The sequence below is a fragment of the Providencia sp. UF-183 genome, assembly GCF_058246155.1.
This window is the reverse complement of sequence record NZ_JBSICD010000013.1, coordinates 57,672-115,342: the sequence shown is the minus strand read 5'-3', so window position 1 is coordinate 115,342 and position 57,671 is coordinate 57,672. Positions and strand designations below refer to the sequence as shown.

Here is a 57,671-nt window from a genome sequence, read left to right as displayed (position 1 = left end):
TTAGTCGATACGTTAAATGATTCAATTCCAGGGGAACATTTCACTCTCCAACCTTTAAATCTCGATGAAATGCGAGAAGCCATTTCCGACCAAAAGATTGATTTTTTGCTGACTAACCCCGCGCAATTTATTCAACTCGATAGCCGTTATCACCTGCGTTGGCTACTTTCCTTGCGTTCCGATGTCGAACCCAATAGCACCACACGCAACGTGATTGGCAGCCTGATCTTGGTGCGCAATAACAGTGATATTACGGAACCTCAAAATTTGATTGGCAAAAAAGTGGGAGCGATTTCCCCTGATGCTTTTGGTGGGTATCTCTTAGGCTATAAAGTGCTGCGGGATTTAGGCTATGACGCCGAAAAAGATTTTCAGATGCAATTTTTGGGCTTCCCCGCAGATGCCTTATTATATGCACTGCGCGATAACTCGTTATCAGCAGTCATTGTTCCGGTTTGTTTGCTGGAGAATATGCACAGTGAGGGGCTTATTGATAAAACTCAATTTCGGCCGCTCATTCAACATCCCAGTTCGCTATCTTGCCTGACCAGCACCGAACTTTATCCTAATTGGTCATTTGCGGCCCTAAGCGAAGTGCCGGATAACCTTGTCGATAAAGTCACTAAGACCTTACTCTCAACAGATAAAAGCGCAATGCGCTGGGGAGCCCCCGCCTCTGTGACCCAAGTGGAAACGCTTTTGCGGGATGTGAACCAACACCCCCAGCAACGGCAAATTTGGCAAGATATCGTCAGTTGGACAATCCAAAATCAAATTACCCTTGGCTTTGTTGCCCTATTTTTTGTATTGCTTGGGGTGAACCACGTGTGGATTGCCTTTTTAGTCCGCCGCCGCAGCCGTCAGTTAGAAGAAGCGCATAACCGGTTACGTCAGCAAGAGGCAAATCTGCAAAAAGCCCAGCGACTCAACATATTAGGGGAAATGGCATCAGGGTTTGCTCATGAACTCAACCAACCGTTATCCGCTATTCGCCACTATGCCGAAGGGTGCATTTTGCTACTAAATAAAGGCGCAGAAAAAACCTCGTTAATTAATGCGTTAACAAAAATTGATAACCAAGCCCAACGTGGTGCGGATATTATCCGTAATTTACGCCTCTGGGCAGGTAAGCCGGGGCAAGACCCAACACTGAACCTAAGCCAACAATCTGTTAAGCAAGCCATTAACCATATTTGGCAGTTGTTACGCGTTGATCAGTACTACCCTAATGCTAAACTACTCTTACCAGACACCCATGATGTGTCGTTAATGCTGCCTGAGACTTTATTAGAGCAATTATTATCCAACTTGGTTAGCAACAGCCTGCAAGCAGGTGCCACCACACTAAGTTTTGGTTTCCATTTTGCTCAAAACCGTTTTTTATTAGTCTTACAGGATGACGCTGGTGGCATGCCATCTGAACAGTTAGAGCAAGGGATAACCCCATTTGCTACTACCAAAAAAGAGGGCTTGGGGCTCGGTTTAGTGATTTGCCAACGCCTGATCCAAAGCCAAGGTGGGGACATTCGCATTGAAAACAATCTCAGTGACGATGGGTTAAATGGCCTTAGAGTGACACTCATTTTTCATTATCCCGACAATTTGAATAACTAAGCACGGTTTGCCACGCAATTGATAACATTCAGATTAATTATATGTGACAATGGCTTTATTACGCTGACTTAAGCCTATCGAATAGAGTCACCTTCTACACAACGAGGTATGTATTTATGCCAGTGATCCATCTAGTGGATGATGACACCGATGTGACCGATGCTTGCCAGTTTTTACTTGAAACGCTGGGCTACACCGTCACCGTCTGGAATGACAGTGAACAATTTATTCAACATGCTGCCCTGCATCAAGAGGGGGTGGTTTTACTTGATATGCGCATGCCAAAATTGGATGGTCGAGAAGTTCATCAGTTTCTGCGCGATCAACACAGCACATTAGCCGTGATTTTTTTATCTGGGCATGGGGATATCCCGATGGCCGTTGAGCAAGTGAAACTTGGTGCAGTCGACTTTCTACAAAAACCGATTGATAGCCAGCAGCTGGCAAAAACACTTGAACAAGCTCAGCAACAAACCACGCAATCCACCGAAAATTATTTGATTAAACAACGTTATGAAATGCTAACGCCTCGGGAAAAAGAAATCTGTCGCTATGTGCTTCAAGGTTTAATTAACCGTGAAATTGCTGAAGCCACCTGTGTTTCCGTGCGCACAGTTGAGGTGCATCGCTCCCGCGTGATGGAAAAAATGGCAGTAAGAAACATTGCTGAATTGATGAGTACCATGCAGTCAGTGAACTCATTAAAAGAATAATTTGATATAATTAGATTCAATTAAACCTAATTAATAAAGTTAACCATTACAAACTAAAATAATCGGATATTAATGATACCAGCTCCTGCTTTTCAAAAACGCCTACTTCATCCACGTTACTGGTTAACATGGTTGGGAATTGCCGTACTTTATCTTCTTGTTCTATTACCTTATCCCGTTATTTATTGGATGGGAACTCGCATCGGGTTATTCTCCAAGCGTTTCTTAAAAAAACGCGTACAAATCGCCGATCGCAATCTGCAATTGTGTTTCCCTGAGATGAGTTTGCAAGAAAGACAACGCTATATTGATAAAAATTTCGAATCTGTCGGTATGGGGTTATTTGAAACAGGTATGGCATGGTTTTGGCCTGATTGGCGTGTTAAGCGTTGGCTTAAAGTCGAAGGCCGTGAAAATATGTTAGCGGCCCAAGAGACTGGCCGTGGAATTATCGTGCTTGGCGTACATTTTCTCACCTTAGAAATTGGTGGTCGAGCCTTTGGCATGCTAAACCCGGGCATTGGTGTTTACCGTGCCAATGACAATCTTCTCATTGATTGGCTGCAAACCCGTGGACGCTTACGTTCAAATAAGTACATGCTCGATCGCAAAGATGTCAAAGGCATGGTGCGTGTTCTGAAAGATGGGGAAATTCTCTGGTATGCCCCTGATCACGATTATGGCCCGCGCAATAGCACCTTCGCGCCATTGTTTGCTGTTGAAAAAGCTGCAACCACGAATGGTTCACAAATATTGCTTCGCTTAGCGAATCCACTTGTTGTTCCGTTTGTTCCTCGCCGTTTGCCCAATGGCAAAGGGTATGAACTGCTCATTCAACCTGCTGTGGATAATTTCCCAGTCGAAGACAATGTGGCAACCGCAACCATGATGAACCAAGTTATCGAAAAAGAAATTTTGCGCGCGCCCGAGCAATATATGTGGCTACATCGCCGTTTTAAAACGCGCCCACAAGGCGAAGCGTCGCTGTATGGGGATCTCGATAAAATTCATCATTAATTTATGACAAGACAGCTGTAGGCCTACCTAACAAAAAGTTTTCCCTAAACAGATGGAGAGTTTTTCTTAAATGAGTGGAAAGCTTTCCTTAAATAAGTGGAAAGTTTTCCCTAGATAGTCAGCCCTACAGCGAGGCGCCCAAATGAAGATATCCCAAGGAGCGTACACAAGTACGTGACTTGTGTAGCTGAATGATGGCAACAAAGCTGTAGGGTTGAATATGAAGGGAAATATGACGGGAAAAGGCACCTACTGGAAAAGAAACTTATACGTCGTCTGGTTCGGCTGCTTTTTAACGGGCGCCGCCTTTAGCTTGATCATGCCTTTTCTCCCCCTCTATATTGAAGAACTCGGCGTCAAAGACCACGCCTCGTTAAATTTATGGACGGGTGCCGTTTTCAGTATTACCTTCTTGTTTTCCGCCATTGCAGCGCCATTTTGGGGGCGCTTATCGGATCGCAAAGGCCGTAAATTAATGCTACTTCGCTCTGCGCTTGGTATGGCGATTGTGATGGTATTAATTGGCTTTGCGCAAAATATTTGGCAGTTATTGGTGTTAAGAGCCATCTTGGGCTTACTTGGCGGCTTTGTGCCCAATGCCAATGCGCTAATCGCCACACAAATCCCGGTGAAAAAAAGCGGCTGGGCAATGGGCGTTTTAGCCACAGGGGCGGTAAGTGGCGCGCTGATTGGCCCGTTAATTGGCGGGTTCCTTGCTGACCAATATGGCTTGCGCCCAGTCTTTTTTATTACGGCCACTGTGCTATTTATCTGTTTTTTCGTCACCCTTTTTTATGTTCGCGAGCGCTTTACCCCTGTTTCTCGCAAAGATGCCTTAACCAGTAAGCAAGTTTTTGCCTCCTTAAGAAATAAAAACTTGGTGATCAGCCTGTTTTTCACCACGATGATTATTCAAGCCGCAATGGGCTCTATTAACCCAGTAATCACCCTGTATGTTCGGGAGCTATCAAACTCTCTTGATAACTTAGCCTTTGTCAGTGGGGTCATTGCATCTATTCCCGGTGTTGCAGCGTTAATTAGCGCACCGATGCTGGGTAAATTGAGCGACCGTATTGGCCCTGAAAAAGTGTTATTGGCCGTTTTAGGCACTTCAATTTTCGTGTTATTCCCGATGGGGCTCGTGAGTAGCTATTGGGAGTTAGGCTTCCTACGCTTTTTATTAGGGGCACTCAACGCCGCCCTGCTGCCAGCAGTTCAGACACTGATTATTTATAATATTTCCCACCAAGTGACAGGTCGAATTTTCAGCTACAACCAAGCCCTGCGTGATGTGGGTAATGTAACGGGGCCGCTGATGGGGTCGTTTGTAGCGGCAACTTATGGGTTTAGAGCCGTCTTTTTCTTCACTGCGGCCTTAGTGCTTTTTAACCTTATCTATTCTTGGCTTATTATTCGTCGCCAATCCGATGGCCTGCGCGCCTCACCAACTGAACAATAATCCACCAGACAGTTTTTAACCAAAAACCTGATGCTTTATAAGCTTTATTGTTTTTTTAACGAAAAAATAATAATTTAAATGATTAACTAACTGTTTAATAACAACTTAATCGATTCAAAATTCTTTCTTTTATTGTCAATAAAAATCCTGTATCTTCCCCTACCTTATCGTGAGAAATGAGAGTTATATCGACTTTTCACCTTAAAACTACGCCTTTTACAATAAATTCATTCTGTTTATAGGCGATTCTATAATAATGTATGTTAAAAATATGTTTCCGAACTGAAAGTTAACATATCAAATAATAATCGACACTCAGGCGCTCGGCTTGGTGTTTTATATCATGCACAACCTCTCAAGAGATGATTTATGGGAGTTCACAGATGAATAATTCTGCGACTAAAACAAAAACTTTTTTCGGGCATCCATACCCGCTGAGTTCACTTTTCCTCACCGAAATGTGGGAAAGGTTCTCTTTCTACGGTGTTCGCCCGCTGCTTATTCTGTTTATGAGTGCGGCACTCTTACAAGGCGGCATGGAGCTGCCAATTGAACAAGCCTCTGCCATCGTCGGTATCTTTGCTGGTGGTGTTTATATCACCTCGTTACCAGGCGGCTGGTTAGCCGATAACTGGTTAGGCCAACGCAGAGCAGTTTGGTACGGCTCTCTGATCATTGCATTTGGTCACTTATCCATCGCAATGTCTGCATTTTTAACGAATACCTTCTTCTTTGTCGGTCTGTTGCTGATCGTACTTGGAACAGGGTTATTTAAAACCTGTATCACCGTGATGGTCGGTACTCTGTATAAGAAAGAAGATACGCGCCGTGATGGTGGCTTCTCTCTGTTCTACATGGGTATCAATATGGGGTCATTTATTGCCCCATTAATCATTGGCCCTCTGCATGAAAAATACGGTTGGCATTTAGGTTTTGGCCTTGGTGGCTTAGGAATGTTAGTGGCGTTATTAATTTTCCGCTTCTATGCTATCCCGCAAATGCGCCGTTATGACAAAGAAGTTGGCTTAGATTCCACTTGGAACCACCCAACAGTTCAACGCAAAAATGTCGGCAAATGGGTCACTTTTGCAATGATATTGCTCGCAGTATTGGTTATTTTAATCGATAACGGCACAATCCCATTCAACGCATCAATCATTGCGAGAAACTCTGCCTATGTAATTTCAACCTGTGTGGGCATCTACTTTCTGTTTATGTTCTTCTTTGCAGGTTTAAACAGCAGTGAACGCGCACGCTTATTGGCCTGTTTAATTTTACTGGTTGCAGCGGCGTTCTTCTGGTCAGCCTTCGAGCAAAAACCGACTTCATTTAACATTTTCGCTCGTGACTATACCGATCGCCAAATGGGAAGCTTTGAAATCCCAACCATTTGGTTCCAATCCATTAATGCTCTGTTCATTATTCTGTTAGCACCGGTATTCAGCTGGTTCTGGCCATCCCTTGCTAAACGCAATATGAACCCAAGCAGCATGACGAAATTTGTTATCGGTATTTTATTTGCCGCGGGCGGTTTCGCTATCATGATGGTTGCAGCAAACCAAGTATTAGCAACACAAAGCGGCGTTTCACCGTTCTGGTTAGTGGGCAGTATTTTATTACTGACCTTAGGTGAACTGTGCTTAAGCCCAATTGGTTTAGCAACAATGACCTTGTTAGCACCGCAAAAAATGCGTGGTCAGGTTATGGGTCTGTGGTTCTGTGCGAGTGCATTAGGTAACTTAGCGGCAGGTATTATGGGTGGAAACATCCGTAAAGACCAACTGGATTCAATGCCTGAATTGTTCTCCCATGTGTCTATCGCATTGGTTATCTGTGCCGTCGTATTGGCTGCACTGATTATTCCAGTCAGAAAGATGCTTAAAAATGCGGATAAAAACGAAGCTAAAGCGTAATTATCTTCATTAATTTGAACTGCTCAATAGCACCATGTTATTGGGCAGTTTTCTCCTCTCCTTTCTATTACTTTGCTTATTATTTTTTTTGAATCGGATTATACTTTCTGCCTTATTTTTCATAAGCGGAATGTTAAGTATGCCTCTTTCTCTGCCTGTCTATTATGTTGATGCCTTTACCGATACCCTATTTCACGGTAACCCTGCTGCTGTTGTGTTATTGGATGATTGGTTGCCAGATGACACGCTCATTGCTATAGCCGCGGAAATTAATTTATCGGAAACCGCATTTTTAGTGGGCCAACATATCCGCTGGTTTACCCCAAAGATGGAAGTTGCCTTATGTGGCCATGCCACTTTAGCGACTGCTTATGTGCTTAATAATGTCTTGCAGCAATCCACTCAACCCATTGTCTTCAAATCACTTTCGGGCGAATTAATCGTGACCTGTAGTGAACATGGGTTAACTCTTGATTTCCCAATCCTTGATTCTGTACTTAGTTCACCAAACCAATACCCTGAGCTAGCTGATATTTTAGGCATTGAAATCACCGAACTTTGGCTCGCCAAAGACCGTTATCTGTGTTTTTTTAAAAATAGACAGCAAATCGAAAACTGCCAGCCTGACATGCAACGACTTTCACAGCTTCCTCTGCCAGGACTGACAATCACAGCACAATCTACTGAAGACGATTGTGACTTCGTATCACGCTACTTTGCACCCGCTAAAGGGGTAAATGAGGATCCTGTCACAGGGACTTCCCATTGTGCCATTGCGCCAATTTGGGCAAAACGATTACAAAAAACAGCATTAGTCGGAAAACAACTGTCGAAACGAGGCGGTATGATCCACTGCAAAGTGAATAATGGCAGAGTTAAGCTAACAGGAAATGCCACACTATTTTTAACTGGTAAAATTCAAATTAATCAATAAATTGTAAAAATTTAGCTCAAGAGCTCATATTTAAACCAATACCCGTACTATCAATAATGACATTAAATGATAGTCAACATGCGATAGGTATGACTCTTCCCTCGCTTTTGTGTTCCTTATCTCAGATTAAACAATATTTTTTTTAACATTTAATTAAAAATTTTAAATCAACGTTAAATTAGTTTACAATCATAATTATAATTAAAAATATAATTACAATTATAAGTATTGCTTATTGACGCTTTGATTAACTGTTAAAAACTCATTCTATATAAGGAACTCTATAAATGGCTATTACTAGAAGAAAATTTCTTATCGGTGGCGCGGTTGTCACTGTAGCCGCTGGTGCTGGAATTTTAACGCCAATGCTAACGCGTGAAGGTCGCTTTGTTCCGGGTAAGCCACGACATGGCTTCGTAGCTGGAACTGAAGGCGCACTACCACAACAAGCTGACGTCGTTGTTATTGGTGCTGGAATTCTTGGGATTATGACTGCGATTGAGTTAGTTGGTCGTGGCTTAGATGTTGTCATCGTTGAAAAAGGCAATATCGCTGGTGAACAATCTTCCCGTTTCTACGGTCAAGTTATCACTTATAAAATGCCAGAAGAAACCTTCTTGCTTCACCATCTCGGCAAACACCGCTGGAGAGAGATGAATGCCAAAGTCGGTGCAGACACCAGCTACCGTACGCAAGGCCGTGTTGAAGTTCCTCTTGATGAAGAAGACTTAGTCAACGTAAGAGAGTGGATTGATACCACCAGCAAAAATGTCGGTTCTGATATTCCATTCAAAACCCGTATTATTGAAGGTGCAGAGTTAGATCAGCGCCTAAAAGGTGCGCAATCTAAATGGAGCATCGCTGGATTTGAAGAAGATTCAGGTAGTTTAGATGCTGAAATTGCAACCTTTGTGATGGCAGAGCACGCTAAAAAACTGGGTATCAAAATTTACACCAATTGCGCAGCAAGAGGGTTAGAAACTCAGGGCGGCGCAATTTCAGATGTTGTCACTGAAAAAGGGGCAATCAAAACGTCTCGCGTTGTCGTTGCGGGTGGTGTTTGGTCTCGTCTGTTTATGCAGAATTTAGGGGTAGATGTCCCTACTCTACCGGCTTACCAATCACAACAGTTAATTTCTGGTTCCCCAACTGCACCGGGTGGTAACGTCGCATTACCAGGTAATATCTTCTTCCGTGAACAAGCTGATGGCACCTATGCAACGTCTCCACGTGTTATCGTCGCGCCAGTCGTGAAAGACTCCTTCGTTTACGGCTATAAATATATCCCATTATTATCAATGCCTGATTTCCCAGTGCATATTTCGTTAAATGAGCAGCTGATTAACTCATTCACAGAGCCAACTAGCTGGAAACTGAATGAAGTTTCCCCATTTGAAAAACACAGAAATATGACAGCGTTACCAGACCTACCAGAACTGAACGCATCATTTGAGAAACTTAAAACCGAATTCCCTGCGTTTAAAGACTCAAAACTGATTGATCAGTGGAGTGGTGCAATGGCCATCGCACCTGATGAGCACCCAATTATTTCTCAAGTCAATGAGTACCCAGGTCTGGTTATCAATACCGCAACAGGTTGGGGTATGACAGAAAGCCCAGTTTCATCTGAATTAACAGCCGATTTATTATTAGGCAAAGAACCTGCACTGAATGTGAAACCATTTAGTCTGTACAGATTCAGCTAATTTATTTGCTCCATCGCGATCACAAAAACCCTCCAAATTGGAGGGTTTTTTATTGCCTATTATTCATCAATCCCTTAACATTCACGACTTAAATCAAATGGAGTGATTATGAACAAATTATTATTAGGAATGATGATTTCGTTAGTCAGTTTCGGCGTAATGGCAGAAAAAAACTACACCATAGAGCAAGTAGAAAATATGATTGCTTCTGGGAAAAAACCCCAAACTTCTATGCCTGTCTTGGATGGCACAATAGCAAAAGAGGATTTTGCCACCTGCAAATCAGGTTTGAAAGAGTGGCTAGATGGCGTTGAAAACTACCCGATTACTATCGAAAAAGACATTGATGGTGAAGATTTTTCTGCCACTATTTGGGCGGAATCCAAAGCCTTTTTGGTCTCTTGCGTAAAAAGCGGCGAGAGTGCGAAAGCCATCCGTATGAGCGCTGAATATTTAGACAACTAAACGCCCCATTTTATGTATTTTGATCCGCATCTTACCGTTGTGGGTCAATCTCCCCCTCTATCGCGATAGCAAAATGTGCTCTATGACAAAAACCGTCCAGACTGGATCGATTCACTTCTCATTTATTACTGTAATTATTTATGAGGAGTATTACACTTAGCTTTAACATTATTAATACACCAAGTAACAACTGAAGGCCCAACCATGAGTTCCATCGCTGATGATGTCATCGCACAAAAAATCGAACAATCCATTTCCCGTGTTTCCAAAGTCGTTTTTCCTACCACAACTAATCACCATAGCACCTTATTTGGCGGCACTGCTTTAGCGTGGATGGATGAAGTCTCTTTTATCACCGCAACCCGTTTTAGCCGTAAGCGTTTAGTGACAGTTTCCACGGAAAAGATCAATTTTACCCACCCAATCCCATCAGGCACAATTGTTGAACTCGTCGGAAAAGTCATCCGCGTTGGTAGAACCAGCTTAACGGTGAATGTCTCCATCTTCTTAGAAGATATGTATTTTGAAGGTCGTGAAGAAGTGATCCATGGCCAGTTTAACTTTGTGGCTATCGATGACAATGGCAAACCTACACCATTATTTGGTGAATAGTATTTAGAACCTCCATCCATTATCACCTTTTTGGTGTAAATAAAGTGTGGATCTATTTTTTATCTACACTTTATTTGTCGCTCTACCCTTTAATTATTTAGTTTTTTATTTCTTAATTCGTTAATCCAAAATCGTTAAATAAATCTATTTTTGGTTTAAATTATGAGATTTTTTGGCATAATTCACCAAAAAAGATTTTAACAAAAAATTAATTTTTATACCTGATTTATAAAATGCCTATTAATATATAATCATCATAATTAGAAATACTTAGTTTAAAAAACAAAGAATCATTAATATCTTGTTACAACAACCACATAGGGTCATCCTTTAACACCGAAAGTATACGCCTATAAGATGTAATTGCGAATAAACATTGTAATTTACCAAGTATAGACGTAAAGTATTTCAATACATTATTACCCCAAAAGGGTGTAACGCCTTACAAGAATATTCGTTATTTAAAGCGATATCTGCGCTATAGCCTTATGTATATGTTTGAAGCAGTTAGGCAAGCTCAATAATTAATGTGCAAAAATTCACTTTATTGCCTATAAATAATAGTAATAAACATCGATGATATAAGAAATAAAACCATGCTTAGAATTCTTTCACTTATTTTTATCTTTATTTTACCCATCAGCCTCAGTGTTGCTGCGGTGCCTAAAGAAACCATCAAACGTATTGAGCAAGAAGCCCAAAAAGGCGATGTTAAAGCGCAAGTAATGCTTGGCATTGGTTACTATCTGGGTAATGAATTAAAGCAAGACTATGGTAAAGCCAAAAAATGGCTAACAATGGCCTCCAATAAAGGTAACTCTGATGCCCAGTTATTTTTAGGCGATATGTATCTAAATGGCAATGGTGTAGAACAGAACCTTGAAACCGCGATGGAGTTATTTGAAAAATCAGCGAATAAAGGAAATGTTGAGGCACAAAACTACATGGGGCAATTTTATTACCAAGGTATTGGTGTAAAACAAAACTATATTACTGCGTTTGAATGGTTCCAAAAATCTGCTGATAAGAAATTCCCCCCCGCTCAATACCAGCTTGGGAAGATGCTTGAAAGTGGTGAAGGCACCGAAATAGATGATAAATCTGCTGCAGAGTATTTAGCACAAGCCTGTAAAGCAGGTATTAAAGAAGCCTGCCCACAAAAATAACTCCCTTTCTCCCCTACGATTTCATCGGGTATTTTCAGCGTCGAAAGTACCCGCATGCTGCATATTTCTCTACTAAAAATCTGATTGCGACAACTTGCTCACAACCTATGATAAGCCTATCGGTTATTATTCTAATATTAACAATCAATATCAAAATGAATGATAATGATCTAAACTTATAATATACAAGAAGAAAGGAGAAATTATGTACAATACAATTTTAGTTCCGATCGATGTAACCGAAGACGCGCTGACCAATATGTTAGTTCCACATGTCAATTCTCTGCAAAAATTGAATAATGCAAATGTTCACTTTTTGGCCGTCACTGCGCCAATTTCTAATTATCTACGCTACGGTGGAACCATTTTACCGGGTGATTTTCCTGATGATGAAAAACAAGCTGAGATTATTCTTGCTGAGTTAAAAGAGAAAATTAAATTATTCTCCATTCCTGCGGATAAAGTGCATGCAAAAGCAAGCGTGGGTTCCGTTAAAGACGAAATCTTAGCTGCTGCCGAAGATATTCATGCCGATATTATCTTACTAGGCTCACGCCGCCCAAGTATGACAACATATTTATTAGGTTCAAACGCGGCTTCCGTCGTACGTTACGCGAAAACCAGTGTATTAGTTGTCAGATAAGCTAATCTATCTCAAATTATTAATGGTTTTAGCTTTATTTACTAACAATAAGTTTACACTTAATGATTGTTACAAAAATCAATAAAACCATACACATTATGGTGCTATTTTTATGACTAATTGAGGTAGATTATAGCCTCATAAACATTTTCGTGATTTTCACGCCCTGCTTTTATAGCGGGGTTTTTTTCGTCTTTTATTTGATTACACTAACTAAGACACTATTTAATTCATAAAAATCGAGCCATAAAAAAGCCCATATCACTTTGCAGCAAATGGGCTTTGAACATGATTATCAGACGTTTATTGTTCTAACGCTTTTGCCATCACTTTTTGGAAATCTTCCCATGAGCAATAGCCATTTTTATCAATTGGGCAATCTTTAAGCTCTAAAGTGACATGCTTTGGTGGTGTTTCAAGGGATAAGTAGGCATTGTCCCTTAGCTGATCAGCCGTTTGATAAACATATTCGACTTTCATAAAATCTTTTTTCGTTTGCTTATCTGTCCAGCGTTGGAAAACCAATTTACCGCCAATTGGCGTGTGCTCATACTGCTGAGCTAACTGGTACGGTTTGAAATCCATCGCTGACATCAATGACGCAATATTGGAATCGTGCCCTACCAAGAAAATAAATTTAGCGGTTTCCCCTTTATCTACAGATACAAAGCCTTTATCAATATAATTGAGGATTGGGTGAGCCACATTTTTTGCGATAATTTTCGGTGTAAATAACGTTTCTTGATACGCATTTTTTAGCGTGTTGAGTTTTTTCCATTTTTCAGGGGTATCTACCAGCCCCCATGCCACTTGATTTGCTGGGAAACCTTCATAATATTGCAAGTCGATAGCATCTACTGCGGAATTAGCTATTTTCAATGGGCCACTAACACCCGGCTCCTTATCTGCTTCGATAATAAAGCTATTTTTTTGGCTATCGAGGTTGCACAGTTTGTCCGTTTTGCATTTTTGAGAATCTTTAATATTCAACACAGTATCGAGTTCTTCATAACCCGCTTTTAGTGATAAACCTTTTAAGTAATCATCCATTGCCGCAAGGGCTTTTTGTTTAAACTCAGGAGATCCATTGGTAATAATTGGGTTAAAGACGGGGTCCATCTTACCAATTTCTGGCTGATGGTGGATATTCACTTTACAACCCGGGAATGCACCTGCTGCAAAGAACTGTGCTGTCGCTATCGTTCTTTGTAAGCTATTGGTATACATATAAACATCTTCGTTACTGGTTGGACATAATTCATCCGCTAGAAGTTTATTTTGATCAATCCACTCCCTAAAATAATGCCCCATATACACTTCAAGCGCCCCACCTTGCGTGGTGAGATAACCGCTTTTTGCATCCCAGTCCGGCCATTTTTTATCAGTCACTTCGGTGAGGATACCGGTATTAACAATCGGAGTTCGTAAATTGTGGCGGCTAAGGACTAATACTTGGTCTAAAACCATATCTGATTGAGTGTCAGTGCTTGCCATGGTTGGTGCAATCGGTGCAAATAAAGCTGCAGATAAACATAGTGTTAACACTTTATATTTCATTAAGATACCCCTACCCAATATGGAAAAGTGAAAAGACGTTAAACAGTCCCAATAATCTAAACTTATCTAATAATGACAAAGCTGACTTTTTTTTCTGAGATTAATATCTCAAAACTAGCCTTAACTAAAATTAAAATCAGCCATTGACAATACAGGTCTGCGATTTAAGATTGCAGCATTATTTTAGGGAGACAATATAATGATAGTTCAAGCTGCCACTCGTGCACATGATGATGAAATAATTCGCGTTTGGGAGGCTTCGGTCAGAGCCACCCACGATTTTTTACCTGAAGAAAAAATCAACGAACTCAAAGTGGCAATCAAGCAACTTTATTTGCCAAATTTAGCGGTATTTGTCGCCTTTGATGACGCAGGGAAAATGGTAGGTTTTCTCGGTTGTGCTGAAAACCGCCTTGAAATGCTGTTTATCTCTCCAGAAAACCGTGGGCAAGGAACGGGGAAAAAACTCCTGCAATACGCCATTGAAGAATTAGGTGTCACCGAGCTTGATGTCAATGAGCAAAACCCTCAAGCCGTTGGTTTTTATCAGCATATGGGTTTTGTGCAATATGGCCGTTCTGAGCTAGACGGTGAAGGAAACCCTTTTCCTCTGCTGCATATGCGTTTAAAAACCGCGTAATAGCATGAACATTATCGAGTTAGAGACCCCAAGGTTACGCCTTCGAAAATGGCAAGAGGAAGATAGCGCCGCTTTTTATGCACTCAATAGCGACCCCGATGTAATGCGCTACTTTCCGGCCCTATTGGATGAGCAACAAAGCCAACAGTTTTTAGAAACCATCATCACCAAATTCACCCAACAAGGTGGCTGGGGGTTATGGGCTGTCGAATTGAAAGAAACCAACGCATTTATTGGTTTTTTGGGTTTAAATATTCCCGCTGCTAACTTGCCTTTTTCTCCCTGCGTTGAAATCGGTTGGCGCTTACTCCCTGCTTATTGGCACCAAGGTTTAGCTTCTGAAGGGGCGAAAGCGGTTATTCAACTGGCGTTTACCCAGTTAAATCTCCGTGAAATAGTGGCATTTACTGCTGTTCCTAATACCCCATCAGAATCAGTGATGAAGCGTCTTGGCATGACAAAACAGCCAGATAATTTTTATCACCCTGCGCTCCCTGATGGTCATTGGTTACAAGAACATGTGTTGTATCGCCTCAAAGCGAGCGATTACCGTCATTAAAGTGCCACCAAAACAATTCCCACAAAAAAGCCATCACACTGTGATGGCTTGATTTTGCGAGCTTATTCGTCAATTACTTTTTACTTTCAGCTTCTGCTTTCGCTTCTTTCGCTTCAACATCACGATACCAACGTGGGTGGTGTTTCTTCGCCCAGCGACGGCTTACTTTGCCTTCGATCATACCTTTAATCGAGCCTTTAACCCAGAATGCCATGTACATATGGATTAAGATTGCATGGATTAAAATAATCGCGGCAGCAGCATGAATAAGCAGGCTCCAGCGGATCATCCACATCGGGAACATATCCGCAAAGTAAGGGCGCCAAATGATAATCCCAGTCACTAAGAGTACGAAAATCATACTCATAATACTCCAGAACATCATTTTTTGGCCTGCGTTATATTTACCGACATCCGCAACTTCGTGCTCGTTACCCTTGAGAACTTCAACAATATTCTTGATCCAAGGTAAATCCTTTCTATCTGGAATATTGTGTTTCACAAAGCGCACAAACATGAACATCAGTACGACGAAAATCAACACACCAAAGAATGGGTGAAGAATACGCCCCATTTGTGGTGTACCGAAGGTTTCCGTCAGCCATTTTAGTGTTGGGAAAAACAGTGCGATACCTGACAACGCAACCAAGAAGAAGCTGATGACCACTGTCCAGTGGCACGCACGGTCAATAAACTTAGTCCGTACAATCATTTTGCTTTTTTTACTCATGGTTATCGTCCTCCTCTTCATCACTCACTTCTTTGTTCGGGCCAATTCCCACATAGTGGAAGATTAATCCCGCAAAGGTTGCAATAAAGCCAATTGCAGAAAGTGGTTTCAGAACGCCTTTCCACAGATTAATTGGGGTATCAATTTGTGGATCTTCAGGCAGCCCGTGATAAAGCTGAGGTTTGTCAGCATGATGCAACACATAAACAACGTGTGTTCCACCGACGCCTTCAGGGTCATAAATACCTGCTTGCGCATAACCACGATTTTTCAGTTTCGTGACGCGCTCTGCACCGTATTCCAGCATTTCGGCTTTCGTACCAAAACGAATAGCACCTGTCGGACAAGTTTTCACACAAGCAGGCTCTTGACCAACACTGACCCTATCAACACACAAAGTACATTTGTAGACACGATTATCTTTCGGGTTTAATCGTGGGATGTTGAATGGGCAACCTGCAATGCAGTAACCACAACCAATACAGTGCTCTGATTGGAAATCCACAATACCGTTAGCATACTGAATGATTGCACCCGCAGATGGACACGCTTTCAAACAGCCAGGGTCCGTACAGTGCATACAGCCATCTTTACGGATCAGCCACTCTAGCTTGCCCATTTCTGTGGTTTCGCTAAAGCGCATCACTGTCCAAGATTTAGCACTTAAATCCGTTGGGTTATCATAAACCCCAACGCAATGACCCACTTCGTCACGGATATCATTCCACTCAGAACATGCCACCTGACAGGCTTTACAACCAATACAGGATGACACATCAATAAGCTTACACACTTCCAGCTTATCATCACGCGCCTGTGGCGGAGGCGTAATGCTATTGGTCGCGGAACGTTTAATAATGTCTTGAGATTGCATGGACATGTTCCCTCCCTTACGCCTTCTCAATGTTAACTAAGAATGCCTTATACTCAGGTGTCTGAGAGTTAGCATCGCCCACAGATGGCGTTAACGTATTGGTAATGAAACCTTTTTGCGTTGCGCCTTCAAAGCCCCAGTGAATTGGCAGACCGACCGTTTCAATCGGTTTGCCATCAACCATCAGGGTTTGCAATCGTGGTGTCACCACTGCCACCGCTTTGATAAAGCCGCGTTTGCTACTGACTTTGACTTTATCACCCAGTGCAATACCCTTCGCTTTCGCTAAGGTTTCACTGATTTCCACAAATTGCTCTGGTTGAGCAATCGCGTTTAAGCGAGCGTGTTTTGTCCACGTATGGAAATGCTCGGTCAAACGGTATGTGGTTCCTACATAAGGGAAATCTTTGTGATCGCCAAGGCGTTTCTTGTCTTCATCAAAAATTCGCGCAGCAGGGTTAGACACCACATTTGGATGCAATGGGTTTGTACCTAATGGCGTTTCAAACGGCTCATAGTGCTCAGGGAATGGCCCTTCTGCCATCTTATCGATAGCAAATAAACGCCCTAGCCCTTCAGGTTGCATGATAAATGGACCGGTTCCTACTTCTGGCGCAGATGCGTTAAAGTCAGGAATATCGTTACCCACCCATTTTTTACCGTTCCATTCGATAAGCACACGGTCTTTATTCCATGGTTTACCTTTGGTATCACAAGATGCACGGTTATAAATCACGCGGCGGTTCAGAGGCCATGCCCATGCCCAACCTAATGTATTACCGATACCCGATGGGTCGCTGTTATCACGGTTCGCCATCTGGTTGCCTTTTTCAGTCCAGCAACCGGTATAAATCCAGCAAGACGAGGCCGTTGTCCCGTCATCACGCAGCAATGCAAACGAGCTGAGTAATTCGCCTTTTTTCGCTTGAAGGTTGCCATCCGCATCGTAGAGATCAACCAGTGCAACACCATTGTTCTCTTTTGCCACTTCTTCTGATTCAGGGTGGAATTGTCGTTTGTAATTCCATTTCATCTGCATCAGAGGCTCTTGGCCTTGGCCGCCTTCTTTCTCATACATTTCACGGATTTTGTACAAAATACCCGTTAAGATTTGGCCATCATTACGCGCCTCACCTGGGCCATCCGCAGCCTGCCAGTGCCATTGTAACCAACGGCCAGAGTTGGCGATTGAACCATCTTCTTCCGCAAAACAGGTTGATGGCAGACGGAATACTTCGGTTTGGATTGAAGCGCTATCTACGTCATTCATCTCACCGTGGTTTTGCCAGAAATTCGCCGTTTCTGTGACTAACGGGTCAACAACCACTAAATATTTCAGCTTACTTAGGCAGCTCACCACTTTGTTTTTGTCTGGGAAAGACGCAACTGGGTTAAAGCCTTGGCAGATGTAGCCGGTGACTTCGTTACGGCTCATCATGTCAAAATACTTCATAACATCATAAGCTTGGTCCCATTTAGGTAACCAATCGAAGCCCCACTGGTTATCCGCTTGAGCAGAATCACCATAGAATGATTTCATCAAGCTAACGAAGAATTTCGGATAGTTACTCCAGTAGTTCACCTGATTCGGTAATGTCGCTTTTGGCGTGTTCGCCGTCAGGTAATTATCGACCGTAAGGTGCTTTTCTGAAGGTAACGTCAGGTAACCCGGCAAACTGGTAGATAACAAACCTAAGTCCGTCAGACCTTGAATGTTTGAGTGACCACGTAATGCGTTCACACCGCCACCCGCCACGCCCATATTACCGAGCAGTAACTGGATCATCGCCATGGTACGGATGTTTTGCGCACCCACGGTATGTTGTGTCCAACCTAACGCATACAGGAACGTACCCGCTTTTTCAGAGGCACTGGTCGTCGCGAGGATTTCACACACTTTTAAGAAATCAGCTTGGGAAGTACCACAAATTTTCTCAACTATCTCAGGCGTATAGCGTGAGACGTGCTTGCGAAGTAAATTCCAAACACAACGCGGGTCTTGTAATGTGTCATCGCGCAGTGCGTGACCATTTTCATCAAATTTGTAGTTCCAGCTGGTTTTGTCATAACTGCGTTTGTCAGCGTTATAGCCACTAAATAGGCCATCTTCAAAGTCAAAATCATCTCTGACAATTAACGCCGCATTGGTGTAGTTCTGAACATATTCAGCATTGATTTTATTGTTTTCAATCAGATACAGTAAAACGCCCGATAAGAAAGTAATATCGGTACCTGAACGAATTGGCACATAATGGTCTGCAACTGATGCGGTACGCGTAAAACGCGGATCAATTACAATCAGTGTCGCATCATTATTGTTTTTAGCTTCAATTGCCCAGCGGAACCCAACAGGGTGAGCTTCCGCAGCGTTACCGCCCATTACGACGACAACATCCGCATTTTTAATATCAACCCAGTGGTTGGTCATCGCACCGCGACCAAATGTTGGAGCAAGACTTGCTACCGTTGGTCCGTGTCAGACACGCGCTTGGTTATCAACCGCCAGCATACCTAGCGATCGTGCGAATTTTTGGGTCAGCATTCCCGTTTCGTTACTGGCAGCGGATGCACATAACATCCCTGTTGATAACCAACGGTTTACTGTCGTACCTTGTTCATTTTTCTCAATGAAGTTTGCATCGCGGTCATCTTTCATTAATCGCGCAATACGCGTGAAAGCATCATCCCAGCTAATGCGTTCCCATTTATCGGAGCCTGGTGCTCTATACTCTGGGTAACGTAAACGATTTTCACTGTGGATGTAATCCAGTAGGCCAGCCCCTTTTGGACATAAAGCACCACGGTTTACAGGGTGGTCGGAGTCTCCTTCGACGTGGAAGATCGCGGATTTAGCATTCATGGCGCCATCGCCCATGCTATACATTAATAATCCACAACCGACAGAACAGTAAGTACAAGTATTACGCGTCTCTTTTGAGCGTAGTAATTTATATTCACGTACATTAGCTATTGCCATTCCAGGCATAAAACCTAACGCAGCTACAGTTGTACCTGCCATCCCGCCAGCACAGATTTTAAAAAACTTTCTGCGACTAACGTTCATTGCTACCTCTTTATATTTTTTGTATAAATCGGTGTGAGGATAGCAGCCTAATATGATTAGATATTGCCTAAAATCAATTAAAGTGAAAATAAAAGTTTAATTAATATTAACTGAGTAGTTAAACAACAATTAAAATTACCACCAATAGGGTATTTATTGTTAAATTGATTTAGATCAATTGTTACAATTGAAAACATTTAAGTTAAATAAATCTTATTTAGCGTTTTTTGAAATCAGCATTTCAACACAATAATTATACTGCATTAAAATCACTCTATTTTAAGGTGCAAAAATGCACTTAACGTAAACTATAATATTCATTCACATTCAAATAATAAGATAAAAGACATAAGCTCACCACAAAATAATCCCTCACATTTTATCAGCCATATCCATAATGTAGAGAGCAGCCCAAAAGTCCTTCAATTTATTAAGTAATAATCAACAGAAAACAACAACTCAGCTGGAACGAGATGAATTAAAATATAGGGTTCAGCATTTCAAACAAAGTTGCAGGGTCTATATAAAACTGATAAGGAGGATATTGATTGGAATTCATCTAGCTTATTTAATTTAATTGAAAACTATTTTTTCAGAAATGCGAGCAAAGCCAGATTGGCTTTCTTTCTTAAAAATCACCATAACAATAAAGATGGTATGTTATTTTTCTTTATTGTTATGATCAATATAAAAGTGATTTTCTACTTCCAACCGCTGATAATAATACCTGCACCGACAAAAACCACTAAAGCCCCTACCCAATCAGTAACAGTAAGCGAAACACCATCAACGACTTTTAGCCAAACTAGCGCTGTAGCAACATAGATCCCGCCATATGTTGCATAAATTCGCCCACTCGCTTCAGGATGTAATGTTAGTAGCCAAACAAATAGTGCCAAACTCAGCGCAGCAGGAATGAGTAACCATGAGCTTCCTTGTTTTTTCATCCATAAATAAGGGAAATAGCAACCTGCAATTTCAGCTAGTGCAGTGATGAAAAACAAACCAATAATTTTTATAGACATAGAAACCTATTCAATAGAGTACCCATTCATGCTTTTTAGAAAATCATTCTAGGAAGAGCAATACAGGTAACGTTATACCGACTTTACTAACAGTAAAGAAATTCGCCTTGCTATGGGTAAAACAAAGAAAACCGTTGGAAAGGCTATCATCCACGAAATTCCCCAAGAACTGAGCCAGGGAGTGAATACTTCACTGGTAAAGCCGAGTGCTCTAACTGTACTTATTAACGATACAATGCCACTCATAACAAGAGACAAAAACAAAGGGACAAGGACAATCATCGCCCGAGCGGGTAATTTAGGGATGCCTAAAACATAATTGCTGTCTTGGTATGACATAAAAACTCCTAAGCAAACGAGCACACAAAGCACATAACGATTTATGTGACCAAAGTTATATGCGTTGCTTAACGTAAACGCTTACGAGTCTCATGACCATTCGCGATTATTCTATGGTATTTGATTTTTTTGTCAATGAACCAACAAAAACGATACAACAACACAATAGGTTCTGGTATCCTCCTTTTTCACATTAATATACAGCGTATAATTAATTGGAGGTAACGCATGATCACAGGGCATGTCTTCATAGCAACCAGTTTAGATGGCTATATTGCACGTAAAAATGGCGATATTAAATGGCTTTTACAACAGGATCTGCCTGAAGAAAACCATGGTTACGAAAACTTCATCTGCAACATCGATGCAATCATCATGGGGCGAGGAACATTTGAAACCGTTTGTAATTTTACGCCTTGGCCCTATGAGCAACCCATTGTGGTTCTTTCATCCACACTCGCAGACCAACCTGTTCCTGAACATTTAATCGGTAAGGTACGGTTTTCGAACCAGACGCCTGAGCAAGTCATGCTGATGCTAGAGACCGAAGGCTGTAAACGTGTTTATATCGATGGCGGGCAAGTTGTTCAATCCTTTTTAAAACAAGGGCTAATTCACGACCTTATTATCACTAAAATTCCCATTCTATTAGGTGAAGGGCGTCCATTATTTGGCCCAATTCCCCATGATATTTTCCTTAGCCATTTGAATACTCGAAGCTTCCCTTCAGGGTTTATTCAATCCCATTATGAGATAGTCAAATGACAGCGAGAAAACCAGGTCGCCCTAAAACACAGCAACTCAATATTTCATCTGAAAATATTATTGCCAAGGCGATAGAAATATTAGATGACAAGGGGATTGAGCAATTATCCATGCGGTTAATCGCTAAAGAAATGGCTATTACTCCGATGGCGCTTTACCATTATTTTTCTGATAAAAACGCGTTAATTAAGGCCATTAGCAACACGCTATATCACGATATTAATGTTAAAGATATAAAAGGTATTCAGCCCAAAATAGAAAACCTTTTGCTTAGATATCGTGAAAAGGTGATTCAATACCCACAGATTACGTTAGCGATATTTAATGCATCTGCGTTATTTCCTGAACAGGCTACTCGCATAACCAAAGAGATAATTCAGTTATTAATAGAGTTAGGGTTATCAGCACAGCAAGCAACCCAGTGGGGGCACATTCTCATTGACTATACTCACGGGGAAGCTTTAGCGTCAGCAACTTTAGAATATAACGAGCAAGTTCACGCTAGAGAGAATTATATTAACGCAATGATTTTACTGAACATGAAGGGTTTATTGTTATGTCAAAAATAGTCAAATAAATAACGTTTTACTGCGATATGCCTTTTGCTCCCTACCACTTTTTATTTCTGCTACTATAACTGCCATCATTTCTATCATCTTATTGGCTAATAAAATCATTATGAGAGCAACATCTGAAGAAGCCCGCGTATTTATTGAAGTGGTAGAACAAAAAAGTTTTAGTAAAGCTGCTGATAAACTAAATCTAGCGAATTCGGCAGTGAGCAGGATCGTCAAAAAGCTAGAAGAAAAACTGGGGGTCAATTTGCTTAACCGCACCACAAGGCAAATTGACCTAACCGCCGAAGGTGAACTTTATTTTCAGCGTATGAAAGTTATCTTGCAAGAAATGCTCGCGGCGGAAAATGAATTACATGAAACACAAACTTCCCCAAAAGGCCTATTACGAATTGATGCTGCAACACCCATTGTATTGCATATATTAATCCCTTTTGTGTCTGTTTTTCGTCAACAATATCCCGACATTCATTTATCGCTAGTTTCATCAGAAACCTTTGTTAATTTAATCGAACGGAAAGTCGATATTGCAATACGTGCAGGGCAACTCACCGACTCTAGTTTACGTGCCCGCCCGCTATTTAATAGTTACCGCAAGATAGTTGCGTCTCCAAATTATCTAAAACTGCATGATGCCCCCAAATACCCTCAAGATCTTTTGAACCATACATGTTTAACTTTTACTGAACCTGCATCATTAAATATGTGGCCAGTTAAAGGTATTGATGGGCAATTAATAGAAATCACAGAAGGGATATCATCAAATAGTGGAGAGACGTTAAGGCAGCTTTGCTTAGCGGGAAATGGGATTGCGTGTTTGTCTGACTTTATGGTGAATAAGGATATTCAAAGTGGCCAATTTGTCGAAGTGTTGACAGAAGAATTGCAACCTATTCCTTTGCCATTTCATGCCGTTTATTACAGTGACCGCGTTGTCAGCCAGCGCATTCGCGTTTTTATTGACAGCTTAACTCAATATCTTGCAGAAATTCAGAAGCCATAACAAATTATGGCCTCTGAATATATAAAGCAATCAATTAGTCCCAGTTTGGTGCTAAGCCTTCTGGGCTAACTAAACGGTCATTACAATCTAATTTTGCAATCGCCGCTTTATCGTCGCTGTCTAACTGTAATTGTGTTGCTTGCAAGTTACTCAATAAATTTTCACGTTTGGTTGATGATGGAATAACAGAATACCCTTCACCCATTGCCCACGCTAAAATAACCTGAGCCGGTGTTGCATTGTGTTTCTGTGCAATACGCCCAATGACCGCGTCTTTTAATGCTTTACCATAGGCCAATGTCATATAAGAGGTGATATGGATATTGTGCTGTTTAGCCCACTCAACGACTTTTTTATTTTGCAGATAAGGCGATAGTTCGATTTGGTTTGTCGCAATATTTTCTGCACCAACTGCTGCAATCGCTTTTTCCATTAATGGGATGGTGAAATTAGAAATACCAATTTCACGTGTTAACCCTTGTTTTTTTGCTTCCAATAAAGCTTGCATAAACTCTTCAACAGAAACGGCATCATTTGGTGATGGCCAATGCACCAGTGTTAAATCCACATAATCTGTTTGTAAATCACTTAAGCTTTTTTTCAGACTTGGAATAAGTTTATCTTTGCTTAAATTCTCAATCCAAATTTTTGTTGTGATATAAAGCTCACTGCGTGCAACACCGCTTTGTGCAATCGCCTGTCCAACTGCAGCTTCATTCTCATAAATTTGTGCAGTATCAACAGCACGGTAACCAACATCTAATGCATTTTTTACCGAAGCAATCACCACATCATCTTTTAAACGGAATGTACCAACACCAATCATAGGAATAGTCATTATGTTTTCTCTCTTAAATTTGTTCACGTTAAACTTCACAAATAATTATTCAGTTAGCCTATACTCACGAGTTGAAAACTAACCAATAATTACTGAGGCAATTCGAATACCACAGAGAATACGATGGAATAATGCAGAGGAAAATAGCCATAAACTCAATAGACTTTTGCTAAAAAATCAACAATTCCTCTAGTTAATAGCTTTAACTATAAAAATAGCCTTTATAGGCACATCTAGCTAAAATCAGCTTAATAAAATTACCATTTCAGATAATGACACCAAAAAAACAAAGAACAACAATCCATTACTCCGCTTTTTATCTTCATTCTAGTTTGTTAGCCTAAATGCAACTTAGCAATTAACGAATAAGGCAATACAAATGAAAATTCTTCTTCTCAATGGCGGGCAAACATTTGCTCACTCCGCAGGACAACTGAATCGTACCTTACACGATGTAGCCAAAACATGCCTAAGTGAGTTAGGACACACTATCCAGGAAACGCATATTGAATCAGGTTACGATATCGAAAACGAAGTTAAAAAATTTCTTTGGGCAGATACAATCATTTACCAAATGCCAGGCTGGTGGATGATGATGCCTTGGATGGTAAAAAAATATATGGATGATGTTTATACCCTCGGCCATGGCCATTTATATGCAAACGATGGCCGTACTCGCCAAGATCCCAGCAAGCAATACGGTACTGGAGGCCTGCTTCATGGAAGAAAATATATGCTTTCAGTAACTTGGAATGCCCCTATTGATGCATTTGATGAGTTTGATAATTTTTTTGATGGTCGTGGTGTCGATGGCGTTTATTTTGCCTTTCATAAATCACAACAATTCCTCGGATTGAAAAAATATCCAACATTTATGGTTAACGATGTCATTAAAGAACCTAGTATCGAAAAATATATTCTTGATTACAAAAACCACCTTACTCAAATTTTTAAATAAGCTAAAAAAGGAATGCATATGCATTCCTTTTTTATCAATAAAAATAATTTATATTATGCAATTTTACGCATTAACTTCACATCTAATAAATCAACTTTATCTTTTATTCTTTCAATAAATTCTTTTAAATGAGGTGTCTGATTGTGCTTGTCCAATGACTCCTGATCCTGCCATCTTTCAAAAAAAACGAATGTATTTAGATTGTTGTTGTCCTGATGTAATTCATATTGAATGCATCCTTCGTCTCTATTGCTTGGCTCAACAATCGACTTAGTTGCTGATTTCACAAACTCGACCTCATTACTTTTTGCAATTATCGTTGCAATAATTCTTATTTCCGACATAAACTCACCTTATTATAAAAGTAGATAATATTAACTTATCTATTTATAACATAACTCGAAGTTAGAATTTAGACTTTATTATTCTATAATTCAGAAAATACATTTCTAGATTTAATCATATTGTTATATTGCAAAAATAGTGTAACTTTAAAATATAATGCAATAATTTTTATAATTGCATTATATTTTGTTTATCTCACACTGGCGGCTATAGATTAAATTTCATTCAATAATGATGCAATAAATTTTAACCGGTGATCATCGCCACCTTGAGTTACACGGTCGCAATTCATCCATTTACCATTTTTAAGCCCTACTGCTGTCATGCAATGAAAAATGGCATCACTTACTGGATCACCTTCTTTGATGATGAAATCAGTGGGCTCCTCAGACGTTGTCACAACTGTCGTTTTATTGATATCTAACAGTGGTAATAGCTTCTGTTGTTGTTCGTTATAATACCAAGCAAAGTCATTTAACATCACTTTATCAAAGAAACCTTTTAAAATAGCAGGCATTCCCATCCACCAAACAGGGAAAATAACAATTACCTCGGAGCTGACTTTTAGTGTTTCTTGGTATTTGCCCACTAAAGGATCAATAAAGTCGCCTTTTGCGTATAACGCAAGTTCAGCCTCTGTTAAAACAGGGTTGAAGTTATCTGCATGCAAATCGATAAGTTGGTACTCTTTCTTCTTAAGAACTAATTCTTTTTCTATCGTTTCAAGTAGAAAGTGGCAAAAACTTCCGCTCCATGGATGCGCATAAATGATTGTTACCATAAAATCCTATCCTTAACATAAAACTAAATGATATAAAATATTACCCTCATTTTTCTTTTTTTATTGTAACTGATTATAAATAAACACTAATGACAAAACGCAAAGATTATTCATACACTGTACAGATAAAACTAACCAGCGTAGCATGATGAAATCATCATATAGTATGAGGCCGCAATGAAAAATCATATTCAATTAGAAATTAAAGACAGCGAAACCACTTTATCTTACCTCTCAACTAAAATAAGCTTACCGATTGGTCTTAAATATTTTAATGGTTTTAGCTTCCAACACTCTCCTATTACAGCTTATGAGGCTGAAATGGCAATTGAACATGTCGAAAATGCGATTATTCCAGCAAAAAAACAGCTTCCTGATGGTGAAATCTTACTTTTCAGTAATGATAGTAAATTAAACCAGCTCATTGAGAATAAAAATATCTCAGGTAACTTTCTCGCTACTGAAAAAATAGAAATGGCTTTTAATGAATTAGTGAATGTGATTAATGGAAGCCCACTTCATTCAACAAAATTGCCAACGACTAGTGAGTTCAGTGCTTTTTTATTAATTATAAGGGAAATTACCCATCATTGGGGTTTGAATGGTATTACATATAATAGAAAAGAGTGACAAATCCCCTCTATGTCTAGGCTCTAGATTAAACATGCTTGATAAGCTTAAATAGGGCTTAATGTTAATACTCTACACGTTATTCTCAAACAAGTTGGCTGGGCTATTGCTCTTTAAAAAAGGACATATGTCCTTTTTTAAAGAGCAATATCTAAGTATGATCCATCAATAATTTTAAGTATAAGTGGCAATTAAAATGAGAAGAGTAAACTCTACGGAAAAATGTGAAGATTTTATTGCTTATCATAAACTTAATGATATTATTTCTGATGAAACTCTCGAAAAAGCAACGCTTATCCACGTAAAAGCCAAAGAATATTTAATATTTCAAGACAGCCAAATCAATCACCTTTATTTTCTCGTTCAAGGAAAACTACAAGTTGAACGTTATGAGACAAATGGCAACAAAGTGATTTTTTCATTTGAAAATGCATTTTCTATTATTGGTGATTTGGAACTTTTTCAAAATAACAATGAAAGTGACCGTATCTATAATACTATTCAAGCCGTTACAGATTCAGACTTACTTACATTACCCTTATCCATGATCCGGAAAAAAGAAATTTACTCTCCATTATTTCTGCAGTTCATCTGCCAGCACCTTAGCCAAAAGCTGTATAACGCATCACTATTACACTCAAGTGCATCCTACTCTGTTGAATATAAATTAAGGCGCTATCTCGCTTTTGTTGAAAAGCAACATGGCGAGAGCTTTAAGCTAGAAAATCGTGATTCTTTAGCTGCAATGCTTGGGGTATCAGTGCGGCAATTAAACCGTACTCTATCTAAACTCGTCAGTGATAAGTTGATCGAACAAAAAGGTAAACAAATTAAGATCCTCAATACAGAGCAACTCTTAATCACATATCAAGTTTAGATATTTTGTCATGTAAAAGTCACCACAAATCATTGCATTAATAAATCAAAATTCAAGAAATGAGAATTATATTAATGCAATTTAATTTGAGTTAGGTTAGATTCCAAGTAATATTATTGTTACTGGGAATCAAAAATGCCTTTCAATTGGGGATACGTCAAGATTAAAGCAAAGGTTATTGCTAAACATATCCGCCACGCAAAGCTTATCAGCAAAGAACCAAATATCCCGATTATTTACTTACCTGGAATTTTAGGTAGTAAGCTATATGATATTGAAAATAAACGTCTTATCTGGGGAGATTACAACAGCCTTATTCACAAAAATAATTATGAATATGTTGACAGCGCGTCAAATATTGAAGCATCCCAATTACACCGTTTTTCGATTATCCCCGGTATCGTCGATAGCTTAATTACAGCACCACTTAAGCAAGTACTCGAAACGGCTCTTAACTATCGAGATGGCATTGATTTATTCTTTTTAGGCCATGACTGGCGCGCAGACAATCGCCTTCTCGCACAAGAATTATCAAATAAAATCAATCAAATAAAACAAACCCATGGACAAAAACAAAAAATTATCTTGATTGCTCACTCATCATCAAACAGTGCCATTCGCTATTATTTACAATCTGCTAGCCAACATGAACGCGACAGTATTACCAAATGGTATGCATTTGGCCCACCCTGGCAGGGAACGTTCCAATCTTTGCATCTAATCAATTCAGGGTATTACCCTGCGGGAAAATTTTTTTATGGTTTTACCGCAGATGAAATTGCCAGCTGCCCAAGTGCCTTTCAATTATTGCCTGCCTTTGCCAAAATTATAGATAAGCAAGGTAAACCAATTTTAGATTTTGATGTTTATGATGAAAATTGCTGGAAAGAGTTTCATATTGGCCCATACCAGACCACAACGACACAAAACCCTGCACTACGAACACGTGTACAAGAAAAATTAGCCGATAACCTTGCTCAAGCAAAAAACTTTAGCCAATACGTTGCTAGGCGTACACCAAATGAAATCGCTATTGCGCAAACTTGGTTTTTAAGCAATAACCATATCACCGTCAAACAGGCAATATATGATAATGAGCAACTCTATACGGATGCCCTATTGATTCAAAAAGAGTTTCCTCATCTTGCCGATATCGCACTCACAAAAGGTGATGATCATCTTCCCATCGAAGGTTTGTTAGAAGGTTGGCATGACGCCATTATTCAAGCCCCTGAGCAACCACCTTTCGGTCAAAACTATGCCTATATCAATCAGGCTCGTACCCATCGAGGCTTAGTCAGTCATATTCCTAATTTACAGATTTTGGCTTTTGATATTGCCACATTGAATCAACGAGTGACTTATGAATAAGAACGCAATAATCACCGCAGGCACACCATTACCACTTTATTATCGATTCATATCTTCAGTGATCCGCACTGTCTATTACCCTAACTGTACTCTTGTCAACCATACGGCTTCCCCTGCTAACGGGAAACCAACACTCTATTTATGTAGCCACCGCAATAGCGCTTTTGATGGCTATCTACCGCTGAAAATAGCACCTCTCTCTCAAGCTCTAGCATCTATTCAGCTATTAAATAGCCCTATTATGCGGCTGTTTTTTACAGGTATTCCGGTAGTTAGAAAAAAAGATAAAGAACGATTCTCAATCACCGCCAATAGTTTTGAAAACCCGGTTGATGCCGGAGTCGCACATCTCAGAAATGGTGGTGACCTTTCGTTATTTCCAGAAGGAAGCAGTGAATGGGGCTATAAGCCACTACCTTATCAACGTGGTGCTGCGAGGATAGCTCGAACACTTCTAGAAGAAAACATTGAATTTAATGTCATACCTCTGGGGTTGTTTTATGTCATGCCAGACAGATTCGCTAGCCATGCTGAAATTTATGTCGGTAATCCCATTTCTATTGTCAGCAAATTAGATGATGAATCTGGTCGTGATTGGGAAAAACGTATTCATGAACAATTTTCCCAAGAACTGAATGCGGTTTCAGTCAATTGTCAAAATGAAGACATGTTTCAACAAGCAGAGCAATATGCTTATCAGTCACTGCAAAATGGACAATCTTATGCGAGCGCATTTTTAGATTATCAGCAAAACCCAGACTCAATGTTATGTCATAAAATACAATCAACCAGCAACACAGAGGCTTGGCGATGGCTCGGTTTTTGCTTAATGTTTGTTTTCCTTCCTATACTACTTGCCGCTAAGTTCGCCGCATCACGAGCAGATGCCCGCAATACTGTCTCTTTTTTCAAAATACTAGGAGGAAGCATTGCAGGCCTTCTTTGGCTACCTATCTTATTGATTTTCACGCTTTGTTGGCCAACCATATTACTTCCATCACTTATCAGTGCTTTTATAGGTTATAAAATCATTGAAAAAAATGGCTCATCACTATGATAAAACGGAATTTCTCACGCCTGTTTAATATACTTTTTGCTTTGCAGCTTTTATTGATTTTATTACTAGGTAGCTATGGCGTTTACCGTTCTGAATTGGCGGAGGTGCTGATGCCGTCGATCATTGCTGGCGGTTTCTCATGGCTATTATTGATTTTTATTACGCTACGTTCCAAGCAAAATTCTACACGATTTTATTGGCTAGGATTGTTGCAACTCATTGCCTGCTGGTCAATTTTCCCTCTATTTAAAGCAATTCGCATTCACTTTTATACTTGGAGCGCGGATAGCCTCCTATATAACATCGACCGCTTTTTATGGTTGGGCAAAAGTTTACCTGAACGAGCAATTATGCTGCACACGCCATGGCTCAGTGAATTGGTCTCTTTTTGCTATTTCAGTTTCTATTTTCTGATCATCGGCAGTGCGCTATTTTTCTTTTTACAGCGAAATATTCCTGTCGCAACACGATATTTTATGGGTTTAATGCTGATGTACTTCTTTGGATTTATTGGTTATTTTACTTTGCCCGCCGCAGGTCCCTATTTTGCTTACCCCGAGTTATTTACCTACCCCGTTCACAATGGGGCAATGACACTTTTTCTAACCGAAATTGTTGATAAAGGAATAACTGGCATGGACGTTTTCCCAAGCTTACATAGCGGGATCACGCTGTTTATTATTGGTTTTTTATACAAATCAGGCTACCGGAAAATAGCATTGTGCTTAACCCCTTTAGCACTTGGCTTAATCATCGCAACCCTATATCTGCATTATCACTATGGTATTGATGTGCTCCTCGGTGCGGTGCTCTCAATCTTCGTTTTAAATTTCATATTTAAGAATCAAGAAGGTAAAAGATGGAACTAATTTATAATATTAAAGATATTACTGCCGCGGACATCTCAATTAGTGGAGGAAAAGGCGCAAGCCTATCCAAAACAATTCAAGCACTCCCCGTGCCTGATGGGCTTATCTTGTCATGCGAAGCCTATAAGCAATTTATTTCTCCTTTACTACCTCAAATCACCGCCTACCTTGCTCAACATGCGGGTCATGAACAAGATGCCAGTAACGCAATCCGCCAATTGTTACTAGATGCCCCATTACCTGAAAACTTAATTCATTTATTAGCTGAACATCTACATAAGAACCAACTTACTCATGTGCCTCTTGCCGTGCGCTCCTCTGGTACATTAGAAGATATGCCAGGTGCTGCATTTGCTGGCCAACATGACACTATTTTAGGTGTCCGCAGTCTTGATGCATTGCAAAATGCTATCCGCCAGTGTTACGCTTCTTTGTGGCACACCCATGTGATGCTTTACCGTCAACACTTACACTTACCTCATCACCTTGTTTCAATGGCTGTTGTATTACAACGCATGGTCGATGTTCGCGAAAATGAAGCAGCTGGAGTTGCATTTTCAATCGATCCTGTACGTGGTAATTTATCTTCAATTTTGATCAATGCCGCATTTGGGCTTGGTGAAACGGTAGTTGGCGGTGAAGAGCCTGTCGATGAATATCAAGTTGACCGCAGCTCTATGCAAATTTGCCACCAAGAGATTGCAGATAAGCGGCGTGCCATCGTCATGACGGCTGAATCAACGGACATAGTAAAGTTAACCCAGTCCGCAAAAACACAGAGTTCATTAACGGCTAAGCAGTGCCAAGCTGTTGCCGAACTTGCTGTACGCGCAGAGCAATATTTTGACTTCCCTCAGGATATTGAGTGGGCATTTCATGATAACCAACTTTGGTTATTACAGTCTCGAAATGTGACTCAAATTGCCCCCGTGTGGACTCGAGAGGAATCAGCAGAACGTTTTCCTAACCCAATCACTCCACTCACTTGGGATATGTGCGAAGCAGGCTTTCATGCTTCATTGAACTACAGCTTAAATTTAATGGGATTACCTTCATTTAATGGTAAATGGTTTACCATGAAGGATTATTACATCTATGGTAACCAAAACGCGGTGACTTTGTACCATAACCGCTTACCGACATCGATGATGAGCGATCTCCCTACGCTGCTATCTTCTTTACCTGAAATAGCTCGTAAATTTGCTTGGGTTCAAGAGCTTCCGATTACATGGATGCGTGACCTCGATACTTATTTGATAGGTATCGGTGCGCTTAATCATGAGCCTCTACAAGAGAAAAAACTCAGCGAGTTATGGGATTATGTACAACGCATTAATAAATTAGGATCCGATTACTTCTTGCCGAATATCGCTATTTCACTGACACAACGCTCACTTTATGCTGCCCTTATTGCGCTACTGAAAATGTTCCATAAAGGGGATGAACAGTTAGCACATAAAACTTTAGACAGCCTAATAGCCATGTCGGATACCAAAACAGGGCAAGTAAACCAAGAACTTTGGACACTTTCACGTCTAACACGCCAAATGCCAAGTTTATTTGCGCAGCTTAAACAGTTTGAACCAGATACGATAATGCAGACGTTGCAGTCTGAATATCCAGATTTTTTTGCAAAATTAACAACTTTCTTAGTCAATCATGGACATCGTGAAATGGATTTTGATGCCTATCACCCAACATGGTTAGACGCCCCACATATCGTATTGACACAAATCAGTGCTATGTCCGATATTGAAAATGATGAAAAAAACGATAGTGGACTAAGCAAAAAAATAGAACAATCAAAAATTGAATTCGATGTGATTTCTAAATCACCGGAAGAATTACGCTATTTTATGCAAGAACTCATCCGACTTGCGCGAGTTTACACTGCACTTGATGATTTAGAACATTACCAAACCACACGATTAGCACTCCCCATGCGACGAGGCTTGCATGCCCTTGGTGAACGATTAGTGATCCGTGGGGTACTGGATACTCCCTCTGATATCTATTTTGCGAAAGAGCAGCAATTAACAGATGCTGTACAACAAGAAAGTACGTCAGCATTCAGCGAATTGCGTCAACATATTTACACCAATAAAGCGGCTTATCTAGAAGCAAAAGCCACAACGCCACAATGGATTTATGGTGAAGCGATTGAAGAAATTGATGATAACAGCACCCTATTGAAGGGCTTAGCAGGTAGTGCGGGAGTCATTGAAGGCGAGGTATTCTTAGTACATGGAGCCGAAGATTTCTCCCTATTCCCACAAGGTGCAATCCTTGTCGCTCGTACAACTAACCCTGCATGGACTGCGCTATTTTATCGTGCTAGCGGTATCATTACTGAAAGTGGTGGTCCATTATCCCATGGCGCGGTTACAGCCCGAGAGCTCAGCCTACCCGCAGTAATGGGTATCCGCAGAGTGATGAATACACTACAAAATGGCCAACGCGTCCGGGTTGACGGACAAAAAGGTGTAGTTGAACTGTTATAAGTCACATGAAAAATAAGGAAATTTTTCTAACCTATTGCCTGTAATGCAATAATAAAAAAGCCGCAACGATATATGTTGCGGCATTCCAAATACCTTAGCTACCAAACATTACACCAAAAGCAGCCCTAATCTAAAATAAAGACGATTACTTTTTAGTGGCCAAAATCACTGCGGAAGCTTTAATAATCGCAGTCACTTGACTGTTTACCGCAAGACCCATTTCAGCTGTGCTATTATTTGTAACCACAGCTGATAATAATGTTCCTGCATCAGTTTTTAAGTTCACAACTGAGTTTACACTGCCTTTCTCAATAGATTCGACTTTACCACTAAATTGGTTACGCGCAGAGAACTGGTACTCTTGCGCATCAGAAACAAGGACAACCCAAGGCGCTTTAATTACAGCAACAGCTTGTTTACCTTTTTCTAATCCTAACTGTTTAGTACTGTTTTTCGTGATGATTGCCGCAATGCTCTCTCCATTGCCTAAATCTAAAATAACTTCATCATTGACAGAACCCACAACAACAGACTCAACAACACCTGTAAGTTGATTTCTTGCAGAAATAGTCATATTACGTCCTTAGTCATTATTAATTATTTGAATGATAAACTTTAGCGTTATATTTTTTCAACCACCACGCCAAAAGACTTACAAATAATACCGTAAATCATAAAAGCATTTCTATGATATTAATACATATGATAACGGCTAACTAAAACAAATTCCTTAAATCATATTACTATATGATTTGAAATAGTTTTTAGGCCACACTTAGCCACTTACTTTGAATAGAGGATTATCCTTTTTATTATCATGTGTATGGCCATCATCAGAGCTATGTCCCCGACGCTCTGGTACAACAATATATTTTTTTTCACATTGAGTTAGAAATTGTACTGACTTTGTCCTTCCCGTTTTATAATTAAGCCAGAATACCGTAATCGTTTTCTGTGAAGGCGAAATAATTTCTACAATACGCTGATCTTCATGAAAAAAATCACCTTTATTTAGTGTTACATCAAAATCTTTTATTGTTGTTATTTTACGTGTTACGTCGCTTTTTTCTAATTGATAGCCTTTGTATTCACCAAGTTCAAAATCAAGAATGTTGATTGAGTTATCAAACATATACACTCTTGCTTTTGGTGCTGCAGTTTCAAATGTTAAATTACCATTTCTGTCTCGTGATATTTGATTAATTGACTGGTCAATATCACAGTCATACACTAGTGTGGAGTTAGGTGCTTGGCATCCGACTAAAACCATTACCGTGGCTAATAAAAATCCTATTTTTTTCATTTCAATCCCTGTGTTTAATAAGACGTAAAATTTAGTTTAGTATAAGCATTGTTAAATCAAAGCTGAAATTTTAAGCGTAAGGAAATGTTTTTATTTAAACTGGTACCTTTATATTTATAAAAAGTGGCACTTTTATCAAACCACAATTCACCTATATTAATGTTATTGTGTTTTTTAAAGGTATCCTGTTTATGCAAATAGAAAATGAATTTGGTCAGCCTGTTGGTCGGCTAATTCCAAATTGGTCCCCCCGCCAATTGCCTCAACGAATTCAACTAAATGGTAAGCATTGTCGAATCGAACCCCTTAATGCTTCACACGCGAAAGCCCTGTATCAATCTTTTTCTCAGTCTCCAGACAAACGCAGTTGGACTTGGCTATCCGATGAAGCACCGCAAAATTTCGAACAATATAAAAATTGGGTTCTTGACGCTTCACAGAAAAACGATCCCTTGTTTTTTACTATTATTAATAAGCAAAATGACACTGCTATTGGCGTATTTTCATTAATGAGAATAGATGCAAACAATGGAGTTGTTGAAGTCGGTCATGTTCATTTTTCCAGCTTGCTTAGTGGCACAATTATGTCAACCGAAGCCCATTGGTTATTAATGCAATACATCTTTAATTCATTGGGTTATAGACGCTATGAATGGAAATGTAATAGCCTAAATAACCCGTCCCACCAAGCTGCATTACGTTTGGGCTTTTATTACGAGGGGCGGTTCCGTAATGCGCTTGTGACGAAGGGGCGAAATCGAGATACCGATTGGTTTTCAATTATTGATAGTGAATGGCCAATGGTAAACGAAGCATTACAAACTTGGTTATCAGACACTAACCACCACAATGGTAAGCAAATTAAATCCCTTTCAACTATTCGGAAAAGTTTATTATTAGTGGAAAGCTAACCTGAATAGCCCCAAACTCGGGGGCTATTCCAATAATAAAACTACACAAAATTTGGCCCAATCACATCAATACAATCTGTACAAATGGCATCGACCCCCCACTGTAAAAGCTGAGTAGCGCGAACAGGATCATTCACGGTATAAACTAAAATGCGTAAACCCGCCTGTTTGAGCATTTTCACACGCGAACTATCTAGAAGTTGATGGTTTAAATGAATAGAAACACAGCCCAGTTTTGTTGTTAATTGTTGCCAATCATCGCGCCACTCATCAAGTAACAAACCCCTTGGTAACTCAGGTACCGTTTTTTGTGCCGCTTCTAACGACTCTATTGAAAATGACGATAATAATGGTGCCGTTTGCCCAGTCCAAAGCTCCCGAGCTGCCAATGAAACCAACGTGCCTGTCTCAATTTCTAGGCCTGTTGTTGGCTTAATCTCGATATTCACCATCATGCCATATTGCCGGCAACGCTCCGCAACTTGCTCAAGAGAAGGTAAGTGCTCACCTGCAAACTCGGGGCTATACCAACTTCCGGCATCAATAGTGAGTAATTGCTCCCAGCTCTGTTGTCCAGCAATGCCAGCACCATCACTCGTTCTTTCTAGTGTATCGTCGTGCAACAGAAAAATTTGCCCATCGATGGAGAGCTTTGCATCAAACTCAATCATTGTATGCCCAAAGCGCGCACCAACATCAATTGCGGCTAAGGTATTTTCAGGAGCAAGCTTACCGCCACCGCGGTGTGCGACAATATGCGGGTAAGGCCAATTACTCATAAACGGTATCCCTGTTGGCTATCGAAAAAATGTAGGTGGTCATCTGAAAAACTGAGATTCAGAACCGTCCCTACCGGTGGACGAAATTCGTGACTAAGGCGAACAACCACTTTTTGTGAGGCAATGCGCCCATGCACTAAATTATCTGCGCCAAGCATTTCAAGATTTTCGACCACCAGCGGTATTCCTTCCGCTGTTTTCGAAACCCATTCTATATGCTCAGGCCGTATCCCTAACGTTATCGTACTCCCAGCCCACTGTAAATATTGGCGATTCAGCGGTATCGTCCCCCCTGAACTAAATGTAAAAAACGCCCCATCCTCGCTAACTTTGCCCTCAAATAGGTTCATGGCTGGTGAGCCGATAAAACTAGCCACAAAACGACTCGCTGGCCTCTCATAAACCTCAATAGGCGTACCAATTTGCTCCACAACACCCTTATTCATCACCATCACGCGTTGAGCCAATGTCATCGCCTCTACTTGGTCGTGTGTTACATACAAACTGGTTGTTTTAAGCCTTTGATGAAGATGTTGTAGTTCTAGTCGCATTTGTACACGTAATTTAGCATCTAAGTTAGATAGTGGCTCATCAAATAAAAACACCGCTGGGTCGCGCACTATTGCACGCCCCATGGCAACACGTTGGCGTTGTCCACCTGACAATTCACGCGGTCGGCGTTGCAACAAACCATCTAGTTCTAATATACGGGCAGCCTCTTCAACTTTTTTGCGAATTTGTTCTTTACCTAATCCTCTGATTTTTAACCCCCAAGCCATGTTCTCTTCAACACTCATATGCGGGTACAGTGCATAATTTTGAAAGACCATTGCGATACCACGCTCTTTAGGCTCTAAATTTGTCACTCGTTGCTGGTCAATCCAAATATCACCGCTGGTAACTCGCTCAAGACCTGCAACCATGCGCAGTAGCGTTGATTTTCCACAACCAGATGGACCAACCATCACAATAAACTCGCCATCTGCGACATCAACAGTTAATGGCTTGATGACTTGGGTTTTACCATCCCAACTTTTGCTAACGGCTTGTAATTTTAACTCTGCCATAACTTATTTCTCGCTATCAACCAAGCCACGCACAAATGCTCTTTGCATGACTAAAACAATAATTACAGGTGGAATTAATGTCAGCAGCATTGCTGCCATAACTTGGTTCCATTGTGTCGTGCCTTCTCCCGAAGCAATCATGCCCTTTATTCCTGCAACCGCCGTCCCTAAGTCAAGGTCAGTAATAATCAATAAAGGCCATAGGTATTGATTCCAACCATAAATAAAGGTGATCACAAATAAAGCCGCAAGATTCGTTTTTGAGAGCGGCAATACAATATCGAAGAAAAAGCGCATCGGTGTTGCACCATCAATACGAGCCGCTTCCATAAGTTCATCGGGGAGCGTCATAAAAAACTGACGAAATAAAAAAGTGGCAGTGGCAGAGGCCATGAGTGGCAACGTTAGGCCTGAATAGCTATCAAACATATTCAAGTTAGAAATCACGTCTATTGTAGGAAAAATACGCACCTCTACAGGAAGCATTAATGTAATAAAAATCATCCAAAAAAACAGGTTACGAAATGGGAAACGGAACCAAACAATGGCAAAAGCAGATAACATTGAAACGGTAATTTTTCCGATAGTGATCACCAAAGCCATCAATGTACTATTCGCTAACATCACCCAAAAAGGCGCACTGTTCGCTGCCACCCCATGGTTCCAAATATAGCTTAAGTTATCCCACAAATGGCTACCGGGGATCAGCGTAATCGGTGATTCAAATACGGCTTGGTTATCTAAAGTAGCAGCAACAAAGGCCACATAAAGTGGGAATAAAATAACTACCGTGCCTAAAATAAGCATGATATGGCTAAAAATCGTTAACCCTTGGCGCTGTTCAATCATTGATAACGCACCTTACGTTCAATAAAACGAAATTGAATAATGGTTAAAATCACCACTAATAACATTAAAATGACAGATTGAGCCGCAGAGGATGATAAATCTAATCCTGAGAAGCCTTCTCTATATATCTTATAAATCAATGTCGTTGTGGCTTGGATTGGTCCGCCCCCCGTTGCCGCATCAATAATCGGAAATGTGTCAAAAAAGGCGTATACCAAATTGACGACTAATAAAAAGAAACTTACGGGTGTAATCAAAGGTAATGAAACACTGAAAAAACGACGAATAGGCCCTGCGCCATCAATAGCGGCAGCTTCCATCAAAGAACGCGGAATGGATTGTAAAGCGGCAAAGAAAAACAAAAAGTTGTAACTGATTTGCTTCCAAACAGAAGCGAGAACGACCAAAAACATTGCTTGCCCACTGTGCTGAGCATAGTTCCAATCATATCCTATTGACTCTAATGCATAGGTGATTAACCCTCGACCTGGGCTGAATAAAAACATCCATAAAACAGCGGCAATAGCTGGAGCTACTGCATAGGGTAATAACATCAATGTTTGATAAAAACGACTACCTCGAATGACATAATCTACCAAGGCGGCAAAAAACAATGATACAAGCAACCCACACCCTGCAACTAATCCACTAAACACCATCGTGGTATAAAATGAATCAAGGTAATAGCTATCTTGGAATAACTGAATGAAGTTATCTAGTCCAACAAATTCACTCGAAAAACCAAATGGATCAATATTTTGCAGTGAATACCATAATGCTTGAATCGCTGGCCAAATAAAAAAGATAATGGTAATCAATAGCTGAGGTAGAACAAGGGCATAAGGAAGCCAACTTGAACGAAAAACAGGTCGTGAAGAAGACATAAAAACACTCGGTTAAGTTGCATAATTGCCTCTCCTTGAATAAAGAGGCAATAGTGTCTGTCAGTTATTGCTGCGTTGATTTTTCAAAGCGGCGTAATAATTGATTACCTCGGTCAACTGCGGTATCTAAAGCCTGTTGGGGCGTTTTTTTCCCTGACCAAACCGATTCTAATTCTTCATCTACAATGGTACGAATTTGAGGCATATTCCCTAAACGCAAGCCTTTGGTGTAGGCCAAAGGAGGCTTATTTAGCATCTGGCGAGTCGCAATATCTGCACCTGGGTTTTTATCATAATAACCCGATTCACGGCTTAAATTATAAGCTGCCGTTGTTATCGGCAAATAACCCGTTTTTTGGTGCCACTGAGCTGCATTTTCAGGTTTAGCTAAGAACTGCATAAACTCGGCAACCCCTTTATATGTTGCAGGGTCTTTTCCTGCCATCACCCATAAACTGGCTCCACCGATAATGGCATTTTGCGGTGCTCCCTCCACTTCGGCGTCATAAGGCATCATGCCAACACCAAAATCAAATTTGGCATGCTTGCGAATATTCGCGAGTGAGCCTGAAGAAGCGGTAATGATGGCACAATCGCCGTTGTAGAATTTTTCTGTGGATTCATCTTTACGGCCTAAGTAGCTGAAATCGCCTTTTTTATTCATTTCTTGCAACAAAGCGATATGCTTAACTTGTGTTGGCTGATTAAATTCTAAAACAGCATCTACCCCATCAAACCCATTATTTTTTGACGCAATAGGTTTACCATGCCAAGCACTAAAGTTTTCAATTTGGATCCAACCTTGCCAGCCACTGGCATAACCACATTTCATACCAGACTCACGTAGCTTTGCCGTATAAGCCGCCATATCTTGCCATGTTTTTGGCGGCTCATCTGGATTTAAGCCTGCTTTTTTGAAGGCTTCTTTGTTGTAATACAAAACAGGCGTTGAGCTATTAAACGGCTGGGATAGCAGATGCCCTGTTTTTGCATCACTGTAATAACCCGAAACGGTTGGCACAAACTGAGACTCATCAAATGCAATACCTGCATCTTGGAAAACTTCATAAACTGGCTTAATCGCCTTAGATGCCATCATCGTTGCCGTGCCAACTTCATAAACCTGCAAAATCGCAGGGGCATTGCCTGAACGAAAAGCAGCAATACCCGCCGCAAGGCTTTGCTCATAATTGCCTTTATATACAGGCATAATTTTATAATCTGGGTGTGTTTTATTAAACTCAGTGGCTAACGCATTAACCTCTTCACCAAGTTCCCCTTCCATGGAATGCCAGAATGGAATTTCGGTAGCGGCGATGGCTTGGCCAGCAAACAATAAACTGAATACTGTCGCTAACGCTGAATGTTGTAACGGTGTCATTCTATTTATCTCGCTTTCTGTTGAATTACGCTGAGACTTGCATCAAATGTGCGAAATCACGCAGTTTATGTTCGAGATAGAATGTACCAGTGGGGAATGACAGAAATATAACTCGCGGATGACAGAATAATGACAGAAATGTCTCTAAAGCATGATGAATAAATGACAAGCTATTGAAAAATAAAAGACGGCATTCATCATTTACACCGTCTTACTCAACCTTTAAATTACAAATTTATATCGAAAATTAACGTTCTTCACTAATCACAATAAAAACACACTCGCCATAGTCAGTAGATTGCAGTTGAATTTTCTCTTTACCTAAAATGCGAGCATGGCTTCCCATTGGCATACTCTGCCCTTGGCAAGTGATACTGCCATCTGTCACATACAAAAGTGCTTTCTGATGGGCTTCAATAGTGAAATTTAAGGCTTTTTCTTTAACTTTAACACGGTAAACCGATGCCCCCGCATTGAATATAATCGTTGGAAAATCTTCCATTGACTGGTTTTTAGGGGTATCACTTGCAACAGGGTAAAACGTTTCACTCCAAAGTTTTGGGGGATAGTTTCTCACTTCGTGTTGAGGCTCAGCATTTTGCTTTTTAGGCATAAACCAAATACCAAGATACCTCGCGGGTGTATCTGTATAGTTATGATTTGAACGTGCGTAACCTGAACCCGCAGTGATGCGCTGCACACTATTATCAGTCAACACTAAATGATTATTCAGACTGTCTTTATGGGTTAGCTCGCCCTTTATCACAATAAAAATTTGTTCTAAATTTTGATGTGGATGCATGTCATAACCACAATTCGGTGCGATCGTGTAGTCATTTATTAATAAAATATTGCCAAAATAGTTGCTCAAATCTTGGCTGGTTCTTGCAAGATCGTGCGTCGAATTCGCAGGAAAAAGACAATATACTTGGCTCCAACCATGATTAACATAATAACGTTGCTGAGCATCAATAATCGTAATCATTAAATCCCCTTCACTCCCCATCAAAATAACTAACTATCAGTATTTGCTGTGCTATTTTGTAAACTTCGCCCTTCATATGAACGCCATAATCCAGATATTGAACCAACTAGTGGGACAAAAAGTGTTTGGTTCATATCGAGGACGATAGGTTCGTAGCTTGGATTATCTGACACGCAGATGAGCATGTTATCTTTTACATGGCAGCGCTTCAGTGATAATCCAATTTCATCTATTTCACTCATACGAACAGCAAAAATTTCTTTAAAAGGAACAGTTTGTAAAAATGTATGCGACACGAATGCGGGTTGAATAAACACAATATCCCCCACTAACAATTCGCTATGCATGCTGTCATCTTCAATTAACAACGCATAAGGACGCTGAAACGTCACTTTATTCGCATCATCATGTTGAGCCTTAAACCACCCTTTAGGTTTTTGTCCATGCTTATGTGTTGCGATATGCGGCAAAGATGAATAAAGCGGGATCCAACTATATGCGTTATCCTTCGGTGGCTCCTCACCTTGATAAAACTCCGGTTTTCCATTGCGAAGTCCAGGTGTATGGATGGTGGATGTTTCTTCTGCCCCAAGCAAATAATCAATGGAAACATGCAAATTTTTAGCCATTTTCAACAAAATATCATAGCCTGGCTCACTTCTACCTTTAATGTAGTTGTTTAGCCTTGCTCGCGTAATACCTGTTTCTGTCGCAAACTGACTTTGTGAAAGTTTCCGCTCTATAATTAATTTGTTAAGCCTTTCATTAAAAGACACATTCACTCCAATTCAGAGAGTTAAATTAAAATCTAATTAACCTGTTAAACCGCCAGTTGAGTATTCCACTCAAGCTTAAATAATCAGTTTTACTGATCTCACCATACCGCATCCTAAATAAAACCGTCAACAAATTGTGTACATTATAATTTTTTCTGTGATGAAAATAGCAATCCGCTTGGATTTTTTTAAAAGATTATCCAACGTATCGACAATAAATTCATTTTTAGACTTCAATCACATCCTTTAACAAAAAATACATGTAACTTGTACTTGAAGGTTAATTAAGTATCCGATTTGTGTACATAAAAATAAAATACAACTCAGTATAAATAAAATGAGGTAGGTATGGTTTCATTTTGGTTACAGCTAGCAATTATTCTTGCCGCCATCGTCATTGGAGCTAGAATTAGTGGGATAGGCATTGGCATAGCCGGCGGTTTTGGGCTGACCTGCTTAGCATTTATCTTTCATCTTAAACCCAGCTCACCCCCGATAGATGTACTATTAATCATTGCTGCATTAGTGACTATTGTCAGTGTATTGCAGGCTGCGGGAGGAATGGACTACTTGGTAAGCCTAGCAGAAGGGTTACTCCGGAAAAATCCAAATCATATTACCATCATCGGTCCAATTGTCGCCTATTTGTTTACAATCTTGGCGGGTACAGCATATGTCTCTTTATCGTTATACCCTGTAATTGCGGAAGTCGCCCTAGAAGCCAAAGTTCGACCTGAACGCCCGATATCAGCGGCATTAATTGCTGCTAAGTTCGGTATTACAAGTAGCCCAATGAGTGCAGCAACAGCAGCAATGCTCGCTATCGTCGCTTCCCACGATATTACAATCACACAAATATTATTGGTGTGTATCCCTTCAGGGATCGTCGCCACATTAGTCGCCTCTCTAGTCGTTTACAAACGAGGGCTCGAACTCGCTGATGATCCTGAATTTCAACGCCGCCTAGCGTCAGGTGAAATTGTTTTAGCTCCTCATAAAGAAAAAAGCGAAATCAGCCGTTCTGCAAAAATTTCTGTCTTATTATTCGGCGCTGCTATTTTGTTAGTGGTCATTTTCGGCACCTTTAACTCACTACTCCCAACATGGGAGTCGGGCGGAAAGGTCGTGACATTAAGCGTTCCACATACCATTGAAATGCTAATGCTGGGAACATCATTACTGATTGTATTGGTATGCGGTGTTAAATCATCAAAAATTGCAGCGGCATCAACATTCCGTGCAGGAATGGTTGGATTTATTGCGATTTTTGGGGTGGCTTGGATGACTGATACCTTCTTTATGGAGCATAAAGGAATTTTCATTGAAACCTTTGCTGACATAGTAAAAGCCCACCCTTGGCTATTCGCCGTCGCACTTTTCATGATGGCAGCCATGTTATTTAGCCAAGGTGCCGCCGTTGTCGCTCTCATGCCTCTTGGCCTCTCTTTAGATATCCCTGCGCCTTATCTTGTTGCCATGTTTGCAGCAGTTAACGGCACCTTTTTCTTCCCTGCAACGGGAACCACAGTTGGGGCAATGTCATTCGACAGAACGGGCACAACTAAAATCGGAAAATACGTTCTTAATCATAGCTTTATGCTACCCGGCCTTGTCGCAACAGTAACAGCCATTCTCATGGGTTTTGCCATAAGCTACTTTGTTTTTTAAAAATCAATTAATTAAATGAATGATAGGAAAGTTATTATGCGCTTAGAAAAAGACAGTCTTGGCACAATGGAAGTCCCTGATCACGCTTATTACGGGATCCAAACATTACGTGGTAAAGCAAACTTTGACGTTTCACCAAAAACATTTAACGATTATCCAAATATTTTAAAAGCTTACGCAGAGTTAAAAAAAGCGTGTGCCTTTGCAAACCGTGATATTCAAGCATTATCACCAGAAAAAGCGGAAGCTATCGCAAAGGCTTGCGATGAAATGGCCGCAGGCAAACTCGCAGGCCAATTTCCTGTGAATGTCTTTAGGGGGTGCGGAACCTCTGCAAATATGAATGTAAATGAAGTCATTGCTAACCGCGCAAATGAGATCCTAACGGGTAAAAAAGGCTATGACCAAGTTCATCCTAATACACATGTCAATATGTGCCAATCCTCTAACGATATATTCCCTTCCGTTGAATCAGTCGTTATCTATCGTGAAATTGGTAACTTACTCAATACATTAAAAGGACTGGAAAGCGCACTGCAAGTCAAGGTAGAAGCCTTTGCTGACGTGGTGAAAATTGCCAGAACAAGCTTGCAAGATGCACTTCCAATAACTTTTGGCCAAGCATTTTCAGGTTACCATGCCGCAATAAAGCGTAATCGCTTATTACTCGAAGGTTATCAAGACACCTATCGCCAAGCCATTTTAGGTGCCACTGCTGTGGGAACAGGAATGGGGGTCATGCCCGGTTTTATTGACAGTGTCTATAAACATATGAGCGATATTGTTGGCTTTGAAATGCACCCTCACGAAAACTATATAGATGGAATGCAAAATGCCGATCACTTCTTAATTCTTTCTGCTTACTTAAAATCTATCGCCATTATGGTTGGTAAAATGGCTAATGATTTTAGGCAGTTATCATCAGGGCCGCGCGGAGGTTTTAACGAACTCATTCTGCCAAATATTGCTGGTGATTGTGGAATTATGCAAGGCAGTATTTACCCCGTCATTCCTGAGTTAATGATCCAAATGATGCACCAAGTCAGTGCCAATGATTGGGGGGTAAGCTTATCAGTTCCTGCTGCCGATACAGATATCGTCCCATCCGCAGTGATCAATTACATGGGCACATTAGAATCAATGGAGCTTTTAAATAACGGAATCAATTTATTTAAAACCCATTGTCTTGATGGAATACAAGCTAATGTGGAAGTTTGCCGACAATATGCCGAAGGTTCAACTTCACTGGCGACCATGGTCAGCGCATTATATGGCTACGAAATTGGTGGAAAAATAGCCAAAATTTCTTACGAACAAGGTATTACTTGTAAAGAAGCGGCTATTCGCGAAAACCTTTTACCCCTAGACGTTGCCGAAGAATTATTTGATATCAAAAAATTAACCGAACTTAACTCTACCGTTGCGATGTTTGAAAAATACAAAAACATCAGAAGCGTTAACTAAACCAATCCTTTGTAAGTAATGAATTTCAAGGAAACTCTTATGTATAACAATACGATAACTCAGGATAAAACAATTTCTTCTGATAAAGTCGTCTACGGGCCAGAAACAACGAAAGCAATGGAATATCTCCATTTATGCGATATGACCATTGAAAGATATCCGCAAATGCTAGTGGCACTTGGTAAAGTTAAAAAAGCCTGTGCGATGACGAACAAGCAAATTCAGGCGCTGGATAAATACAAAGCAGATGCCATTATCTCTGCTTGTGATGAACTTATTGCAGGGCAACTTACACAACAATTCCCGTTATCTGCTATCGGCGGGTTTGGTCCTGTCCTCAATATGGTTGCGAATGAAGTATTAGCGCGCCGTGCAAATTATCTTTTGGAGAAAAGCAGCATTAAAGGAGATATTTGCCCAAATACACATGTAAATATGGGTCAGTCTTCAAACGATGTTATCAAAACTGCCCAAATATTGGCGGTCTATGATGAAATCAACTATTTACTTGATGCTACAACATATTTGGAAGAACCCTTGTTGCAAAAGAGTATTGAGTTCAATGATGTCGTCAAAATGGGTCGAATTTCATACCAAGATGCAGTTCCAATTACGATGGGACAAGAGTTTTCTGGTTATCACAGCCAAATCAAGCGAAATCGACTCCGTTTAGCCGAAGAACGCAACCATTGGCAGCACGTTCCTCTCGGCGCCACCATATTAGGTACCGGCCTTGGTTGCAAACCAGGATATTTTAATGCGGTATGTGATAATTTATCTTTAGTGTGCGGACGAACCATCAAACAAAGTGATAATCTTTTTGATGCGATGCAAACGGCAGATGCTTACGTCATGCTACATGCGCATATTCAATCTCTGGCAATTTGCGCAGCAAAAATAGCACTCGATATTCGCGTAATGGCATCAGGTCCACGGGCTGGTCTACGTGAAATTACACTTAAAGCCCTACAACCAGGGTCATCAATTATGCCGGGGAAAGTAAACCCTGTCATTCCTCACATGGTGACTCAAATCAGCCAAAAAATTTCTGCTAACCATGCTGGAATTGCGACAGCTGTCTGTGCGGGAGAGCTTGAACTTAGCTCCACCAGCTCTGTAATTATTAAAAGTATTTTTGATTCGGTAGAACTACTTGGTAAAGGAATTAAAATATTAGGTGAAAAAGTCGTTATTGATATTAAAGCTAACAAAGATCATTGCCGCGAAATGGCAGAAAAATCATTAGGCTTATCGACGGTGATTAATACCTTATTTGGTTATGAAACAAGCCTGCAAGTGACCAAGTTGGCGACAGAAAATAATCTTACCTGTAAGCAAGCTGCAATACAGGCAGGTTTGCTAAGCAATGACGAAGCTGATGAAATATTTAATCTCGACATGCTCACTAATATTGAGCTTAGTGAAAAAGTATTCAGTAAGTTTATTTCAAGCCAGCGATAATTACTGAATTTAAATGTAGTTAAACATAAAAGCCAAGAAATATAACTTGGCTTTTATTTATAATTTAATCACCATCCCAAAAGAGTGTAAACATATCGAATATCCCTTTTTTATATTTTGTTTCTGCATGCAAAATCTCAATATTCGATACGGCTTGCAAGTCGCCATTTTTCACCATCTGGCGAATATCATTAGGTCGTAGTGGCTCATTTAATAGCCGATTAGCTATTTTTTCACTTGTTATCTTATACATCGTTTGAAAGATCAACTGCGAAGATCCTAGACGGTCAAAATAATAAGTTTGGGAGCCTTTTCGCCACACTTCAGCATAGTGGTGGTTTGTTACATTACCTATTTTTACCCAAGGCTCTGCACTTTCACTTTGTAGTTGATAAAGGCTTGTTCGACGGGATATCAACCCAGGAGAACGGTTACTTCCCCATTTTTCAGAGCTACCCACATAATACGTTTTATTATTACAATAAAAGATTAATGGTGAAATTTCAGGGCATCCTGTTTCAGGAAACGGGTTATCCCCCGCCCGACGTATTTTCCCTTTTTTCTTATCATAAAAATACACGCTATTATCGGATAAAAATAAAGCATGATTCACATGAGCCCCATGACGACTAATAATTTGATAAGGTGCGAATTCAGAGGGAAACAATAAATTATTTACAGCCACGTCACCTGACTGAGGAGAGAATAAGTACGCTTCATCATGTAAATTATCTACATCAAAACTATATAAATCATCATTATCTTTTAAGGCGAGTTTGTTTTGCTGATAATAAACAGACTTTCCATCATGAAAGAAGAACGCACTTTCCCAAAGGGTATTATTTAGGCGTATAAAATTAACAGCACGTAAGTTTTGAGCATCAGCACCACTCATCACATGCCCTTTGAAATAAACCTGTTTCCCATCATCTAGAACATCTCTATTCCCAATCAATTGGTACGCTTTATTTGATTTCGGCAATAACACTAAGGGGTAATAATATCTCGGTGGCTTTCCAGCTAACTCCCAGCCAAATAGCCATGTTTGCCACAAATATTCTAAGTCTGAAAGATCATTATTTACTTGTGATATTGATGAACAATAAATTATCGTTTCACCATCCGTAAAATAATCATTACCAATGACTTTTGCTGTTTTAGGATTAAATTTGGGCACAATCTTATTACCGCAATAGCTATTTTTAGCATCAACAGCAAATTGCGCATTGCGAAGGTGGCCTTCTATTGTGAGTACTTTAAAGCTACTAGGATCTGCTTCTTCGATGGCATATTCCCCATTACTAGGAATATTTGCATAAATTTTGCCATCATAGCGTGTAAAAATACTATACCCTATTCGTTCACCTTCATGACTAATTTCAAAACTCGACACCTTATTCATTGATAAAATGAAACCGGATAAAGATAAGCAGGCAAGAAACAAAATGCAGGCACTTATGTAAGTTACTCTTTTTTTATTAATCAATAAAATTTCGCTTCTGTTTTACTGCTTTTAGCCAGCTTGACCGTTTTACCATTAGAGTTCAAGGTAAGTATAAAGTTACATTGGTAAGCAATATTGCGACTATCATAATCACATTTAGACTCAACCAATAAGATGGTTTGCCCTAATGCTCTAATATCCATTGTATGATCAAATGCTTTTGTGAAGTCTTTACCATAGGTCAGCAACGTCTCTGAAATAACGCTATTACCTTTATAGTATTTAATTTCAGTTGGTAGCATATGCCGGTTATAATTATTTTCGCCAAACTTTTCTTTGGTGTCCGCAAGTATTGAACCTGTGATAAACCCATCCTTGTTATATTGATAAATCAATTCACCATTTGTGTCTTTCCTTGAAATAATACTACAATCTTTGCCTATCACCATTTCTACTGGCCCATTAGCATCCGTACCGATAAGCTTATTCTTGACCCGCGTAATAGAAAGATAATTATGAACACCACTTAGATATTCATCTTTTTTCTGATTTAAACGAAAACTTTCCACGCAACCATCACGCCCAATTTTTAGTTGAGACTCATAATTGATTGTTTTATCGTCGTTATAAACAGTCGTATTCAGTTCTTTAATATTTCCTCTCACCGGGTTGAAATCGTACAACTGTGCCATATTGAACACAACTGGGTTATATTGCTGTTCTTGAAAAGCCAAGGCTTCAAAAGAGGTAAAAAAAACAATTACCTGCGCCATTGGTAATACGAATTTACGATTCATTTTTATTTTATATACCCTTTAATGCCGGTATTCTGAGATACACTAATAACTATTAGTTTTACTTAGCATTTATACTATCAGGTTTTTGACAAATGTCAGGCATTGGGGGAAATAAAACTAACGGATCGCACATTCTTACCTTTTCGCCTAAAGCAGGGAATTAAGCTAAATTTTTAGAGATAAGAGTCAAAAAAATGCGCAGCAATGCGAATTAAAGCGCTTTGGGAATCGAGTATTTTAGGTTTATTTTGGGTGAATTAGCTAAGTGTCGATCAGCCTTTTCCATTAAATACCCCGCCATTTCAGCAACAGTCAGATTATCCAGCCCCTCATCTTCAATGCCAAACCATTCATTTGGCCAGTAGATCAGATCCGATGGGTTTGCATCAAAATTAATCTCAAGTAAATTTATTGCGTAATCTTGTTCAGAATCACTACCTTCGGCACTGCAAATAAATTCTAAAATCTGGATGAGTTCCTCATAAAGCAAATCATCAAGGTATTTCGTCTGGTTTAGTGCGGTACGTGTAAATTCCTTAGCGCTTGTCCACGATGAGTAATCACGAAAATCACTGTATTCACAAGGTGATGCTACCCCTGAATTCCATTCCAACATCATTGATTTAAGTACTTTATCATTCTCTGTTGCACCTCTATCTATTTCATTTGTTATTTGTTCTAATAATTCAACTAATTGTTTCAGTTTTGTACGGCTAACCTTAATTGGCTTTAATCTCTCTGGCAAATGCATAACCACATCCTTATTCAGCAAAACTATAGATTTATACTATTGATTAAATTTAAATTATTATTCATTGATGAGCCAAATCTTACTCGTGAATATTCATAATCCTTAGTACGTTCAGAAATATCATTGCATTTATTCTTATCGAGAGCCCTCGTCACTGCCCTTTGTGCTATTTCATTGTTTAATCTTTTAATCTCGTCAGTACGCTCAAAACCTTGCAGCTCCAGTGCTAGATTTTCACCAAGCGCTTTACATAATTGATCATTATCCAATATGTTGATGTTATCTGTATTAACTCTATAATTTGTACAACCTGACATTAACATTACAAAAAATAAACAATAAAGTATTTTCACGAGGTATGGCCTTTTTAAATTTATAAAAAACAATTTCAAAAGCCAGTATAATATAAATGAGTCTCATTATCATAGACGAAAGGGTTTAACTTTAAGTTAACTGTTTATAAAATAAACATAAGAGGAATAGAATGGTCTTACGTCATTTGATGCTAGGCTTATGTATCATATTGCCGATTTCAGGATGGTCAAACCCAACGAATGCCATAGAAAACAGCCCAGAAATTCTCAGTGATAGTTGGGTTCTCTGTTTAACGGAATATACAAAAAAGCAAGCTTCAAACACAAAAAATAGAGAAGATATCATCGCTAAAAACGCCTATAAGGCATGTAAAAAAAGTGGCGATGCATTATTAGCACTCGATATTGAAGAAAATATTAACCTAGCGTTAGAGCACCCTGATACCTCTAAAAACCCCATTGAATTAATTGCCCTCAAAAAACGTATAAAAATAGAACAAGAAAAAATATGGGAAAACAACTTTAACGAACGAATGGTTCCAATGCTTAAATGTATTGTACTTTATACTCGAAATGGCCAAAACGATTACTGCGATGCATTGGTATCTGCGGGTTTGTCTCAATAGAAACCTGGTTTGATAAAAATAATATTATCTACCTCACACAATGAATGTACCAAGAATAAGATATCTAAAGTTTAAAAATATGTTTGCTTGACTGAGGGATCGGACTCAATAAACAACAAGAGACTAATGAAAAATTATTATTTAGTAGTTCTAAAAAAGTTAAAGGCAACTAAAGGATACTCCAATGAAAGTATATAAAAGGCAGCTTTTTTTCTTTATATCTTGTTTAATGATGAGACCTGCGATGGCAAATGAATACCAAGTGGATATTGGATGGGTTCCAGGATTTATTTCTGAATACAATAATACGCAGACATATATTGCAGATTCATCAGGAAAAATAATTACCCATTTTGGAGGAAGAAATTCTGCAGGTGGAGCATTAGGTACTGGTGTACAAAATTCCTCTAGAGCAGAATTTCAAACCCCAAGCACAATGCTAGTGACGTGGCTATCTTTTAAAGATGGTAATTTTTGGCAAGCTAAAATAGATTTACCAAAAAAAGAAATATCACAGATGTTTAAGGAGAAAATTCAGGGCATTTTTGTGTCCCATCCACACCAGAAAGTCCAGAGATATAACAAACTTGTTGTTAATGTAGGGCCACAAGGAAAGGTTTATGTGTTTCTTGGTGGGGCAGACATTAAATTGATTGGTCAATATCAAGGTTACAAAATAGATATTCCCTGGGAAACTCATATTAAAAATACTTGGTCAAGTTCACCAGCTCAGCCTATTACAAAAAGCCAATATGTAGCAAGAGTTCAAGAATCACGTAAAGATACACTAAAACTGACTGAACAATTCAATGAAAATATATTTAATTCTATCAATTGGAAATTAACGACAAATCACCCCAACCAGTTGATCGCATACACATCTAAAATGATTAATGGCGAAGACCAAAGCGTTTTTGATAATATCGAACAAACAACTTTACATTCCATTCCTAGACTATTTATTTTTGACGTAAAAAGGGATTCTAAAATATCGCGTTACCGAGTGAGATTAGACTCTGAAATTTATACCTTCTTTCATAAATACTTTGATTCTAAAAGCCTTGTAAATTTTAATATAATTTTTTCCAATACAAATGAAGCAAATTTATATCTAGAACAAGGAACAACAAAAATTGAATTTAAAAAAATTGATATTGATGAAATGTAGCGTTGACTTAGTCCCCATATGCACCACCTAAAGAGAACAATCTTCAATAGACGATAGTAGACGTTGGAATAATGGGATTTAGTTGGAATGCTTGATTTACTTGGGATTGGAAAACTTTAGAAGACGTTGCTAGAAGTGAAGATGGCGGAGGAGGAGAGATTCGAACTCTCGGATGGTTTCCCATCGGCGGTTTTCAAGACCGCTGCCTTCAGCCGCTCGGCCACCCCTCCGCAATGACGTGCACTATAAACATCCTCACTTTGGATGTAAACCCCTAATTTGTTCGTTCGCCTTAAAAATATACGCATTTCAGCCTGTTAGGTGAAAATATCAACATTTTGATTCGTTTGCTTGGGTTATGGGATGATTTTTGCTAAATTTGGGCTCTGTTTTTTTAGGATTTAAAAAGTATGTTGCTGTTCAACAATCAAGAAATTGAAACGGACCCACAAGGTTATCTGCTTGATAGCCAACAATGGTCAGAGGAACTGATTCCTTTACTTGCACAAGAAGAAGGCATTGAACTCACTCACGAGCACCTCGAAATCATTCGTTTTGTGCGTAATTTCTACTTAGAATTTAATACATCTCCAGCGATTCGCATGCTAGTCAAAGCGGTTTCTCAGCAATTTGGCGAAGAAAAAGGCAATAGTCGCTATTTATATCGACTCTTTCCAAAAGGGCCTGCTAAACAAGCGACTAAACTTGCAGGCCTACCTAAACCTGTGAAATGTATTTGATATCTCACTCATAGCGGACATTAAAATCCGCTATTGGTGCTGTTTGCCAGTTTTCACTAAAGAAGTGGTCAATTTTTGCACCTGGTGGCCCCCCTGCTTTCAGCCAGTCATCGACAAATTCAATATCTTGCTCTGTACCATAAATCGCAAGCTTTACACTTCCGTCATCACGGTTACTTACAAAACCTTTAAGTCCATTTTGATTGGCCCAATGATATGTTTGATAACGAAAGCCAACCCCTTGAACTCGCCCATAAATATAAAAGTAACGACCTGATGTTGCCATGTTCGCCTCCTTTCAGAGCATAATTGAATGATTCTCTTTTTTAGCTGTTGTTTTTTACGCATTGAACAGATAATCTGCTGTTGAGGCACTGCTTTTTCATCGTTGCGTATAAAGACAGTGTATTGCGTTATTGCTAATTGTCCATACGTTAACTTGAAAACGCGCAGCACTGCCCACATATAGATTGAAGTACAAGCAAGGCTTTTAGGAGGTCGCTATGATGATCACCAGTAAATATGGAATCGGGCAACAAGTCAGGCACAAACTTCTCGGCTACTTAGGGGTCGTTGTTGATGTGGACGCTGAATACTCGCTCGAACAACCACATGATGATGATATTGCCTCAAACAGTACGCTACGCGATCTGCCTTGGTATCATGTTGTTATGGAAGATGACAACGGGGATGCTGTTCATACTTATTTGGCTGAAGCACAAATTACTTATGAATCTGCGGATGACCATCCTGAACAACCGTCGATGGATGAACTTGCAGAGTCAATAAGGTCTCAGTTACAGGCACCGCGTCTGCGTAACTAATTTTTCTTGTCATTAATGAACGCAACCGTAAAGCAGCAACTAAGCTGCTTTACTTTTTAGCGGCTGGCTAAAATCATTACTTCTCAAGCCCCAAAGCTGGAATTTCTTGTTTTGGGCACTTATCCATTACAAACGTTAGCCCTGCTTCTAACGCAATTTTTTGGGCTTCTTCACTGATCACGCCTTTTTGCAACCATAAAACTTTCGCTTTGGCAGCAATCGCTTCCTGTGCAATACCAACAGCAGCTTCAGCATTACGAAACACATCCACCATATCTATTGGTGTCGGTATATCACTTAATTTCTCATAGACTAATTGCCCTAACAACATTTGCCCAACTAATTTAGGACTGACAGGAATAACGTTATAGCCTTGATGTAATAGATATTCCATAACTTCATAACTGGGTCTATTTACTTTTTCGCTCGCACCGACTAACGCAATGGTCTTCACGCTTTTTAAAATTTCAGCAATTTCTTGATCTTTCATCAAAATATCTCCCAAAACCAGTAAACTATTCACTTGCATTATGATATATCTGGTACATCTTTGCCCAATCAATTTTAACGATATTTAAAGTTCATCTGACTTAAGGGAAAACCATGGAATCAACAACCCGTATCATTGGTGCCTCAAAAAATATTGCTCTAGTTGCCCATGACCACTGTAAGCCCTCATTGTTGTCTTGGTCCAAGAAAAACACGCAGCGCCTACAAGCCCATAAACTGTACGCAACTGGGACAACGGGAAATTTGATTAATCAGCACACTGGATTGCCAGTCACAAGTATGCTGAGTGGGCCAATGGGGGGAGACCAGCAAATCGGTGCCATGATTGCGGAACAAAAAATTGATCTTTTGATTTTCTTTTGGGATCCGCTCAACGCTGTTCCTCATGACCCCGATGTTAAAGCCTTGCTACGTTTGGCTACAGTTTGGAATATTCCTGTCGCCACTAACCCTGCAACCGCAGATTTTCTCATCACTTCACCATTTTTTGATGAGGCAATCGATATTGTTATCCCTGATTATCAAAGCTACTTAACCAAACGTACTAACTAATACAACAATGACCCTGTGCCTAAGGCTTTCGGCACAGGGTCGTACCATTACGGTTTTTTCTGTCTCGGTACGCCCAGCAGCCTAAGTTCTTCAACAAACTCAGATGGTTGCTCCGGGTTATAGAGTAGCCAAACTTGCTGCTTTGCTCGTGTTATTGCAACGTACAATAGACGCCGTTCTTCAGCATGCTCAAATGATTCAGGTTGTGGTAATAAAGCCCGCTCAATAATCGACTCTCTTGCCGGTGCTGGAAAGCCATCTTTTCCACTGTTTAATCCACAAATAATCACGTGATCAGCTTGTTGCCCCTTGGAAGAATGGATCGTCATAAACTGAATATTCAGCTTAGGCCAACGTGTTTGCGCTTTATTTAGAATCTCAGGTTTTAAATAATGATAACGAGCTAACACCAGTATCGTTTCATTATCAAGCACATACCCACTCATTTTATCAAGCAAACGTTCCAATGCATCTTCATACAAAAGCACTACTGATTTTTTATTGCCTTTAGTTAAGCTATTTAAAGGTTTATCAATCTGAATCGGATTCTGCAAAATAAACTGATTCGCAATGTCGCCAATGCGTTCATTAAACCGATACGTGGTGTCCAGAGCACAAAGCTCCCCTTCACCAAAGTTATGCTCAAACGATGTCGTTAAATCTAATTCAGCACCACTGAAACGATAAATAGCTTGCCAATCATCACCTACCGCAAACAGCGTCGTTTGCTTATTTTGTTGGCGCAAAGCTTGTAATAGCTTGGCTCTTAACGGCGAGATATCTTGAAATTCATCGACTAAAATATGCTTCCATGGGCTAATAAAACGCCCTTTTTCAAGGATATTAACCGCTTGATGAATAAGACCCGAAAAATCAATCGCGCCTTCTTCTTTTAAGGCCCCCTTCCATACTTTTAATAATGGAGCCATTAATTTAATACGTTTTTGAAATAGCTCTCGCAGCTCTTCTGGCGCGTTATCAACCATCTCTTTTTGGCTGCCACCATGCATGCGCATCAAACTTAGCCAACGTTCTAATCGCGCAACGACTCTCTGCGTGATTTTTTCATTTTGCCAAAACTCGCCCTCTGGGATATCCCACACAAGTTCTTCACTTAACCACTCTCGCCAACCTTTGGCTTGCGCTTTTTTACTCGAACACTGTTCACGCCACTCTTTTAACAATAACGCCTGACGCTTTTTCGTATCCGTTTCTAATTCACTCACTACAGGGGATTTTTTACTGCCTTCTCGAATAATGTGCAACGCTAAAGCATGGAAGGTTTTTGCTTGAATATTATCGTGCTGTAAACGAGCCTGAATACGTTCATTCATTTCATCGGCAGCTTTACGGCCAAATGCCAACAATAAAATTTGATCAGGTTGCGCCAGCCCCCGTAAGACCAACCACCCTGCACGAGCAACTAAAACCGAGGTTTTACCGCTTCCTGCGCCTGCAAGTACAAGGACATTATCTTCACCATTAATGACAGATAACGATTGTGAATGATTGAGTGGCGATGATTCCACTTGCTGAAAGAAATCGTGATAGCGAACCAAAACAGATTCACACCACTTTTCATTGATTTGCTTACGACACTGCTGGCTATGATTCAGCCATTGTAGACATAATTGATACTGTGACGAACAGTTTTCAAACTGTGAAATTCTGACTAGGGGCAAAGGCAATGACGAAAACTGCTGCTTAATGTTATCTTTAATGGCAGTTAATTGGCGTAAACTCAACCACGCATCTTGCTGTGATATTTGCTCAATTTTGTTGACCAAGTGAGAGAGAACCTCTGCACTCACCTCGCTCATTTCACCACTCCATTGCTGCCATTTTTCATTTAAATAATGAAAGAATCGCTGAGTTTGCTTCCATTCAGTACCATGTAAACGAACCACCTGTTCATTCACAATTTCAAATTCCAACTCCCCCCAGACAATGCCCCGCTTACAACGAAGATCAACCAGTTCATTAAAAGGGATAAGATATTGGTGATTTTCACCGCTAACTTCAATACCAGCGTTGAGTAAGCGAACCCGATTGTAGGGATGCTGAGCCAGACGCTGTCCAATCTGTGTTGATTTCAGTTCCATACGTCCTGCACCTGAAAATATCAATGATGAAAATACGGTTGGCTTGATTCCAAACGGTTTTTTATTCCGAGCAAACACGCTATCCTATAAGGCATAGGGATTTTCTTACCTTTGAGGTACTTTGTGCTAACGCTGCTAACCAGTTATCGTCGTGTGCTATATAACAGCCATATTTTATATTATATCCGAATCTTTATAGCCCTGACAGGCACAACCTTATTGCCATGGATCTTAGGGCAAGAGCCAAAAGTGACCATTCCACTAACATTAGGCGTCGTTGCTGCTGCATTAACTGACTTAGATGATAGGCTAACTGGCAGAATAAAAAATTTAATTATCACCCTTTTTTGTTTTTTTATTGCCTCAGTTTCTATTGAGCTTTTATTCCCTTACCCCGTATTTTTCTTTTTTGGTCTAGCATTTTCCACTTGTGGCTTTATTCTTTTAGGTGCATTAGGTCAACGTTACGCTACCATTGCATTCGGTGCGTTGTTAATTGCTATCTACACCATGTTAGGTGTTCCCATTTTTGATACCTGGTACCAACAACCAGCACTTCTTCTCACTGGGGCAGTTTGGTATAACCTTTTAACCTTAATCGGCCATATTTTGTTCCCAGTTCGGCCACTACAGGATGCAATTACCCAATGTTATCAACAGCTATCAGCTTATTTGGATGCAAAAGCCAACTTATTTGATCCTGACCTCGAGGATG

58 protein-coding genes and 1 tRNA gene (2 of these 59 cut by a window edge) are annotated in these 57,671 nt (G+C 40.0%); 33 read left to right on the top strand and 26 right to left on the bottom strand.

All coding sequences use genetic code 11. The features are described 5' to 3' along the window. The 11 genes from ttrS to AC4IFT_RS13470 all read left to right on the top strand — a co-directional run. Window positions 1–1,614, top strand: the 3' portion of a protein-coding gene (gene ttrS, locus AC4IFT_RS13520) for a tetrathionate respiration histidine kinase TtrS (protein WP_490751568.1). It extends 144 nt beyond the left edge of the window; only the last 1,614 of its 1,758 coding nucleotides appear in the window; the start codon falls outside the window, past its left edge; its stop codon occupies window positions 1,612–1,614. Between the two features lie 116 nt (window positions 1,615–1,730). Beyond that, a complete protein-coding gene (gene ttrR, locus AC4IFT_RS13515) occupies window positions 1,731–2,327 on the top strand; it encodes a tetrathionate respiration response regulator TtrR (RefSeq protein WP_490735517.1) in 597 nt (198 codons plus the stop codon). A gap of 72 nt (window positions 2,328–2,399) precedes the next feature. Next, a complete protein-coding gene (locus AC4IFT_RS13510) occupies window positions 2,400–3,344 on the top strand; it encodes a Kdo(2)-lipid IV(A) acyltransferase (RefSeq protein WP_490751567.1) in 945 nt (314 codons plus the stop codon). Window positions 3,345–3,564: 220 nt separating this feature from the next. Then, on the top strand, window positions 3,565–4,803 hold the full coding sequence (gene mdtG, locus AC4IFT_RS13505; RefSeq protein WP_490735521.1) for a multidrug efflux MFS transporter MdtG: 1,239 nt from the start codon (window positions 3,565–3,567) through the stop codon (window positions 4,801–4,803). 383 nt (window positions 4,804–5,186) lie between these two features. Next, a complete protein-coding gene (locus AC4IFT_RS13500) occupies window positions 5,187–6,716 on the top strand; it encodes a peptide MFS transporter (RefSeq protein WP_490735523.1) in 1,530 nt (509 codons plus the stop codon). 139 nt (window positions 6,717–6,855) lie between these two features. Continuing rightward, window positions 6,856–7,650: a PhzF family phenazine biosynthesis protein gene (locus tag AC4IFT_RS13495; RefSeq protein ID WP_490751566.1), complete on the top strand. Its 795-nt coding sequence runs from the start codon at window positions 6,856–6,858 to the stop codon at window positions 7,648–7,650. A gap of 287 nt (window positions 7,651–7,937) precedes the next feature. Next, window positions 7,938–9,356, top strand: coding sequence for an NAD(P)/FAD-dependent oxidoreductase (locus tag AC4IFT_RS13490; RefSeq protein WP_206086715.1), 1,419 nt, complete (start codon window positions 7,938–7,940; stop codon window positions 9,354–9,356). A gap of 108 nt (window positions 9,357–9,464) precedes the next feature. Continuing rightward, on the top strand, window positions 9,465–9,821 hold the full coding sequence (locus tag AC4IFT_RS13485) for a hypothetical protein (protein WP_490735527.1): 357 nt from the start codon (window positions 9,465–9,467) through the stop codon (window positions 9,819–9,821). 204 nt (window positions 9,822–10,025) lie between these two features. Further along, window positions 10,026–10,433: an acyl-CoA thioesterase gene (locus tag AC4IFT_RS13480; RefSeq protein ID WP_353242492.1), complete on the top strand. Its 408-nt coding sequence runs from the start codon at window positions 10,026–10,028 to the stop codon at window positions 10,431–10,433. Window positions 10,434–11,029: 596 nt separating this feature from the next. Next, window positions 11,030–11,599, top strand: a complete 570-nt coding sequence (locus AC4IFT_RS13475) for a tetratricopeptide repeat protein (RefSeq protein ID WP_490735529.1) — start codon at window positions 11,030–11,032, stop codon at window positions 11,597–11,599. Between the two features lie 205 nt (window positions 11,600–11,804). Further along, window positions 11,805–12,242, top strand: coding sequence for a universal stress protein (locus AC4IFT_RS13470; RefSeq protein ID WP_353242494.1), 438 nt, complete (start codon window positions 11,805–11,807; stop codon window positions 12,240–12,242). A gap of 303 nt (window positions 12,243–12,545) precedes the next feature. Here the strand turns inward: AC4IFT_RS13470 and agp are convergent, their stop codons facing one another. Next, window positions 12,546–13,799 carry a bifunctional glucose-1-phosphatase/inositol phosphatase gene (agp, locus tag AC4IFT_RS13465; protein WP_490735531.1) on the bottom strand — a complete coding sequence of 418 codons (1,254 nt, stop codon included), beginning with the start codon at window positions 13,797–13,799 and terminating at the stop codon, window positions 12,546–12,548. 199 nt (window positions 13,800–13,998) lie between these two features. Between agp and AC4IFT_RS13460 the strand changes: the two genes are divergently transcribed. After that, on the top strand, window positions 13,999–14,439 hold the full coding sequence (locus AC4IFT_RS13460) for an acetyltransferase (protein ID WP_490735533.1): 441 nt from the start codon (window positions 13,999–14,001) through the stop codon (window positions 14,437–14,439). Window positions 14,440–14,443: 4 nt separating this feature from the next. Beyond that, window positions 14,444–14,998, top strand: coding sequence for a GNAT family N-acetyltransferase (locus AC4IFT_RS13455; protein ID WP_490751565.1), 555 nt, complete (start codon window positions 14,444–14,446; stop codon window positions 14,996–14,998). Between the two features lie 73 nt (window positions 14,999–15,071). Here the strand turns inward: AC4IFT_RS13455 and fdnI are convergent, their stop codons facing one another. From fdnI to AC4IFT_RS13430, 5 genes are all read right to left on the bottom strand, one after another. Continuing rightward, a complete protein-coding gene (gene fdnI / locus AC4IFT_RS13450) occupies window positions 15,072–15,728 on the bottom strand; it encodes a formate dehydrogenase-N subunit gamma (RefSeq protein WP_225817926.1) in 657 nt (218 codons plus the stop codon). Beyond that, window positions 15,721–16,608, bottom strand: coding sequence for a formate dehydrogenase subunit beta (gene fdxH / locus AC4IFT_RS13445; protein WP_353242499.1), 888 nt, complete (start codon window positions 16,606–16,608; stop codon window positions 15,721–15,723). The genes fdnI and fdxH overlap by 8 nt, the downstream gene beginning before the upstream one ends. Before the next feature lie 10 nt (window positions 16,609–16,618). Beyond that, the gene (gene fdnG / locus AC4IFT_RS13440; protein ID WP_490735537.1) at window positions 16,619–19,666 is read right to left on the bottom strand and encodes a formate dehydrogenase-N subunit alpha; all 3,048 of its coding nucleotides are present in this window, start codon (window positions 19,664–19,666) and stop codon (window positions 16,619–16,621) included. Window positions 19,667–20,367: 701 nt separating this feature from the next. Next, entirely contained in the window at window positions 20,368–20,691 is a 324-nt protein-coding gene (locus AC4IFT_RS13435; protein ID WP_275076045.1) for a YnfA family protein, read from the bottom strand. Between the two features lie 72 nt (window positions 20,692–20,763). Then, the gene (locus tag AC4IFT_RS13430; protein WP_490735539.1) at window positions 20,764–21,030 is read right to left on the bottom strand and encodes a DUF2798 domain-containing protein; all 267 of its coding nucleotides are present in this window, start codon (window positions 21,028–21,030) and stop codon (window positions 20,764–20,766) included. A 228-nt stretch (window positions 21,031–21,258) separates the two neighbouring features. Between AC4IFT_RS13430 and AC4IFT_RS13425 the strand changes: the two genes are divergently transcribed. The 3 genes from AC4IFT_RS13425 to yafC all read left to right on the top strand — a co-directional run bounded on the left by AC4IFT_RS13425 (window position 21,259) and on the right by yafC (window position 23,373). Then, on the top strand, window positions 21,259–21,795 hold the full coding sequence (locus AC4IFT_RS13425) for a dihydrofolate reductase family protein (RefSeq protein WP_490735541.1): 537 nt from the start codon (window positions 21,259–21,261) through the stop codon (window positions 21,793–21,795). Further along, entirely contained in the window at window positions 21,792–22,364 is a 573-nt protein-coding gene (locus tag AC4IFT_RS13420; RefSeq protein ID WP_490751564.1) for a TetR/AcrR family transcriptional regulator, read from the top strand. The genes AC4IFT_RS13425 and AC4IFT_RS13420 overlap by 4 nt, the downstream gene beginning before the upstream one ends. 109 nt (window positions 22,365–22,473) lie before the next feature. Continuing rightward, window positions 22,474–23,373 carry a DNA-binding transcriptional regulator YafC gene (yafC, locus tag AC4IFT_RS13415; RefSeq protein ID WP_490751563.1) on the top strand — a complete coding sequence of 300 codons (900 nt, stop codon included), beginning with the start codon at window positions 22,474–22,476 and terminating at the stop codon, window positions 23,371–23,373. 34 nt (window positions 23,374–23,407) lie between these two features. On the opposite strand, the gene dkgB is transcribed toward yafC, so the two are convergent. Continuing rightward, entirely contained in the window at window positions 23,408–24,211 is an 804-nt protein-coding gene (dkgB, locus tag AC4IFT_RS13410) for a 2,5-didehydrogluconate reductase DkgB (RefSeq protein ID WP_490735547.1), read from the bottom strand. A 379-nt stretch (window positions 24,212–24,590) separates the two neighbouring features. Between dkgB and AC4IFT_RS13405 the strand changes: the two genes are divergently transcribed. Continuing rightward, complete coding sequence (locus tag AC4IFT_RS13405) at window positions 24,591–25,169, top strand: NAD(P)H-dependent oxidoreductase (protein ID WP_490735549.1); 579 nt, start codon at window positions 24,591–24,593, stop codon at window positions 25,167–25,169. A gap of 53 nt (window positions 25,170–25,222) precedes the next feature. On the opposite strand, the gene AC4IFT_RS13400 is transcribed toward AC4IFT_RS13405, so the two are convergent. Both AC4IFT_RS13400 and AC4IFT_RS13395 read right to left on the bottom strand, forming a co-directional pair. Next, entirely contained in the window at window positions 25,223–25,513 is a 291-nt protein-coding gene (locus AC4IFT_RS13400; protein ID WP_490735551.1) for a putative quinol monooxygenase, read from the bottom strand. A 215-nt stretch (window positions 25,514–25,728) separates the two neighbouring features. Next, window positions 25,729–26,295, bottom strand: coding sequence for an NAD(P)H-dependent oxidoreductase (locus AC4IFT_RS13395; RefSeq protein ID WP_490751562.1), 567 nt, complete (start codon window positions 26,293–26,295; stop codon window positions 25,729–25,731). Between the two features lie 177 nt (window positions 26,296–26,472). Here AC4IFT_RS13395 and AC4IFT_RS13390 point away from each other — a divergent pair, with 177 nt between their 5' ends. From AC4IFT_RS13390 to AC4IFT_RS13365, 6 genes are all read left to right on the top strand, one after another. Then, window positions 26,473–26,925, top strand: coding sequence for a hypothetical protein (locus AC4IFT_RS13390; protein ID WP_490735555.1), 453 nt, complete (start codon window positions 26,473–26,475; stop codon window positions 26,923–26,925). A gap of 196 nt (window positions 26,926–27,121) precedes the next feature. Then, a complete protein-coding gene (locus AC4IFT_RS13385; RefSeq protein ID WP_490751561.1) occupies window positions 27,122–27,802 on the top strand; it encodes a Crp/Fnr family transcriptional regulator in 681 nt (226 codons plus the stop codon). A gap of 135 nt (window positions 27,803–27,937) precedes the next feature. Further along, complete coding sequence (locus AC4IFT_RS13380) at window positions 27,938–29,173, top strand: esterase/lipase family protein (protein WP_490735558.1); 1,236 nt, start codon at window positions 27,938–27,940, stop codon at window positions 29,171–29,173. Further along, window positions 29,166–30,230 (top strand): lysophospholipid acyltransferase family protein, encoded by a 1,065-nt coding sequence (locus tag AC4IFT_RS13375; RefSeq protein WP_490735560.1) that lies wholly within the window; start codon window positions 29,166–29,168, stop codon window positions 30,228–30,230. The genes AC4IFT_RS13380 and AC4IFT_RS13375 overlap by 8 nt, the downstream gene beginning before the upstream one ends. Beyond that, window positions 30,227–31,099, top strand: a complete 873-nt coding sequence (locus AC4IFT_RS13370) for a phosphatase PAP2 family protein (RefSeq protein ID WP_490735562.1) — start codon at window positions 30,227–30,229, stop codon at window positions 31,097–31,099. The genes AC4IFT_RS13375 and AC4IFT_RS13370 overlap by 4 nt, the downstream gene beginning before the upstream one ends. After that, window positions 31,090–33,600, top strand: a complete 2,511-nt coding sequence (locus tag AC4IFT_RS13365; protein WP_490751560.1) for a PEP/pyruvate-binding domain-containing protein — start codon at window positions 31,090–31,092, stop codon at window positions 33,598–33,600. Before AC4IFT_RS13370 ends, AC4IFT_RS13365 begins: the two co-directional genes overlap by 10 nt. 145 nt (window positions 33,601–33,745) lie before the next feature. On the opposite strand, the gene AC4IFT_RS13360 is transcribed toward AC4IFT_RS13365, so the two are convergent. Both AC4IFT_RS13360 and AC4IFT_RS13355 read right to left on the bottom strand, forming a co-directional pair. Next, window positions 33,746–34,174 carry a TOBE domain-containing protein gene (locus tag AC4IFT_RS13360; RefSeq protein ID WP_490735566.1) on the bottom strand — a complete coding sequence of 143 codons (429 nt, stop codon included), beginning with the start codon at window positions 34,172–34,174 and terminating at the stop codon, window positions 33,746–33,748. A 201-nt stretch (window positions 34,175–34,375) separates the two neighbouring features. Next, window positions 34,376–34,903, bottom strand: a complete 528-nt coding sequence (locus AC4IFT_RS13355) for a hypothetical protein (RefSeq protein ID WP_490735568.1) — start codon at window positions 34,901–34,903, stop codon at window positions 34,376–34,378. 191 nt (window positions 34,904–35,094) lie between these two features. On the opposite strand from AC4IFT_RS13355, the gene AC4IFT_RS13350 reads away from it, so the two are divergent. After that, on the top strand, window positions 35,095–35,814 hold the full coding sequence (locus AC4IFT_RS13350; protein WP_490751559.1) for a GNAT family N-acetyltransferase: 720 nt from the start codon (window positions 35,095–35,097) through the stop codon (window positions 35,812–35,814). A 41-nt stretch (window positions 35,815–35,855) separates the two neighbouring features. Here the strand turns inward: AC4IFT_RS13350 and ugpQ are convergent, their stop codons facing one another. From ugpQ to AC4IFT_RS13315, 7 genes are all read right to left on the bottom strand, one after another. Continuing rightward, complete coding sequence (gene ugpQ / locus AC4IFT_RS13345) at window positions 35,856–36,593, bottom strand: glycerophosphodiester phosphodiesterase (RefSeq protein ID WP_490751558.1); 738 nt, start codon at window positions 36,591–36,593, stop codon at window positions 35,856–35,858. After that, window positions 36,590–37,660 (bottom strand): sn-glycerol-3-phosphate import ATP-binding protein UgpC, encoded by a 1,071-nt coding sequence (locus tag AC4IFT_RS13340; RefSeq protein ID WP_490751557.1) that lies wholly within the window; start codon window positions 37,658–37,660, stop codon window positions 36,590–36,592. Before AC4IFT_RS13340 ends, ugpQ begins: the two co-directional genes overlap by 4 nt. A gap of 3 nt (window positions 37,661–37,663) precedes the next feature. Beyond that, a complete protein-coding gene (gene ugpE, locus AC4IFT_RS13335; protein ID WP_490751556.1) occupies window positions 37,664–38,509 on the bottom strand; it encodes a sn-glycerol-3-phosphate ABC transporter permease UgpE in 846 nt (281 codons plus the stop codon). Then, window positions 38,506–39,393 carry a sn-glycerol-3-phosphate ABC transporter permease UgpA gene (ugpA, locus tag AC4IFT_RS13330; protein ID WP_490735578.1) on the bottom strand — a complete coding sequence of 296 codons (888 nt, stop codon included), beginning with the start codon at window positions 39,391–39,393 and terminating at the stop codon, window positions 38,506–38,508. Before ugpA ends, ugpE begins: the two co-directional genes overlap by 4 nt. 64 nt (window positions 39,394–39,457) lie before the next feature. Further along, the gene (gene ugpB / locus AC4IFT_RS13325) at window positions 39,458–40,774 is read right to left on the bottom strand and encodes a sn-glycerol-3-phosphate ABC transporter substrate-binding protein UgpB (RefSeq protein WP_490735580.1); all 1,317 of its coding nucleotides are present in this window, start codon (window positions 40,772–40,774) and stop codon (window positions 39,458–39,460) included. Between the two features lie 247 nt (window positions 40,775–41,021). Then, on the bottom strand, window positions 41,022–41,759 hold the full coding sequence (locus AC4IFT_RS13320; RefSeq protein ID WP_375083602.1) for a pirin family protein: 738 nt from the start codon (window positions 41,757–41,759) through the stop codon (window positions 41,022–41,024). A 29-nt stretch (window positions 41,760–41,788) separates the two neighbouring features. Beyond that, window positions 41,789–42,535, bottom strand: a complete 747-nt coding sequence (locus AC4IFT_RS13315) for an XRE family transcriptional regulator (protein WP_490751555.1) — start codon at window positions 42,533–42,535, stop codon at window positions 41,789–41,791. 348 nt (window positions 42,536–42,883) lie between these two features. Here AC4IFT_RS13315 and AC4IFT_RS13310 point away from each other — a divergent pair, with 348 nt between their 5' ends. Genes AC4IFT_RS13310 through AC4IFT_RS13300 form a run of 3 tightly spaced genes read left to right on the top strand, consistent with a single transcriptional unit; the run spans window position 42,884 to window position 47,128 of the window. After that, window positions 42,884–44,203, top strand: coding sequence for an anaerobic C4-dicarboxylate transporter family protein (locus AC4IFT_RS13310; RefSeq protein ID WP_349415301.1), 1,320 nt, complete (start codon window positions 42,884–42,886; stop codon window positions 44,201–44,203). A gap of 36 nt (window positions 44,204–44,239) precedes the next feature. Then, window positions 44,240–45,667, top strand: coding sequence for an aspartate ammonia-lyase (locus AC4IFT_RS13305; protein ID WP_490751554.1), 1,428 nt, complete (start codon window positions 44,240–44,242; stop codon window positions 45,665–45,667). Window positions 45,668–45,706: 39 nt separating this feature from the next. Then, window positions 45,707–47,128, top strand: a complete 1,422-nt coding sequence (locus AC4IFT_RS13300) for a lyase family protein (RefSeq protein WP_490735588.1) — start codon at window positions 45,707–45,709, stop codon at window positions 47,126–47,128. Window positions 47,129–47,192: 64 nt separating this feature from the next. Here the strand turns inward: AC4IFT_RS13300 and AC4IFT_RS13295 are convergent, their stop codons facing one another. The 4 genes from AC4IFT_RS13295 to AC4IFT_RS13280 all read right to left on the bottom strand — a co-directional run bounded on the left by AC4IFT_RS13295 (window position 47,193) and on the right by AC4IFT_RS13280 (window position 50,473). Then, on the bottom strand, window positions 47,193–48,614 hold the full coding sequence (locus AC4IFT_RS13295) for a DKNYY domain-containing protein (RefSeq protein WP_490751553.1): 1,422 nt from the start codon (window positions 48,612–48,614) through the stop codon (window positions 47,193–47,195). Next, window positions 48,611–49,369, bottom strand: a complete 759-nt coding sequence (locus tag AC4IFT_RS13290; protein ID WP_490751552.1) for a YnfC family lipoprotein — start codon at window positions 49,367–49,369, stop codon at window positions 48,611–48,613. Before AC4IFT_RS13290 ends, AC4IFT_RS13295 begins: the two co-directional genes overlap by 4 nt. Before the next feature lie 211 nt (window positions 49,370–49,580). After that, window positions 49,581–50,120, bottom strand: a complete 540-nt coding sequence (locus AC4IFT_RS13285) for a hypothetical protein (RefSeq protein WP_490751551.1) — start codon at window positions 50,118–50,120, stop codon at window positions 49,581–49,583. 23 nt (window positions 50,121–50,143) lie between these two features. Continuing rightward, window positions 50,144–50,473 carry a hypothetical protein gene (locus AC4IFT_RS13280; RefSeq protein WP_490751550.1) on the bottom strand — a complete coding sequence of 110 codons (330 nt, stop codon included), beginning with the start codon at window positions 50,471–50,473 and terminating at the stop codon, window positions 50,144–50,146. Between the two features lie 131 nt (window positions 50,474–50,604). Between AC4IFT_RS13280 and AC4IFT_RS13275 the strand changes: the two genes are divergently transcribed. After that, a complete protein-coding gene (locus tag AC4IFT_RS13275) occupies window positions 50,605–51,060 on the top strand; it encodes a hypothetical protein (RefSeq protein ID WP_490751549.1) in 456 nt (151 codons plus the stop codon). Between the two features lie 184 nt (window positions 51,061–51,244). Next, window positions 51,245–52,228, top strand: a complete 984-nt coding sequence (locus AC4IFT_RS13270; protein ID WP_490751548.1) for a DUF2931 family protein — start codon at window positions 51,245–51,247, stop codon at window positions 52,226–52,228. A 142-nt stretch (window positions 52,229–52,370) separates the two neighbouring features. Here the strand turns inward: AC4IFT_RS13270 and AC4IFT_RS13265 are convergent. Then, window positions 52,371–52,458: transfer RNA gene (locus AC4IFT_RS13265), tRNA-Ser, on the bottom strand. A 180-nt stretch (window positions 52,459–52,638) separates the two neighbouring features. Here AC4IFT_RS13265 and AC4IFT_RS13260 point away from each other — a divergent pair. Beyond that, the gene (locus tag AC4IFT_RS13260; RefSeq protein ID WP_219249198.1) at window positions 52,639–52,968 is read left to right on the top strand and encodes a TusE/DsrC/DsvC family sulfur relay protein; all 330 of its coding nucleotides are present in this window, start codon (window positions 52,639–52,641) and stop codon (window positions 52,966–52,968) included. A gap of 4 nt (window positions 52,969–52,972) precedes the next feature. On the opposite strand, the gene AC4IFT_RS13255 is transcribed toward AC4IFT_RS13260, so the two are convergent. Then, the gene (locus tag AC4IFT_RS13255; protein ID WP_490751547.1) at window positions 52,973–53,254 is read right to left on the bottom strand and encodes an acylphosphatase; all 282 of its coding nucleotides are present in this window, start codon (window positions 53,252–53,254) and stop codon (window positions 52,973–52,975) included. 217 nt (window positions 53,255–53,471) lie between these two features. On the opposite strand from AC4IFT_RS13255, the gene hspQ reads away from it, so the two are divergent. Next, a complete protein-coding gene (hspQ, locus tag AC4IFT_RS13250; RefSeq protein WP_206086681.1) occupies window positions 53,472–53,792 on the top strand; it encodes a heat shock protein HspQ in 321 nt (106 codons plus the stop codon). 76 nt (window positions 53,793–53,868) lie between these two features. On the opposite strand, the gene AC4IFT_RS13245 is transcribed toward hspQ, so the two are convergent. Continuing rightward, complete coding sequence (locus AC4IFT_RS13245) at window positions 53,869–54,282, bottom strand: CoA-binding protein (RefSeq protein ID WP_490751546.1); 414 nt, start codon at window positions 54,280–54,282, stop codon at window positions 53,869–53,871. A 113-nt stretch (window positions 54,283–54,395) separates the two neighbouring features. On the opposite strand from AC4IFT_RS13245, the gene AC4IFT_RS13240 reads away from it, so the two are divergent. Continuing rightward, window positions 54,396–54,854, top strand: a complete 459-nt coding sequence (locus tag AC4IFT_RS13240; RefSeq protein ID WP_490736063.1) for a methylglyoxal synthase — start codon at window positions 54,396–54,398, stop codon at window positions 54,852–54,854. A 47-nt stretch (window positions 54,855–54,901) separates the two neighbouring features. On the opposite strand, the gene helD is transcribed toward AC4IFT_RS13240, so the two are convergent. Further along, complete coding sequence (helD, locus tag AC4IFT_RS13235) at window positions 54,902–56,956, bottom strand: DNA helicase IV (RefSeq protein WP_490751545.1); 2,055 nt, start codon at window positions 56,954–56,956, stop codon at window positions 54,902–54,904. A 123-nt stretch (window positions 56,957–57,079) separates the two neighbouring features. Between helD and yccS the strand changes: the two genes are divergently transcribed. Then, window positions 57,080–57,671, top strand: partial view of a YccS family putative transporter gene (gene yccS / locus AC4IFT_RS13230; RefSeq protein ID WP_490751544.1) — the 5' end (the start) only. Its footprint extends 1,559 nt past the window's final position; only the first 592 of its 2,151 coding nucleotides appear in the window; its start codon is at window positions 57,080–57,082; its stop codon lies beyond the right edge, outside the window.

What these genes read in the sequence shown, in the direction of transcription:
- AC4IFT_RS13310 (WP_349415301.1), top strand. Translation starts at nt 42,884, where the DNA reads ATGGTTTCATTTTGGTTACAGCTAGCAATTATTCTTGCCGCCATCGTC.
- fdnI (WP_225817926.1), bottom strand. Translation starts at nt 15,728, where the DNA reads ATGAGTAAAAAAAGCAAAATGATTGTACGGACTAAGTTTATTGACCGT.
- AC4IFT_RS13350 (WP_490751559.1), top strand. Translation starts at nt 35,095, where the DNA reads ATGCAAATAGAAAATGAATTTGGTCAGCCTGTTGGTCGGCTAATTCCA.
- dkgB (WP_490735547.1), bottom strand. Translation starts at nt 24,211, where the DNA reads ATGACTATTCCTATGATTGGTGTTGGTACATTCCGTTTAAAAGATGAT.
- AC4IFT_RS13285 (WP_490751551.1), bottom strand. Translation starts at nt 50,120, where the DNA reads ATGCATTTGCCAGAGAGATTAAAGCCAATTAAGGTTAGCCGTACAAAA.
- AC4IFT_RS13380 (WP_490735558.1), top strand. Translation starts at nt 27,938, where the DNA reads ATGCCTTTCAATTGGGGATACGTCAAGATTAAAGCAAAGGTTATTGCT.
- AC4IFT_RS13495 (WP_490751566.1), top strand. Translation starts at nt 6,856, where the DNA reads ATGCCTCTTTCTCTGCCTGTCTATTATGTTGATGCCTTTACCGATACC.
- AC4IFT_RS13240 (WP_490736063.1), top strand. Translation starts at nt 54,396, where the DNA reads ATGGAATCAACAACCCGTATCATTGGTGCCTCAAAAAATATTGCTCTA.
- fdxH (WP_353242499.1), bottom strand. Translation starts at nt 16,608, where the DNA reads ATGTCCATGCAATCTCAAGACATTATTAAACGTTCCGCGACCAATAGC.
- AC4IFT_RS13355 (WP_490735568.1), bottom strand. Translation starts at nt 34,903, where the DNA reads ATGAAAAAAATAGGATTTTTATTAGCCACGGTAATGGTTTTAGTCGGA.
- yafC (WP_490751563.1), top strand. Translation starts at nt 22,474, where the DNA reads ATGAGAGCAACATCTGAAGAAGCCCGCGTATTTATTGAAGTGGTAGAA.
- AC4IFT_RS13255 (WP_490751547.1), bottom strand. Translation starts at nt 53,254, where the DNA reads ATGGCAACATCAGGTCGTTACTTTTATATTTATGGGCGAGTTCAAGGG.
- AC4IFT_RS13455 (WP_490751565.1), top strand. Translation starts at nt 14,444, where the DNA reads ATGAACATTATCGAGTTAGAGACCCCAAGGTTACGCCTTCGAAAATGG.
- AC4IFT_RS13500 (WP_490735523.1), top strand. Translation starts at nt 5,187, where the DNA reads ATGAATAATTCTGCGACTAAAACAAAAACTTTTTTCGGGCATCCATAC.
- AC4IFT_RS13385 (WP_490751561.1), top strand. Translation starts at nt 27,122, where the DNA reads ATGAGAAGAGTAAACTCTACGGAAAAATGTGAAGATTTTATTGCTTAT.
- AC4IFT_RS13420 (WP_490751564.1), top strand. Translation starts at nt 21,792, where the DNA reads ATGACAGCGAGAAAACCAGGTCGCCCTAAAACACAGCAACTCAATATT.
- AC4IFT_RS13270 (WP_490751548.1), top strand. Translation starts at nt 51,245, where the DNA reads ATGAAAGTATATAAAAGGCAGCTTTTTTTCTTTATATCTTGTTTAATG.
- AC4IFT_RS13435 (WP_275076045.1), bottom strand. Translation starts at nt 20,691, where the DNA reads ATGTCTATAAAAATTATTGGTTTGTTTTTCATCACTGCACTAGCTGAA.
- hspQ (WP_206086681.1), top strand. Translation starts at nt 53,472, where the DNA reads ATGATGATCACCAGTAAATATGGAATCGGGCAACAAGTCAGGCACAAA.
- AC4IFT_RS13300 (WP_490735588.1), top strand. Translation starts at nt 45,707, where the DNA reads ATGTATAACAATACGATAACTCAGGATAAAACAATTTCTTCTGATAAA.
- AC4IFT_RS13245 (WP_490751546.1), bottom strand. Translation starts at nt 54,282, where the DNA reads ATGAAAGATCAAGAAATTGCTGAAATTTTAAAAAGCGTGAAGACCATT.
- AC4IFT_RS13405 (WP_490735549.1), top strand. Translation starts at nt 24,591, where the DNA reads ATGAAAATTCTTCTTCTCAATGGCGGGCAAACATTTGCTCACTCCGCA.
- AC4IFT_RS13305 (WP_490751554.1), top strand. Translation starts at nt 44,240, where the DNA reads ATGCGCTTAGAAAAAGACAGTCTTGGCACAATGGAAGTCCCTGATCAC.
- AC4IFT_RS13485 (WP_490735527.1), top strand. Translation starts at nt 9,465, where the DNA reads ATGAACAAATTATTATTAGGAATGATGATTTCGTTAGTCAGTTTCGGC.
- ttrR (WP_490735517.1), top strand. Translation starts at nt 1,731, where the DNA reads ATGCCAGTGATCCATCTAGTGGATGATGACACCGATGTGACCGATGCT.
- mdtG (WP_490735521.1), top strand. Translation starts at nt 3,565, where the DNA reads ATGAAGGGAAATATGACGGGAAAAGGCACCTACTGGAAAAGAAACTTA.
- AC4IFT_RS13430 (WP_490735539.1), bottom strand. Translation starts at nt 21,030, where the DNA reads ATGTCATACCAAGACAGCAATTATGTTTTAGGCATCCCTAAATTACCC.
- AC4IFT_RS13260 (WP_219249198.1), top strand. Translation starts at nt 52,639, where the DNA reads ATGTTGCTGTTCAACAATCAAGAAATTGAAACGGACCCACAAGGTTAT.
- AC4IFT_RS13400 (WP_490735551.1), bottom strand. Translation starts at nt 25,513, where the DNA reads ATGTCGGAAATAAGAATTATTGCAACGATAATTGCAAAAAGTAATGAG.
- AC4IFT_RS13290 (WP_490751552.1), bottom strand. Translation starts at nt 49,369, where the DNA reads ATGAATCGTAAATTCGTATTACCAATGGCGCAGGTAATTGTTTTTTTT.
- ugpQ (WP_490751558.1), bottom strand. Translation starts at nt 36,593, where the DNA reads ATGAGTAATTGGCCTTACCCGCATATTGTCGCACACCGCGGTGGCGGT.
- AC4IFT_RS13370 (WP_490735562.1), top strand. Translation starts at nt 30,227, where the DNA reads ATGATAAAACGGAATTTCTCACGCCTGTTTAATATACTTTTTGCTTTG.
- AC4IFT_RS13395 (WP_490751562.1), bottom strand. Translation starts at nt 26,295, where the DNA reads ATGGTAACAATCATTTATGCGCATCCATGGAGCGGAAGTTTTTGCCAC.
- AC4IFT_RS13475 (WP_490735529.1), top strand. Translation starts at nt 11,030, where the DNA reads ATGCTTAGAATTCTTTCACTTATTTTTATCTTTATTTTACCCATCAGC.
- AC4IFT_RS13460 (WP_490735533.1), top strand. Translation starts at nt 13,999, where the DNA reads ATGATAGTTCAAGCTGCCACTCGTGCACATGATGATGAAATAATTCGC.
- AC4IFT_RS13510 (WP_490751567.1), top strand. Translation starts at nt 2,400, where the DNA reads ATGATACCAGCTCCTGCTTTTCAAAAACGCCTACTTCATCCACGTTAC.
- AC4IFT_RS13320 (WP_375083602.1), bottom strand. Translation starts at nt 41,759, where the DNA reads ATGATTACGATTATTGATGCTCAGCAACGTTATTATGTTAATCATGGT.
- AC4IFT_RS13390 (WP_490735555.1), top strand. Translation starts at nt 26,473, where the DNA reads ATGAAAAATCATATTCAATTAGAAATTAAAGACAGCGAAACCACTTTA.
- helD (WP_490751545.1), bottom strand. Translation starts at nt 56,956, where the DNA reads ATGGAACTGAAATCAACACAGATTGGACAGCGTCTGGCTCAGCATCCC.
- AC4IFT_RS13480 (WP_353242492.1), top strand. Translation starts at nt 10,026, where the DNA reads ATGAGTTCCATCGCTGATGATGTCATCGCACAAAAAATCGAACAATCC.
- AC4IFT_RS13425 (WP_490735541.1), top strand. Translation starts at nt 21,259, where the DNA reads ATGATCACAGGGCATGTCTTCATAGCAACCAGTTTAGATGGCTATATT.
- AC4IFT_RS13365 (WP_490751560.1), top strand. Translation starts at nt 31,090, where the DNA reads ATGGAACTAATTTATAATATTAAAGATATTACTGCCGCGGACATCTCA.
- AC4IFT_RS13490 (WP_206086715.1), top strand. Translation starts at nt 7,938, where the DNA reads ATGGCTATTACTAGAAGAAAATTTCTTATCGGTGGCGCGGTTGTCACT.
- AC4IFT_RS13340 (WP_490751557.1), bottom strand. Translation starts at nt 37,660, where the DNA reads ATGGCAGAGTTAAAATTACAAGCCGTTAGCAAAAGTTGGGATGGTAAA.
- ugpB (WP_490735580.1), bottom strand. Translation starts at nt 40,774, where the DNA reads ATGACACCGTTACAACATTCAGCGTTAGCGACAGTATTCAGTTTATTG.
- AC4IFT_RS13470 (WP_353242494.1), top strand. Translation starts at nt 11,805, where the DNA reads ATGTACAATACAATTTTAGTTCCGATCGATGTAACCGAAGACGCGCTG.
- AC4IFT_RS13375 (WP_490735560.1), top strand. Translation starts at nt 29,166, where the DNA reads ATGAATAAGAACGCAATAATCACCGCAGGCACACCATTACCACTTTAT.
- AC4IFT_RS13360 (WP_490735566.1), bottom strand. Translation starts at nt 34,174, where the DNA reads ATGACTATTTCTGCAAGAAATCAACTTACAGGTGTTGTTGAGTCTGTT.
- AC4IFT_RS13275 (WP_490751549.1), top strand. Translation starts at nt 50,605, where the DNA reads ATGGTCTTACGTCATTTGATGCTAGGCTTATGTATCATATTGCCGATT.
- ugpE (WP_490751556.1), bottom strand. Translation starts at nt 38,509, where the DNA reads ATGATTGAACAGCGCCAAGGGTTAACGATTTTTAGCCATATCATGCTT.
- ugpA (WP_490735578.1), bottom strand. Translation starts at nt 39,393, where the DNA reads ATGTCTTCTTCACGACCTGTTTTTCGTTCAAGTTGGCTTCCTTATGCC.
- agp (WP_490735531.1), bottom strand. Translation starts at nt 13,799, where the DNA reads ATGAAATATAAAGTGTTAACACTATGTTTATCTGCAGCTTTATTTGCA.